This window comes from Nostoc sp. FACHB-892 (assembly GCF_014698795.1).
Classification (GTDB): domain Bacteria; phylum Cyanobacteriota; class Cyanobacteriia; order Cyanobacteriales; family Nostocaceae; genus Nostoc.
This window is the reverse complement of sequence record NZ_JACJTR010000001.1, coordinates 346,030-403,700: the sequence shown is the minus strand read 5'-3', so window position 1 is coordinate 403,700 and position 57,671 is coordinate 346,030. Positions and strand designations below refer to the sequence as shown.

52 protein-coding genes (1 of these 52 running past the window's edge) are annotated in these 57,671 nt (G+C 42.0%); 39 read left to right on the top strand and 13 right to left on the bottom strand.

Annotation, left to right across the window (positions count from 1 at the left end; all coding sequences use genetic code 11):
• The 7 genes from H6G96_RS01710 to H6G96_RS01680 all read left to right on the top strand — a co-directional run.
• Positions 1 to 617, top strand: the 3' end of a protein-coding gene (locus tag H6G96_RS01710; RefSeq protein ID WP_190909632.1) for a radical SAM protein. It extends 1,039 nt beyond the left edge of the window; only the last 617 of its 1,656 coding nucleotides appear in the window; the start codon falls outside the window, past its left edge; it ends in the stop codon at positions 615 to 617.
• Positions 618 to 701: 84 nt separating this feature from the next.
• Positions 702 to 890 carry a CPXCG motif-containing cysteine-rich protein gene (locus H6G96_RS01705; protein WP_190728608.1) on the top strand — a complete coding sequence of 63 codons (189 nt, stop codon included), beginning with the start codon at positions 702 to 704 and terminating at the stop codon, positions 888 to 890.
• Positions 891 to 909: 19 nt separating this feature from the next.
• Complete coding sequence (locus H6G96_RS01700) at positions 910 to 1,359, top strand: SRPBCC family protein (protein ID WP_190909631.1); 450 nt, start codon at positions 910 to 912, stop codon at positions 1,357 to 1,359.
• 337 nt (positions 1,360 to 1,696) lie between these two features.
• Entirely contained in the window at positions 1,697 to 1,888 is a 192-nt protein-coding gene (locus H6G96_RS01695) for a chlorophyll a/b-binding protein (RefSeq protein WP_190909630.1), read from the top strand.
• A 306-nt stretch (positions 1,889 to 2,194) separates the two neighbouring features.
• Entirely contained in the window at positions 2,195 to 2,959 is a 765-nt protein-coding gene (gene crtW / locus H6G96_RS01690) for a beta-carotene ketolase CrtW (protein WP_190909629.1), read from the top strand.
• Positions 2,960 to 3,047: 88 nt separating this feature from the next.
• On the top strand, positions 3,048 to 4,025 hold the full coding sequence (cofG, locus tag H6G96_RS01685) for a 7,8-didemethyl-8-hydroxy-5-deazariboflavin synthase subunit CofG (RefSeq protein ID WP_190909628.1): 978 nt from the start codon (positions 3,048 to 3,050) through the stop codon (positions 4,023 to 4,025).
• Between the two features lie 91 nt (positions 4,026 to 4,116).
• Positions 4,117 to 4,455: a tetratricopeptide repeat protein gene (locus H6G96_RS01680; RefSeq protein WP_242063135.1), complete on the top strand. Its 339-nt coding sequence runs from the start codon at positions 4,117 to 4,119 to the stop codon at positions 4,453 to 4,455.
• 58 nt (positions 4,456 to 4,513) lie between these two features.
• Here the strand turns inward: H6G96_RS01680 and H6G96_RS01675 are convergent, their stop codons facing one another.
• Positions 4,514 to 5,143, bottom strand: a complete 630-nt coding sequence (locus H6G96_RS01675) for a Uma2 family endonuclease (protein ID WP_190909627.1) — start codon at positions 5,141 to 5,143, stop codon at positions 4,514 to 4,516.
• A gap of 162 nt (positions 5,144 to 5,305) precedes the next feature.
• Here H6G96_RS01675 and hflX point away from each other — a divergent pair, with 162 nt between their 5' ends.
• The 4 genes from hflX to gshB all read left to right on the top strand — a co-directional run bounded on the left by hflX (position 5,306) and on the right by gshB (position 9,857).
• On the top strand, positions 5,306 to 7,075 hold the full coding sequence (gene hflX / locus H6G96_RS01670) for a GTPase HflX (RefSeq protein ID WP_190909970.1): 1,770 nt from the start codon (positions 5,306 to 5,308) through the stop codon (positions 7,073 to 7,075).
• Between the two features lie 247 nt (positions 7,076 to 7,322).
• Complete coding sequence (locus H6G96_RS01665) at positions 7,323 to 8,036, top strand: PEP-CTERM sorting domain-containing protein (RefSeq protein ID WP_190909626.1); 714 nt, start codon at positions 7,323 to 7,325, stop codon at positions 8,034 to 8,036.
• A 338-nt stretch (positions 8,037 to 8,374) separates the two neighbouring features.
• Positions 8,375 to 8,638 carry a glutaredoxin 3 gene (gene grxC, locus H6G96_RS01660; RefSeq protein WP_190909625.1) on the top strand — a complete coding sequence of 88 codons (264 nt, stop codon included), beginning with the start codon at positions 8,375 to 8,377 and terminating at the stop codon, positions 8,636 to 8,638.
• Positions 8,639 to 8,882: 244 nt separating this feature from the next.
• Positions 8,883 to 9,857, top strand: coding sequence for a glutathione synthase (gene gshB, locus H6G96_RS01655; RefSeq protein ID WP_190909624.1), 975 nt, complete (start codon positions 8,883 to 8,885; stop codon positions 9,855 to 9,857).
• A gap of 443 nt (positions 9,858 to 10,300) precedes the next feature.
• On the opposite strand, the gene ftsZ is transcribed toward gshB, so the two are convergent.
• The 3 genes from ftsZ to H6G96_RS01640 form a co-directional block, all read right to left on the bottom strand.
• Positions 10,301 to 11,617 carry a cell division protein FtsZ gene (gene ftsZ, locus H6G96_RS01650; protein WP_190909623.1) on the bottom strand — a complete coding sequence of 439 codons (1,317 nt, stop codon included), beginning with the start codon at positions 11,615 to 11,617 and terminating at the stop codon, positions 10,301 to 10,303.
• Between the two features lie 54 nt (positions 11,618 to 11,671).
• The gene (locus H6G96_RS01645) at positions 11,672 to 11,962 is read right to left on the bottom strand and encodes a hypothetical protein (protein ID WP_242063134.1); all 291 of its coding nucleotides are present in this window, start codon (positions 11,960 to 11,962) and stop codon (positions 11,672 to 11,674) included.
• 827 nt (positions 11,963 to 12,789) lie between these two features.
• On the bottom strand, positions 12,790 to 13,644 hold the full coding sequence (locus H6G96_RS01640) for an FtsQ-type POTRA domain-containing protein (protein ID WP_190909622.1): 855 nt from the start codon (positions 13,642 to 13,644) through the stop codon (positions 12,790 to 12,792).
• A 690-nt stretch (positions 13,645 to 14,334) separates the two neighbouring features.
• On the opposite strand from H6G96_RS01640, the gene H6G96_RS01635 reads away from it, so the two are divergent.
• Complete coding sequence (locus H6G96_RS01635) at positions 14,335 to 15,666, top strand: P-loop NTPase fold protein (protein WP_190909621.1); 1,332 nt, start codon at positions 14,335 to 14,337, stop codon at positions 15,664 to 15,666.
• A 162-nt stretch (positions 15,667 to 15,828) separates the two neighbouring features.
• The gene (locus tag H6G96_RS01630) at positions 15,829 to 20,856 is read left to right on the top strand and encodes a hypothetical protein (protein ID WP_190909620.1); all 5,028 of its coding nucleotides are present in this window, start codon (positions 15,829 to 15,831) and stop codon (positions 20,854 to 20,856) included.
• Between the two features lie 101 nt (positions 20,857 to 20,957).
• On the opposite strand, the gene H6G96_RS01625 is transcribed toward H6G96_RS01630, so the two are convergent.
• The gene (locus H6G96_RS01625; protein WP_190909619.1) at positions 20,958 to 21,305 is read right to left on the bottom strand and encodes a hypothetical protein; all 348 of its coding nucleotides are present in this window, start codon (positions 21,303 to 21,305) and stop codon (positions 20,958 to 20,960) included.
• Between the two features lie 830 nt (positions 21,306 to 22,135).
• Here H6G96_RS01625 and H6G96_RS01620 point away from each other — a divergent pair.
• The 7 genes from H6G96_RS01620 to H6G96_RS01590 all read left to right on the top strand — a co-directional run bounded on the left by H6G96_RS01620 (position 22,136) and on the right by H6G96_RS01590 (position 31,822).
• Complete coding sequence (locus tag H6G96_RS01620) at positions 22,136 to 22,969, top strand: photosystem II manganese-stabilizing polypeptide (protein ID WP_190909618.1); 834 nt, start codon at positions 22,136 to 22,138, stop codon at positions 22,967 to 22,969.
• Between the two features lie 791 nt (positions 22,970 to 23,760).
• Positions 23,761 to 24,537 (top strand): RNA polymerase sigma factor SigF, encoded by a 777-nt coding sequence (locus H6G96_RS01615; protein WP_190909617.1) that lies wholly within the window; start codon positions 23,761 to 23,763, stop codon positions 24,535 to 24,537.
• A 167-nt stretch (positions 24,538 to 24,704) separates the two neighbouring features.
• Positions 24,705 to 25,556, top strand: coding sequence for a hypothetical protein (locus H6G96_RS01610; RefSeq protein ID WP_190909616.1), 852 nt, complete (start codon positions 24,705 to 24,707; stop codon positions 25,554 to 25,556).
• Between the two features lie 2 nt (positions 25,557 to 25,558).
• Positions 25,559 to 25,810, top strand: a complete 252-nt coding sequence (locus H6G96_RS01605) for a hypothetical protein (RefSeq protein ID WP_190909615.1) — start codon at positions 25,559 to 25,561, stop codon at positions 25,808 to 25,810.
• Between the two features lie 168 nt (positions 25,811 to 25,978).
• Positions 25,979 to 26,218: a helix-turn-helix transcriptional regulator gene (locus H6G96_RS01600; protein WP_190909614.1), complete on the top strand. Its 240-nt coding sequence runs from the start codon at positions 25,979 to 25,981 to the stop codon at positions 26,216 to 26,218.
• A 5-nt stretch (positions 26,219 to 26,223) separates the two neighbouring features.
• On the top strand, positions 26,224 to 30,816 hold the full coding sequence (locus H6G96_RS01595) for an ATP-binding protein (RefSeq protein ID WP_190909613.1): 4,593 nt from the start codon (positions 26,224 to 26,226) through the stop codon (positions 30,814 to 30,816).
• Positions 30,817 to 30,919: 103 nt separating this feature from the next.
• Positions 30,920 to 31,822, top strand: a complete 903-nt coding sequence (locus H6G96_RS01590) for an ABC transporter ATP-binding protein (RefSeq protein WP_190909612.1) — start codon at positions 30,920 to 30,922, stop codon at positions 31,820 to 31,822.
• Between the two features lie 2 nt (positions 31,823 to 31,824).
• On the opposite strand, the gene H6G96_RS01585 is transcribed toward H6G96_RS01590, so the two are convergent.
• Positions 31,825 to 32,505 carry a tetratricopeptide repeat protein gene (locus H6G96_RS01585; protein WP_190909611.1) on the bottom strand — a complete coding sequence of 227 codons (681 nt, stop codon included), beginning with the start codon at positions 32,503 to 32,505 and terminating at the stop codon, positions 31,825 to 31,827.
• 648 nt (positions 32,506 to 33,153) lie between these two features.
• Between H6G96_RS01585 and H6G96_RS01580 the strand changes: the two genes are divergently transcribed.
• From H6G96_RS01580 to H6G96_RS01570, 3 genes are all read left to right on the top strand, one after another.
• Complete coding sequence (locus H6G96_RS01580; RefSeq protein WP_190727411.1) at positions 33,154 to 33,480, top strand: YbjQ family protein; 327 nt, start codon at positions 33,154 to 33,156, stop codon at positions 33,478 to 33,480.
• A 366-nt stretch (positions 33,481 to 33,846) separates the two neighbouring features.
• Positions 33,847 to 34,479, top strand: coding sequence for a hypothetical protein (locus H6G96_RS01575; protein ID WP_190909610.1), 633 nt, complete (start codon positions 33,847 to 33,849; stop codon positions 34,477 to 34,479).
• A gap of 222 nt (positions 34,480 to 34,701) precedes the next feature.
• Positions 34,702 to 34,965, top strand: a complete 264-nt coding sequence (locus H6G96_RS01570) for a PQ-loop domain-containing transporter (protein ID WP_190909609.1) — start codon at positions 34,702 to 34,704, stop codon at positions 34,963 to 34,965.
• Between the two features lie 198 nt (positions 34,966 to 35,163).
• On the opposite strand, the gene H6G96_RS01565 is transcribed toward H6G96_RS01570, so the two are convergent.
• Together H6G96_RS01565 and sufR are read right to left on the bottom strand one after the other, a co-directional pair.
• Complete coding sequence (locus tag H6G96_RS01565) at positions 35,164 to 35,424, bottom strand: hypothetical protein (protein WP_190909608.1); 261 nt, start codon at positions 35,422 to 35,424, stop codon at positions 35,164 to 35,166.
• Positions 35,425 to 35,481: 57 nt separating this feature from the next.
• The gene (gene sufR / locus H6G96_RS01560) at positions 35,482 to 36,165 is read right to left on the bottom strand and encodes an iron-sulfur cluster biosynthesis transcriptional regulator SufR (RefSeq protein ID WP_190909607.1); all 684 of its coding nucleotides are present in this window, start codon (positions 36,163 to 36,165) and stop codon (positions 35,482 to 35,484) included.
• 254 nt (positions 36,166 to 36,419) lie between these two features.
• Here sufR and sufB point away from each other — a divergent pair, with 254 nt between their 5' ends.
• The 9 genes from sufB to H6G96_RS01515 all read left to right on the top strand — a co-directional run bounded on the left by sufB (position 36,420) and on the right by H6G96_RS01515 (position 45,341).
• Positions 36,420 to 37,859: a Fe-S cluster assembly protein SufB gene (sufB, locus tag H6G96_RS01555; RefSeq protein WP_109009508.1), complete on the top strand. Its 1,440-nt coding sequence runs from the start codon at positions 36,420 to 36,422 to the stop codon at positions 37,857 to 37,859.
• A 106-nt stretch (positions 37,860 to 37,965) separates the two neighbouring features.
• The gene (gene sufC / locus H6G96_RS01550) at positions 37,966 to 38,757 is read left to right on the top strand and encodes a Fe-S cluster assembly ATPase SufC (RefSeq protein WP_190909606.1); all 792 of its coding nucleotides are present in this window, start codon (positions 37,966 to 37,968) and stop codon (positions 38,755 to 38,757) included.
• Positions 38,757 to 40,130: a Fe-S cluster assembly protein SufD gene (gene sufD / locus H6G96_RS01545; RefSeq protein WP_190909605.1), complete on the top strand. Its 1,374-nt coding sequence runs from the start codon at positions 38,757 to 38,759 to the stop codon at positions 40,128 to 40,130. Before sufC ends, sufD begins: the two co-directional genes overlap by 1 nt.
• 15 nt (positions 40,131 to 40,145) lie before the next feature.
• Complete coding sequence (locus H6G96_RS01540) at positions 40,146 to 41,408, top strand: cysteine desulfurase (RefSeq protein WP_190909604.1); 1,263 nt, start codon at positions 40,146 to 40,148, stop codon at positions 41,406 to 41,408.
• Between the two features lie 103 nt (positions 41,409 to 41,511).
• Entirely contained in the window at positions 41,512 to 42,120 is a 609-nt protein-coding gene (locus H6G96_RS01535; protein ID WP_190909603.1) for a hypothetical protein, read from the top strand.
• Position 42,121: 1 nt separating this feature from the next.
• Positions 42,122 to 42,754, top strand: coding sequence for a Uma2 family endonuclease (locus H6G96_RS01530; protein ID WP_190909602.1), 633 nt, complete (start codon positions 42,122 to 42,124; stop codon positions 42,752 to 42,754).
• A gap of 47 nt (positions 42,755 to 42,801) precedes the next feature.
• Positions 42,802 to 43,434 carry a Uma2 family endonuclease gene (locus tag H6G96_RS01525; RefSeq protein ID WP_190909601.1) on the top strand — a complete coding sequence of 211 codons (633 nt, stop codon included), beginning with the start codon at positions 42,802 to 42,804 and terminating at the stop codon, positions 43,432 to 43,434.
• 431 nt (positions 43,435 to 43,865) lie between these two features.
• Positions 43,866 to 44,612: a hypothetical protein gene (locus H6G96_RS01520; RefSeq protein WP_190909600.1), complete on the top strand. Its 747-nt coding sequence runs from the start codon at positions 43,866 to 43,868 to the stop codon at positions 44,610 to 44,612.
• A gap of 138 nt (positions 44,613 to 44,750) precedes the next feature.
• Entirely contained in the window at positions 44,751 to 45,341 is a 591-nt protein-coding gene (locus H6G96_RS01515) for a hypothetical protein (RefSeq protein ID WP_190909599.1), read from the top strand.
• 91 nt (positions 45,342 to 45,432) lie between these two features.
• Here the strand turns inward: H6G96_RS01515 and H6G96_RS01510 are convergent, their stop codons facing one another.
• Positions 45,433 to 46,131 carry a Uma2 family endonuclease gene (locus H6G96_RS01510; RefSeq protein ID WP_190909968.1) on the bottom strand — a complete coding sequence of 233 codons (699 nt, stop codon included), beginning with the start codon at positions 46,129 to 46,131 and terminating at the stop codon, positions 45,433 to 45,435.
• A 113-nt stretch (positions 46,132 to 46,244) separates the two neighbouring features.
• On the opposite strand from H6G96_RS01510, the gene H6G96_RS01505 reads away from it, so the two are divergent.
• The 5 genes from H6G96_RS01505 to H6G96_RS01485 all read left to right on the top strand — a co-directional run bounded on the left by H6G96_RS01505 (position 46,245) and on the right by H6G96_RS01485 (position 52,625).
• Positions 46,245 to 47,819, top strand: coding sequence for a type II CAAX endopeptidase family protein (locus tag H6G96_RS01505; protein ID WP_190909598.1), 1,575 nt, complete (start codon positions 46,245 to 46,247; stop codon positions 47,817 to 47,819).
• Positions 47,820 to 47,943: 124 nt separating this feature from the next.
• Positions 47,944 to 48,153 (top strand): hypothetical protein, encoded by a 210-nt coding sequence (locus H6G96_RS01500; protein ID WP_190909597.1) that lies wholly within the window; start codon positions 47,944 to 47,946, stop codon positions 48,151 to 48,153.
• 385 nt (positions 48,154 to 48,538) lie between these two features.
• Complete coding sequence (locus H6G96_RS01495; protein WP_190909596.1) at positions 48,539 to 48,814, top strand: NINE protein; 276 nt, start codon at positions 48,539 to 48,541, stop codon at positions 48,812 to 48,814.
• A gap of 557 nt (positions 48,815 to 49,371) precedes the next feature.
• Complete coding sequence (locus tag H6G96_RS01490; protein WP_190909595.1) at positions 49,372 to 51,924, top strand: heavy metal translocating P-type ATPase; 2,553 nt, start codon at positions 49,372 to 49,374, stop codon at positions 51,922 to 51,924.
• A gap of 203 nt (positions 51,925 to 52,127) precedes the next feature.
• Complete coding sequence (locus tag H6G96_RS01485; protein WP_190909594.1) at positions 52,128 to 52,625, top strand: FHA domain-containing protein; 498 nt, start codon at positions 52,128 to 52,130, stop codon at positions 52,623 to 52,625.
• 73 nt (positions 52,626 to 52,698) lie between these two features.
• On the opposite strand, the gene H6G96_RS01480 is transcribed toward H6G96_RS01485, so the two are convergent.
• On the bottom strand, positions 52,699 to 53,046 hold the full coding sequence (locus H6G96_RS01480; RefSeq protein WP_190909593.1) for a hypothetical protein: 348 nt from the start codon (positions 53,044 to 53,046) through the stop codon (positions 52,699 to 52,701).
• A 204-nt stretch (positions 53,047 to 53,250) separates the two neighbouring features.
• On the opposite strand from H6G96_RS01480, the gene H6G96_RS01475 reads away from it, so the two are divergent.
• On the top strand, positions 53,251 to 54,171 hold the full coding sequence (locus H6G96_RS01475; RefSeq protein ID WP_190909592.1) for a TIGR01777 family oxidoreductase: 921 nt from the start codon (positions 53,251 to 53,253) through the stop codon (positions 54,169 to 54,171).
• Between the two features lie 90 nt (positions 54,172 to 54,261).
• Here H6G96_RS01475 and H6G96_RS01470 read toward each other — a convergent pair whose 3' ends face one another.
• The 3 genes from H6G96_RS01470 to H6G96_RS01460 form a co-directional block, all read right to left on the bottom strand.
• Positions 54,262 to 54,507: a hypothetical protein gene (locus H6G96_RS01470; RefSeq protein ID WP_190909591.1), complete on the bottom strand. Its 246-nt coding sequence runs from the start codon at positions 54,505 to 54,507 to the stop codon at positions 54,262 to 54,264.
• Between the two features lie 123 nt (positions 54,508 to 54,630).
• On the bottom strand, positions 54,631 to 55,053 hold the full coding sequence (locus tag H6G96_RS01465) for a hypothetical protein (protein ID WP_190909590.1): 423 nt from the start codon (positions 55,051 to 55,053) through the stop codon (positions 54,631 to 54,633).
• Between the two features lie 72 nt (positions 55,054 to 55,125).
• Entirely contained in the window at positions 55,126 to 55,482 is a 357-nt protein-coding gene (locus H6G96_RS01460; protein WP_190909589.1) for an iron-sulfur cluster assembly accessory protein, read from the bottom strand.
• 328 nt (positions 55,483 to 55,810) lie between these two features.
• Here H6G96_RS01460 and H6G96_RS01455 point away from each other — a divergent pair, with 328 nt between their 5' ends.
• The gene (locus tag H6G96_RS01455) at positions 55,811 to 57,451 is read left to right on the top strand and encodes a hypothetical protein (protein WP_190909588.1); all 1,641 of its coding nucleotides are present in this window, start codon (positions 55,811 to 55,813) and stop codon (positions 57,449 to 57,451) included.
• Positions 57,452 to 57,671: the final 220 nt, after the last annotated feature.

Sequence of the window (57,671 nt, the reverse complement as noted above, 5' to 3'; positions counted from 1 at the left end):
AGCTGCATAACGACGAAATTATCCAAGCTGCGATAAATGCCAAAGCTGGCGGATTGAAAAGCTTGAAACTCTACGGAATGGCAGGAATTCCCGGTGAAGAAACAGAAGATTTAGAGCAAACCGTAGCGATGATGCGTAATATCAAAAAAGCTGCGCCGGGATTGCGCCTAACATTCGGATGCAGCACCTTTGTACCCAAAGCACACACACCCTTTCAATGGTTTGGGGTGAATCGCCAAGCAGAAAAGCGGTTGCAGTTTTTACAAAAACAGCTAAAACCACAGGGAATAGAGTTTCGCCCAGAAAGCTATAATTGGTCGATTATACAGGCTTTATTGTCGAGAGGCGATCGCAGAGTCTCCCAACTCCTCCAACTTACTCGTGACTTTGGCGACTCCTTGGGTAGCTACAAACGTGCTTTCAAACAACTCAAAGGACAAATCCCTGACTTAGATTTCTACGTCCACGCTGATTGGCCTACAGAGCAAGTATTACCTTGGAGCCACTTGCAAGGGCCTCTGCCACAGTCTACACTACTAAAGCATTTGGCTGATGCTCAGAGTTATATCAACCCATCTCCAAAGGAATTACAACCGTTACTGGGCATTAGGAACTAGGGACTAGGGACTGGGGATTAAGGACTAAGATTAAAATGCCCAATTCCCAATTCCCAATGCCCAATTCCCAATCCTGAAAACTTGATGCAAAACACAGCTGAGTATTACTGCGCCTATTGCGGCGAACCGAACTTAACTTTTATTGATTTGAGTGCTGGAGGACAGCAATCTTATATTGAAGATTGTCAAGTTTGCTGTAACCCAAATATTTTGTATGTCCGGGTTGATGAAGATACCTTAGATATCGAAATTGATACAGAATCCGAAAGTTGAATTTTAGGTTTTTCTTTCCATGCTGCACTTTAAACATTCCTCAGTAATTAATGCCCCAACAGAAGTAGTTTGGAAATTTCACGAACGGCCAGATATTTTGCAACTGTTGAATCCACCTTGGCAGCCAGTCCAAGTGGTTCGTCGTGAGGGTGGGCTAAATGTAGGTGCTATCACAGAATTTCGCCTGTTTCTCGGCCCATTACCCTTAACTTGGTTAGCGCGTCATACTGAATATGAAAAATATCGCCTGTTTACCGACGAACAAATATCTGGTCCCTTTGAGTCTTGGGTACATCGACATGAATTTGAACCGGAAGCTGGCAAAACTAGGCTGACTGATGCTATCTCCTTCTCCATGCCTGGCGGAGGAACAGTTGAATTTGTCAGTGGTTGGTTAGTGCAAGTGCAACTAGAAGCAATGTTTCGCTATCGCCACTATGTAACGAAACGAGAATGTGAATCACAATAGCACAATGTGCTGGTAGCAAAAATTAATTATCCTGACTCTTCAACCCTTGTCTCCCAAATAAAAGAGCCGTTGCTTTGCCAGTGCCTTTAGAAGCACCTGTAATCAGTACCATAACGTCCCGGTACAAGTCTTCTTGAACAGTTATTTGGTAAAAATACCTCTGCTCTATAATCTAATAAAATCTATCATTGAACTTTTGTTAGAGAAGTATTTCCTGAACTTCCTTAAAATATCATTCTTTAGAGTTGCTTCTAGTTTGAAGCTAGAGATAGATACCGCCAAATTGGTAAGTTAAGTAATATTAACAATATAATTAGCTTTTTAAGGAAACTTAACAATGGCACTTTATCCTAGTGATAAAACTGAAACTGCATACAATGGCAAAGACCGAAATGCTGGTGAACTTGGGATAACTCCTCAGTCTGAACTTTGGAACGGTCGCTTGGCTATGATCGGTTTTCTAGCTTACCTACTTTGGGATCTCAATGGTTATAGCGTAGTGCGGGACGTACTTCACCTCATTCCCTAAACTCCCTGCCTATTGGCGGTCTTTTTTGCAGGCTTAGGACTTTCAAGGTATCAAGGTACTGGTTATATTAAATACTAAACTGTGCAGTGCCATTACTCATACAATCCAGCCTTCCAAGCGAAAACAGCTTTTAGAATACAGTTGCTTATGCAATACTAGTTAAAGTATCTTAATATTTCTACATATATTAGAGCATTGGCGTTGTCGAATGTAAAAAATTAACCACTAACAGAGTTTATCGGTTAGTTGTTTTTGTCATGACTATATTTTTGGAATTTTCACCTAAATACTAGGCGGAGTAAAAGCGTGATCCAGTTAGAAGAACCATCCAGTCATCAAACAAAACTGACTCCAGTAGTAAAAAGGAAATTGGAGTTTAAAGGGCTTTTCATTGCTATTGTCATTGTTAGCACATGGGTAATTAGCCTGAGTTTATTACTTTCTCTTGACATCTCCAAGCTAAAATTTTGGATTTTATTGCCTGTTATACTTTGGCAGACATTTTTATATACGGGATTATTTATTACATCTCATGATGCCATGCATGGGGTAGTATTTCCTCAGAACCCCAAGCTCAATCATTTTATTGGGACATTGACCCTATCCCTTTATGGTCTTTTACCATATCAAAAATTATTGAAAAAACATTGGTTACACCACCATAATCCAGCAAGTAAAATAGACCCAGATTTTCATAATGGGAAACACCAAAATTTCTTTGCTTGGTATTTTCATTTTATGAAAGGTTACTGGAGTTGGGGACAAATAATTGCCTTGACTAGTATTTATAACTTTTCTAAATACATACTCCATATACCAAGTGATAATTTAACTTACTTTTGGGTGCTACCCTCGCTTTTAAGTTCATTACAATTATTCTATTTTGGTACTTTTTTACCCCATAGTGAACCAATAGGGGGTTATGTTCAACCTCATCGTGCCCAAACAATTAGCCGTCCTATTTGGTGGTCATTTATCACTTGCTATCATTTTGGCTACCACGAAGAACATCACGAATATCCCAATGTTTGTTGGTGGCAGTTACCAGAAATTTACAAAGCAAAATACTAGCATAATAGTAGCAAATGGCAGCAACAGTCACACAGTAATCTATACAGTTTGAACAAGACATTATTTTTACTAATAGATTATCCTGCTTATGCCAATTAATAATTGCCGTCTTATCACCTATAGCCCCGCTTATACAATCGTTCCTACTTACGAGTGCTTTAATCGCTGTAGTTACTGCAACTTTCGTACCGAACCGGGTAAAAGCCCCTGGATGAGTCTTTCAGATGCAGAAAGTATTTTACAACCACTTCAAAGTGAAAAAGTCTGTGAAATCCTCATCCTCTGCGGTGAAGTGCATCCCTATTCGCCAATGCGTCAGGCGTGGTTTGGGCGGATTTACGATTTGTGCAAGTTAACGCTTTCAATGGGTTTTTTACCGCATACTAATGCAGGCCCCCTGAGTTTTGAGGAAATGCAAAAGCTGAAAGGTGTGAATGTTTCAATGGGGCTGATGTTGGAACAGTTAACACCAACATTGCTAAATACTGTACATCGCCACGCACCAAGTAAATTACCAGAAGTTCGTTTACAACAATTACAATGGGCGGGAGAGTTGCAGATTCCCTTTACAACTGGGTTACTTTTGGGAATTGGAGAAACTGTAAATGATTGGTGGGAAACCTTAGAAGCTATATCTAACTTGCACCAACGTTACCATCACATTCAAGAAGTTATCCTGCAACCTCATAGTCCTGGACATCAGCAAACTTTTGATGCACCTCCTTTTGATCCTCATCAGTTACCAGAAGTCATTTTTAGGGCGCGTCAGATTTTACCGCCAGATATTACTATTCAAATTCCGCCCAATTTAGTTAAGGATAACCGATGGTTACTCGCTTGTATCGAAGCTGGTGCGCGAGACTTGGGTGGAATTGGGCCAAGAGATGAAGTGAATCCCGATTATCCCCATATTCAGGAACAGGCATTGAGAGAAATTTTACAACCTGCTGGGTGGGAATTGGTGCCGCGATCGCCAGTTTACCCGCAATTTGATAGTTGGTTGTCGGTTGAATTACAAATAGCAGTGAAACGGTGGCGAAAAACTCTAACACCAGTTTTTCTGTAGGTAGGTTTTATCCGTGTAGCACCGAACTTGACTCCGAGCGCAATATACAGATATTCTCTTAACTATTAAAAAATACGCCTCTCCCAACATTTTGCTCAACTGGTTAAAAGAGGGTTGGCAAGATTTAAAAGATTTGGCGCTGACTGAGGTATCTTTTGAAAGTTTAAGTGTAGAAGCACAAATTTCTCAGTTTGCTGGACAAGATTACAAAAAAGCGATCGCATCCTACAACCAAGCACTAAAATTTAAAACAGATGACCACGAAGCTTGGTACAACAAAGCTTACATTTATGCACTTCAAGGTAATACTGAACAGATACTAGAAAATTTACAAAAAGCAATTAATCTAAGCCCTGATGAATGTCGTGAATGGGCAAAAACCGACTCTGATTTTGATGTATCCGTGAAGATGAGCGGTTTCAAGCATTGATTCAATAAATGCTATAAATACTAAATTAATGTAGCGATGCCGATATAGTACTAAATACTTAAATTTGTTCCTTCACCCATTCTCGAAAATTACGCGTCATTTTCATCACGCCAATACTTTGGCTTTCTTCTAAAAATCGAGTAATTTCAATTAAAGGTAATTGTGCAAAAATTGGCGAATAATTACACTCTATATATTGCGCTTGTTGCAGTTGGTAAATATACAGCACACCTTTGTCATAACGCCAAATTTCCATAATACCTAAAGACGCATAAATATCGAATTTATTCAGCGAAGAACTCGTGAAATCTATTTCTACTACTAAATCTGGTGCTGGGTCATGGTTCAAATCAATTTCTGATTTGTTCCTCACCAACGCTTCATTGCGAATATAGTAACTGCTATCTGGTTCCGCGCCACGCCGCAAATCTTCCCGTTTCAAAGTCGTTGAACCTGTAGGAAAAATCTCTAAATTCAACTCTTCACCCAAAACGAAAATGAGCAGTTTCAACAAACAATTCCAATGTTCATGCGGCATCAGTGGGGTCATAATTTCCAGCGTTCCTTGGTCATAGGTGATTCGAGAGGCTCTATCCTCTCCAATCTCAGCTAGCATAGTTTCAAAAGTCTGCCAGCTGATATTTCTCAATACAGCCCTTTGTTGTGAGGCGGCGCGTGTTGTTACCATTGCTCGATTTGTGGATTACTACCACCAAAATAGCGTCAAATCCATACCCCCCGCGAACTAATTCACAATGCATCCCTCAAAGGAGATAGATAGGAGCCTAAACCCTGTTGTAAAATAGACATATAAGGATTCGGGGGGCCATTTTACTGGTCATAAACGCCTATAGAAACTATTTTTGGAAATCTCCAAGGTTTGAAATCCAGCCAGCTGAAGCAACTACAGCGGCTGTATCACCAGCGTATACCGGGCGATCGCATCACCACGTCCGAGTTTTCCCAGCGTCTGGCAGCAATTAGCACAGAAATTAATCAGCCTGTGTGTGCTTACATTAACCGTCGTGGACAAGTGATTCGCGTTGGGGTAGGCACACCACGTCAAACCCAAATACCACCGATGGAATTGCCCCGTTACGGTGCAGAACGACTTAGTGGTATTCGTTGTATTGCCACCCATCTCAAGGCAGAACCGCCCAATGAAGCGGCGCTCACGGCTATGGCACTGCAACGCTTAGATGCCCTAGTTGTCCTAAACATTACCGGAACGGGATTTACACGGCGGGGAGGGGGTGCTACCGGGTATGTGAAAGAAACTTACCTAGCTCATCTGACACCCCAAGACTCTCGCACCCTGATTCCTAGTCCTGCTGCTGTCAAAGTAGAGGAAAGCCAATTCGGCTTCGCTCACTCTAAACAAATCCAATCCCCAAGTTGGAATATATCGCCACCTCTAAGCTTGGATGATCTGGCAGACCAGGATTTAGTAGACTTAGTAGAAAATCTGGAAGCGGAATTCCAACGGGAATTTATCGCCCAGGAAGTAGATTCTGATCACGATCGCGTGCTAATTGTGGGGCTGATGACCAGTGAAACAACTCCCCTACAATTCCAAGACACCCTAATGGAATTGGCACGTTTAGTTGATACTGCTGGAGGAGACGTATTACAGACAATACAACAAAAGCGATCGCGCATTCATCCCCAGACAGTAGTTGGTGAAGGTAAGGTGCAAGAAATTGCCCTAACTGCCCAAACACTAGGAGTTAATCTCGTTGTCTTCGACCGCGACCTTTCACCCTCCCAAGTCCGCAACTTAGAAATGCAAATTGGTATTCGGGTGGTTGACCGCACCGAAGTGATTTTGGATATCTTTGCTCAACGCGCTCAATCTCGTGCCGGTAAATTGCAAGTAGAACTAGCACAGTTAGAATACATGCAACCGCGACTGGCTGGTAGAGGTCGCACCATGTCCCGATTAGGTGGTGGTATTGGGACTCGTGGCCCTGGTGAAACTAAACTGGAAACTGAACGCCGTGCTATTGGGCAGCGTATTTCCCGACTGCAAAAAGAAGTGAACCAGTTACAAGCCCATCGTTCACGGTTACGCCAGCGACGACAGCATCGAGAAGTTCCCTCAGTGGCTTTGGTTGGATATACCAACGCTGGAAAGTCTACCTTATTAAATGCTCTCACGAATGCAGAAGTTTATACAGCCGACCAGTTATTTGCAACTCTTGATCCCACAACGCGCCGCCTGGTGATTCCTTATGGTGAAACAAATGAACACCAAGAAATTCTGATTACAGATACGGTAGGGTTTATACACGAACTACCTGCATCGTTAATGGATGCCTTCCGCGCCACCTTGGAGGAAGTCACAGAAGCCGATGCCCTACTACATTTGGTGGATTTGTCTCACCCCGCTTGGTTGCGTCATATTCGCTCAGTCAGAGAAATCTTGGCACAAATGCCAATAACTCCTGGCCCGGCACTAGTTATTTTTAACAAGATCGATCAAGCAAATAGTGAAACGCTAGCTTTAGCTAGAGAAGAATTTCCCTTAGCGGTGTTTATTTCAGCCAGTGAACGCTTGGGATTAGAAACCTTACGTCAGCGCCTTGCCCAGTTGATTGAATATGCGGTTGACTGCGGATAAATACTTACAAATAAACCGTATTTAATATTTCTAAAACTCAGCATTAATGCTGAGTTTTTTCTTAAAATAAAGCCAAAAATAAAGTCTTCTTGAACTAATGCTTGTATAATAGACAACTTTTAATTCAATCTCTAGAGTGGTAAAAGGCTTATCACTGGGTGCATCTAATTTTACATAGATAGCAAACAGCAAATTCCCATCCTTAACAGCTGAGTCTTACCATTCTGTTTTCCAAGCATTGATTAACATGAAACATCTATTTTCAACTTTACGAGTACCCTCCTTTTTAGCTGCTACTGTTGTTGTAATATCGTCTTCGGCTTTTGCCCCTGCTAATGCCGCCTCGATGAGTTTCACTATCAATGACTTCACCGGTGCGGATACTCGGGTGAAGTTTACCTTAGATGACGCAATAGCAGGGTCTGGCAAAGTTCAGTTTAAAGTAGATTATTTATCCACTGGCAGCAACACAATTGCTGATATCCGCGGTATTTTCTTCAACATTTTAGATGACTCACTCCTTAGCGGTCTAAAAGTAGTGGGTACAGATGTAACAGCTAGCAAATTTGGCCCTGCTGGAACAGTTGACTCTGTTGGCAGCAGTAACAACAATCTGAACGGCAACGGTAAGCAGATAAACTTCTTTGATGCTGGGGTAGAAATTGGTCAAGAAGGTATAGGTGGAGGGAAAGGCGATATTCAATCTACCATCTTTACCCTATTTCATACCGATAGTTCCAAAGCTTTAACGTTGGCTCAGTTTTCTCAGCAAAATTTTGGAGTGCGGTTAATGAGTGTCGGTTCTGGAACCAAGCGTGAAGAAAGTAGCAAACTTAAAGGACAAGCCCCTTACTACACTCCTCCGAAACCACCAACTCAAAAAGTACCTGAGCCTACTACATTAGCTGCCCTTGGTCTATTTGCTCTGGGTGCGCTGAAAGTAGCGAAAAAAAGGCTCTAGTGCCAGCTTCAATTACAGTTTCGTAGAAGTTTTATTGGGACATACCAAATGTACTCTTTAAGAGAATATACGGTTAACTCATATTGTTCTCTATTGGCATTGGGTGTGTCTCTTAATCCTATAAAATTTGTTGATTAATCAGAAATCAAACATAATATAACTGATTTATTGAGAAACTTGGTGCAAATATCATCTAAGTCGAAAGTTAAGATTTCATTGTGAACTAACCTTTATTTATACAAATCTATTTAAGAAGATAAAGTCAAAACAGCATAAGTCCGTTAGAATCAGTGGCAAAGTTCTAAAATCAAGAAGTATTAAATCAATTTGAGGACGTTATGGCTGCAAAAGTAGAAATTTACACTTGGAGGACTTGCCCATTTTGCATCCGTGCCAAAAGTTTGCTGAAGAGTAAGGGTGTTGAATTTACAGAATACAGCATTGATGGAGATGAGGTAGCCAGAAATAAAATGGCTCAAAGAGCAAATGGACGGCGCTCTTTACCGCAAATTTTCATCAATGATAATCATGTTGGTGGATGTGATGATATCCACGCTTTAGATAGTCAAGGCAAGCTGGATGAGCTACTAACTTCCGTGTAAACTTAGCAGATATTGCGATCACTAGCGACAAGCCGCTGCAAATTACACGGCAGTCGCTACAATTCTGGAAGGGAGAGCAATGCGCTGCCTTGTTTACGAACTTCTTCTCACAAAAGCGATAGCTGTCCACAAGGCTTTAGCCTCCAGTTTCTACTCAGTAGTACACATATACGTCAATTGGTGAGAGCATCAAGAGATAATAATTGAATAACCATTTAATTTCTTGGTGATTGAGGTATAAAGGGTGAAACTGGCTTTTATCATTGATCCCATCCATCTGCTTGACCCGTGTCATGATACCAGTGTTGCCCTGATTGAAGCAGCACAAATTATGGGACACGAAGTTTGGGTAACTCAGGCAAATCTGCTGAGTGTGGTGGAGAGCAAAGCTTGGGCTGTCCTACAGCGAGTCGAACTTGTACCAGTGCGGTTGGTGGAGGGACGCTGGATAGCAGCAAATCCTTGGTATAAGTTGAGTGATTCCTGCTTAACTTCTTTAGAGACAATGGACGCCGTATTTATGCGGACAGATCCACCTGTCAATGATTCCTACCTCTATGCCACCTACATTTTGGATTACATTGACCAAAATAAAACCCTGCTGATTAACAGTCCTAGCGGCATCCGAGGGGCAAATGAAAAAATGTATGCCCTCCAGTTTACCAAGGCGATTCCAGAAACGATTGTCAGTGCTAATAAAGAGTTTATCCGGAAATTTGTCGAAGCAAAGGGATCTGCGGTTCTCAAACCACTGGGTAACAAAGCTGGGGAAGGAATTTTGTTTTTGCAATCAGGCGATCGCAATTTTAACTCTATTGTCGAACTTAGTACCCTCCAAGGTCGAGTACCAGTAATGGTACAAACTTATTTACCGGAGGCAAAAGAAGGAGATAAGCGAATTATTCTGCTCAATGGGGAACCAATTGGTGCGCTCAATCGCCTCTCTAGTGGAACTGATTTTCGCAATAATATGGCAACTGGTGGTACAGTTGCTCAAACCGAAATTACCCCAAGAGAGTATGAAATTTCTACCCAATTGGCCGAACGTTTACGTCAAGACGGCTTAATTTTCGTGGGTATTGATATTATTGGTGGCTACCTCACTGAAGTTAACGTCACTAGTCCTACCGGAATTCGTGAGATTGATCGCCTAGATGGAACTCACCTTGGTCATCAGGTTATTCAATGGATTGAACAGAAACTCAAAAGCAAAAAATAAATGTAAATTATTTTTTGATTCGTGTTCTATTTTCCAGAAAACAGACTTCCTTCGGACGCTTGCGTGGGTAACTCGCCCACGCAACTTACTTTAAGTAAATATATTTACTTGTACCGAATATAAGCTTAATAGATCGCGGGGGTAGATGTAGCGATGTCATGTCTATGACGGGATATTTGGTGTCGCATCTTTAGTCGGGCAGGTCTTCCGGTTTTTTTGTTCCAAAAACACAGCTGGACATATGAGCCAGCAGACTCCTGCCCAAGTTCATGCTATTTCTAGAAAGTAGCATTAACGAGTTTTTTAGCCATTAGCAAAATTGGGGATGGCAACAGATTGCTTACCCCTGCCCTTAGTAGAACCCTGAAACTAGCAGATTTTATTCAGCACTCAGCTTAACCTGAGACTACTAATTTAATCTAAAATCTCAAATCCAAAATCTTTTAATTTCGTGGTGTTCGTCGGTTTCTCAGGAAATCAGGTATATCCAATCCAGGTTTTTCTTTTGGTTCTGGAATTGGAGTTGGGTTTGGACTTGGAGTCGGAGCTGAGGTTGGAGGATTAACCGCCGATTGCTGTGTTGTTGGTCGCTTCGAGGTATTAGGTGCTACTCTAACGTTAGCTACGCTTTGTTGTTGCACAGCTTGCACTTCACCTGTAAATCCGGTAGCAATTACAGTAATTCTTACCTCACCTTGGAGCCGATCATCAATCACAGCCCCAAAAATAATATTGGCGTTGGGATCAACTACTTCATAGATTGCTTCTGCGGCTGCATTAACTTCATGCAAGGTCAGGTCAGTACCACCTGTAATATTAAAAACAACTCCTCTAGCACCTTCAATAGAACATTCGAGTAATGGTGAAGAAATAGCTGCGATCGCAGCTTCTCTAGCTCTAGATTTTCCAGAGCTAACTCCAATTCCCATCAATGCTGATCCTGCATCTGCCATTACAGCTCGAACATCAGCAAAGTCAACGTTTACCAAGCCGGGGATCGTGATGATATCAGAAATACCCTGCACCCCTTGACGCAACACATCATCTGCATACCGAAAAGCTTCTTGCACAGGCGTTTGTTCGGGGATCACTTCCAACAGTTTGTTGTTGGGAATAATGATCAGTGTATCTACTCTACTTTTTAGTCCTTGAATACCTTCTTCCGCTTGGCTGGTGCGGCGGCGTCCCTCAAAAACAAATGGACGTGTGACTACACCAACAGTAAGAGCGCCCATTTCTTTTGCGACTTCTGCCACAATCGGGGCTGCACCTGTCCCAGTGCCACCACCCATACCAGCAGTGATAAATACTAGGTCTGCACCCTCTAAAGCTGTAGCAATTTCGTCTCGTGATTCCTCAGCTGCCTTTTGACCGATGGCAGGATTACCACCTGCTCCTAAACCCCGCGTTAGCTTCTGTCCAATTTGCAATCTACTGGGAGCGCCAGCTAAGGTAAGAGCTTGGGCATCAGTGTTAATTGACCAAAACTCTACGCCAGAGACATCAGATTCGATCATACGGTTAACGGCATTGCCACCACCGCCGCCTACACCAATCACTTTGATGTTGGCAACCCGGCCAGGAACAATCTCGCCAATTCGGCTATTTTCCGCAGAAACTTTCTTATTCTCGTGATTTTGTCCGAAGTTTAACCCAGAGTTATTAAAGGGATTAGTCGAGTTAACTGCCAGAGAAAACCCCGGCTGTCCCGTAGATTGGGAATTTTTATAGGTGAGTCCTTGGTTATTATCAAGTGTCATTGGATTCGTGAAAGGGTAGATAAACGACTTTTTCAGGTGTTATTCACCTAAGAGTCAACTATAGTTTGACACTGCCACGATACTATGGCACTGTTCTTTCTTGTTTTCACTACTGCCAAGCCTAACAGAATTGACAGTGCGAAAATTTGCTATGGGATAAGCTTTTAACACAGCCGATCGCACAGCCAATTCCAGAGAAGTATACCTATATTTATCCAAAAGTGAACTGTATAACTTCAACCAGACATCAATCTCTTCATTATTTTCAGCAGAAGGCATAAATTGTAAAGATACACTACAGCGCATCTTATCTGCCTCAATAATATTGTTAATAGATTTCACCATTGGGGATAATTGCAACTTTAGGCACAGAATTTACCTTATACTTACTTATCCTTAAGGTTTAAGTAAGCAAGAAATTACTTGTCAGACTATACCCGATTAATTTGTTGTTTGGGCGGTCTTAATGGACACTTTGTTGCAGCAATAATCTATCTTACGAGAACCTTCGCTAATGTGGTCAACAAATCAAGATTTTCCCATAGGTTTCGTAATCTAATAGGAATTACGGCAGAGAACAGTTCAAAATAATTGCCCAAAAGCAATACTTACGTAACCTTTAACGGTATTTTTAGTTACAGATTAAAACTCCGGTAAACTGTCTTTGGAAGTATCCTCGACAGACCAAAGTTAGAGCATTTTGGCTCTGCACTTGGATAGTAGTACAAACCTTTTTCACCAATATACTTTGCTCATGAGTCAAATCTTAATAGAAAACTCAAGCATTTTTATCTTTTTGCACTGGGTTTAGTCAAATAATCTATGGACATAAACGTTTTTCACGCCATAGACCATCATTAGACTGTCCGACAGCTACCCTACTATTAGTTAGATGTTAGGGTCACAATTGAGAGGGTTTTACTCGCAATGGAGATTTTATGATTGCTCTTCTCATTTTAATTAGAAGTTAATGCCTATTTTCGGGCGGTTTGCGAGAAAACTGAAAATAATAAATATATTTATCAGCATAAAGCTTCTTAATTTACTAGGAGCTATCAATATATTAAACACGCTAGTACCGCACGGCGGAAGTCAAAAATCAAAAGTCAAAAGTGTTATAGAATAAGCCCTTTAGGGCTTTCCAATGGTCTGCTTATTTCCGCCGTGCTGTACTAGATATTTTTAGGAATTTTGGGAGTTAACTTTTGATCTTTTTGGTTCATCTGTACTAGGGGGAAATCAGGATTTTTCAGATCAATATACTCTATTTGATCAGAATTGAGTTTTGCTGTTAAATGGCGCATTTGGGCAAGTACCTTTATTTGTTCAGGCAACTGGGGGCCTGGAACACCGAGATGCACATTTCCTAATTCTGTTTTCAAAATTAAATTTGCTGGATTTTGGCAATCAATTTCTATAACTTTTACAGGACTTTGGCTGAGGGCTTGATGAAGTTGAGTCCAGTTGAGACAGTATTGTTTGGGCAATCCAATTACTCTGAGATTGGGTAATTTCTTAGTGGGATTCAGTGATGTGTATTTTTCTAAAGGCATCCAGGCCCCGCTTGCATCTAGTAAGCCAATTGTGACTTTTTTGTTGCCACTGCCCTGATTTTGACCACTTGCTGTTTGAGTCACTGCGACAGGGACTCGTTCTTGGATTTCAATATTTAATCCAGGAGGAAAAAGGCGGCGTCTGACGATCGCTTCGGCAATAGTTGGCTGCTTCTTCAGAGAGTTGGCGATCGCTGTCGGTTCAATCCGCCACAAAGATTGCGGGTAAGATAACACCAACAGTGACTGAGTTGTTTTATCCGACAGTAATTGATTACCCGATTTCATTACTACTTGTTTGGGATTTTTTAGCACCCACACTGGTTGGATTGCGACCCACAGCAATCCACTCGCCAAACCGATAATGGCAAAGGTTCGCCAAATAGCCTGAATAATTCTCATCTGCCGCTGCCGACGTAATTTCTTACGACGTTGGGCTAGAAGCGTGCGGGAAACTGATATGATGCCAGCCATTTAAACCCCTTTCTGATTGCAGTTCAAATTCCTTGATGCCCTCATATCATTATTAATTTCAGTAAACACTGTTAACATCTGTTAGCCTCTCTCCTCAAGACTTTTTTTATTTTTAGTAACACTTTACAGTAACTACACAAAAATCGTGGCGCTAGCCATTATTCCAATTAAAGTTTCCGGTGTCCATTTTTAACTGAGTGTAGTCTTTTCGACAAGCGATCATCAAAGATTTCTTGCCTAAAGGTTACAAAGTCTTAATTTAGATATTTATAATTTTGTTTTCTTGACAAATAGAATATGAAGTGATAAACAAATATTCCTCGATCTCTGTGTACCTTGCTATAATTAATACCAGTTCTGCCTCATCAGCTATACGAACTGAGAACCATGATAATTTAGTAGTTTTTTTTACTGACTTACTAAGTTCTAAAAGTTTGTGCTAGGTCAAGTAAAAGCTACAGATTGTCAAAACCTCAATAGCAGGTGTAAAAAGGACAGATATGCTTAAGGTTATTAGGGTCAACTAAATCTCTACCGTACTACTGACAGTGATCTGTAATAAGTGCTGTCTTTTGCAAGAACTACCAACTTGCGAATTAATCGTATGCTTACATCCCGGCTAGAGATTTTTTGTATAAAAAATACGAATTAACTGCATCTACCTACACATCTACATACACCTCCATATACATGAAAACGACATTAAATCTGTCACGTTTTTATAAAGCCTGTAACCCAAGTTACACGCTTAATATAAGTAACGTGCTAGATCGCCAGTATTACATAGATTTTGCCGATGTCCGTGGTTGCAAAATTGTGGAAGAATTGCAACGGACTATCATTCGGATTTCTCCTGATGAGCCAACCTGCCAGTTATTTACGGGTCACATTGGCTGCGGTAAGTCAACAGAATTGCAGCGCCTGAAGACAGAACTAGAATTGGCGGGATTTCATGTAGTTTATTTTGAGTCCAGTCAAGACTTAGATATGGCAGATATTGATGTCAGCGATATTTTGCTGAGTGTAGCCCGTCAAGTCAGTGCTAGTTTAGAAGCGATTAGCATCAAACTTAAACCTGGTTACTTTACCAATTTGTTTAAAGAAGTAGGCGATTTTTTGCAAAGCCCCATAGAGCTTTCTGGACAAGCAGAGTTGTCCTTGGGTATTGCCAAAATTACCGCCAAAACTAAAGATAGCACCCAGATGCGGAATCAACTGAGGCAATATTTGGAGCCACGTACCAATAGTATTTTGCAAGCGATTAACGAAGAAATTTTAGAAAAAGCTGTTGAACAGCTAAAGCTGCGGGGTCAAAAAGGGCTGGTAGTGATTGTAGATAATTTGGATCGAGTCGATATGCGTCCCCTAGCATCGGGGCGATCGCAACCGGAATATCTCTTCATCGACCGAGGCGAACAGTTACGCCGACTCAAATGCCACCTAGTTTACACCATTCCCCTAACGTTAATTTTCTCCAATGAGTACGAGACACTGAAAAATCGTCTGGGGGGAGGGATTGCGCCAAAAGTACTGCCGATGGTATTAGTGCGCCAAAGAGATGGCAGTGACTACGAACCAGGTATGTCACTAGTCCGCCAGTTAGTCTTAGCAAGAGCTTTTCCAGAAGTTCCTTTGAATGGAAGGCTTTCATTAATTACAGAATTATTCGATCACTCCCAAACCTTGGATCGTCTATGTCGCGTTAGCGGTGGCCACATTCGTAATTTATTGGGTTTACTTTATAGTTGCCTGCAACGACAAGATCCACCTTTTTCTAGAGACTGCTTAGAAGCCGTAATTAAGGACTACCGCGACGATCTGCTATTAGCTATTGATGAATCCCAGTGGGAATTATTGTTTGAAGTGGTGCAGCAGCAGAGAGTTAAAGGTGAGTCTGACTACCAAAGTTTACTGCGAAGTATGTATCTGTTTGAATATCGTGATCCTCTAGGGCGCTGGTTCGGCATCAGTCCAGCCTTAGCAGAAACAGAAAAAGTCTTTGCTTGGCAACAAAACAAGTAACAGTGCTGGGTAAGTCATTAGTCATTAGTCCTGTGTCCTCTGCCATTGGATTAATGACCAATGCCCCATCCCCCATGTCCAATACTTCTCTACAAGACGCTACGCGTAGCTTGCTTCGAGCTAGGAGTACGCTCAGTACAAGTGCCCAATGCCCTATAAACAATGAATAATCATAAGCAACTACACTCTTACACCAAAGAAAATCAGCATACTCTCCAAAGACTGATTAGAGCGATCGCGCTCTCCGAAGGTCAATTTGCCCTAATTTTAGTTCGGTGTAACTATAGGCAATTACGTGAGCAAACTTTAGAAAATATTCGCTCCATCAGCAAAGACATCAATATCAGAGAAATTGTTCTCAATCCATCAACTACTTCTTTACACAGCACAATAGTCTCAGAACTATCTCTCGATAATCCTGCCGTCCTTACAGACACTTTGCCATCTGCTGTTATGGTTTTTGGTATTGAGTCAATTATCGACCTTGAAAACTTACTTACAGGCATCAACCAAGCGCGAGATATCTATGCCGCGACTTTTCCATTTCCAGTGGTGTTGTGGCTACAAGATGAAGTCGCATCATTGCTTTCAAGATTAGCGCCTGATTTCAAAAGCTGGGCTGCAACCACTATTAAATTTGAAATGGCCAAATCAGATTTAATTGCTTTGATCCACCAAGAGGCAGAATCTCTATTTGCTAAAGTTTTAGAAGCAGGTGCTGAAACATTTTTATCTAATGCTTCCTTAGATTTAGATCCTAAGTCACAACATCGCCACGAAATAGAATCAGCCCGTAATGATTTGCTGCGCTTGCATGGCGTTCAATTAACGCCAGGATTAGAAGCTAGTTTAGAATTTGTGTTAGGACGAGATAAATATGCCAACGATCAAATTAATGGTGCTTTAGTTAATTATCAAAGAAGCCTAGCGTTGTGGCAGCAGGAAACAAACAGAGTAGCAGGGTGGGAGATTCATCACCCTAGCCTTCCCTCATCTTTACTCAAGCAAGCAATAGTACTATTCCATTTGGGGCTGTGCTATCACCGAATGGCAGATTTATACCACAATACTAATAGTAGCTATTGCCAACATGCTCTGTTGTGGTTTAAACAATGCCTAGAAATATTGGAAGAGGTACAAAGAGAAGACTTAGTTGCTAAATTTATTTTGCCTGCTTGTGAAATGCTGCAACGTTTACAAGCCTGGGATGAATTAAAAGAATTAGCTCAAAAGTCATTAAATCTACATAAAAATTATGGAACTCCTGCACAAGTTGCTCAAAATTATGGCTTTTTAGCAAATGTGGCAGCTTCTGAGTCGAATTGGGTACTAGCTCATGAATTAGCGAATACAGCACTTTCTATTTCCGAAGAAGTAATACAAATTTCTCTGCGAGATGCTTTCCGAAGACGACGACAAGAAAGTTGGTATCTCCTTTTGCTAGCACGTACACAGCTGCATCTGGGAGAATGGGAGGAGGCTATCAATAACTTGGAATGGGCGAGGGTAGTTTGTGAGCCACAACATCAACCATCACTTTACTTAGAGATTTTAGAGGAACTGCGATCGCTTTACTTTTTTGAGCGTCACGACTATACAGAAGCCTTTAAGCTGAAACAAGAAAAAATTAAAATAGAACATCAGTATGGCTTTCGTGCTTTCATCGGTGCAGGCCAATTGCAGCCGCAACGCTCTAGAATTAACCCAGCATTAGAACCTCAAAAAATACCATTTATTCCTGAGGGAGTTGCCCAAGAAATATCTGCTTCTGGACGGCAGCAAGATGTCAATCGCTTAATTGAAAGAATTACCCGCGCTGACTACAAACTCACAGTAATTTATGGACCATCAGGTGTGGGCAAAAGTTCAATTCTCAAAGCTGGTTTAGTCCCAGCACTTATGGGAAAAGCTATAGGTGAACGTATTCCTATACCTGTTGTTTTGTCTGTTTACACTGATTGGATTACAGTCTTAAGCAGTATTGTAAACCAAGCGCTGGCACACACAGGAATATCGGTTAATTTGAATTCTACGCCTACGATGCTACTCGAAAGAATTCGATTAGCGGCTGAGTCGAATTATACAATAATTATTATTTTAGATCAGTTTGAAGAATTCTTCTTTGTTAGTAATGCTCCCGCGCAAAGAATAGAATTTTATAAGTTTTTCAGTGAATGTTTAAATATTTCATTTGTCAAAATTATTCTTTCATTAAGGGAAGATTATTTACATTACTTGTTAGAATTTGAACGTTTAAGCCAAAAAAATAGTACAGGAGCATATGATTTAGGAATAATTAATAAAAATATTCTTGATAAAGACATTCGCTACTATTTAGGAAAATTCTCTAGCCAGGATGCTAAAGCCATAATTCACAGTTTAACTCAACGTTCACATTATGAACTAAGTGATGAACTAACTAATCAATTAGTCCAGGATTTAACAGGAGAACTAGACGAAGTACACCCAATTGAATTACAAATAGTCGGCGCTCAACTACAAATAGAAAATATTACCACACTTGCACAATATAAGCTTTGCGGCGGCTCGGCAAAATTGGTGGAACGCTGGCTTGAAGAAGTTATCAAAGACTGCGGTCAGGAAAACGAAGAGTTAAGTTGGAAATTATTATTTGAGTTAACTGATGAAAAGGGGACGCGACCATTAAAAACTAAAGCTGATTTAGCGGCTGCATTAGTTAATAATCATGAGCTAGACAAAATATCAGGATTTGACATAGTTGAGGAACTGATTTTAGAAATATTGGTGGGTTCGGGGTTGGTGTTGCGAGTCAGAGAAGAGTTAGGCGATCGTTACCAACTAGTTCACGATTATTTAGTTGAACCAGTTCGCCAAAAGAATAATTATGGTATGCTCGCCAAATTAGAAAAAATTAAACTTGAAAAAACTAAAGCTGAAGTTGCCCAACAACTTAGCCAAAAGCAACTCAATTTAGTATTGCAACGGCGGCTGCGGGAAGCACGGGTAGCAGGCGCAGTGCTGGCAATCATGGGAGGAACAATAGGAGCATTATGGTGGCAAGCCGACTTGCAAAAAAGAGCAGCAGTTCGCCAAACTCTACGAGCTGAACGCAGCGAAACCAACCTAAAGATTAGTGCGATTACTGCTGCTAGCGAAGCTTTATTTGCCTCTAATAAAGAGTTTGATGCATTATTAGAAGGTTTGCGGGCTTGGAGAGGGCTTAAACAAGCAGAGATTGTGCAACCAGATACCCGAATGCGGGTAGTAACAGCCTTGGAACAGGCAGTTTATAGGGTAACAGAGATTAACCGCCTAGAAGGGCACACTGATATTGCCTGGGGAGTCACTTTCAGCCCAGATGGTCAAACCCTAGCCTCCGGAAGCCTTGATCGAATGGTGAAAATTTGGCGTCCTGACGGTACCTTACTCCAAATCCTCAAAGGTCACACTGATGCTATCACTTGTCTAAGTTTCAGCCCGGATGGTCAAACCCTAGCCTCCGCCAGCCTCGACAAAACAATTCAAATCTGGCACAAAAACCCGGTTACAGGTGAATTTGGCCTCAAGCCGTATAAAACCCTTAAAGGAAATGAAGATTGGGTTTATAGCGTTAATTTCAGCCCTGATGGTGAGTTGTTAGCTACTGGCAATAAGGATAAAACCGTAAAAATCTGGCGCAAAGACGGTAGCTTAGTCAAAATATTGAGGGGACATCAAGGGTGGGTTAACTGGGTAAACTTTAGCCCTGATGGTCAATTCATTGCCTCGGCCAGCGACGACAAGACAGTGAAAATCTGGCGACGAGACGGTAGCTTCGTTACAACTTTGCAGGGACATCAACAGGGTGTGATTGTAGCTGTTTTCAGCCCGGACGGTAAATTTTTGGCGTCAACAGGTCGAGACAAGACAGTAAAACTTTGGCGGCGAGAGAGTAAGAGTACTAAAGACGGTTTTGACTTTCGTCCTTACAAAACTTTACGGGAGCATAATGGTACAGTCTGGAGTTTGAGCTTTAGTTCCGATAGTAAAAGGTTAGCTTCCGCAGGTGAAGACAATACTATAAACCTCTGGAGTATCAGTGGTACTTTACTTAAAACCTTCAAAGGACACAGCGATGATGTTCTCAGCATCGCTTTTAGTCCAAATAACAAATTGCTGGCCTCAGCAAGTTCCGACAAAAGCGTGAAACTATGGAGTTTAGATGCCCCAGCAGCCTCTATTCTTCAAGGGCATCGTAAGCGAGTTTTAAGCGTTGCTTGGAGTCCGGACGGTCAGATGCTAGCTTCTGGTAGCCGCGATCGCACTGTCAAACTCTGGCAAAGATACACCAATAATGGCGAAGTCAAAACCCGACTTTACAAAACTTTAGTAGGGCACACAAGCCAAGTTCCTAGTGTCAGTTTTGACCCCAAAGGTGAAATGCTAGCCTCAGGAAGCTATGACAAAACTGTAAAACTTTGGCGGCTTGACGGTACTTTAATCATGACTCTCTACGGACATACTGATAGTGTAATGAGTGTGAGTTTCAGCCCTGATGGTCAGTTTTTGGCATCAGCTAGTAAAGATAAAACAGTGAAGCTCTGGAACCGTGAAGGGAAGTTGCTCAAAACCTTAGTGGGGCATCAGGGTTGGGTAAATAGCGTAAATTTCAGCCCTGATAACCAGGTTCTAGCCTCTGCCAGTGATGACCAAACTGTAAAACTATGGAGTCGAGATGGAACTTTGCTCAAGACCTTTTCGCCCCATGATAGTTGGGTGTTAGGTGTCAGCTTTAGCCCCACTGACGAGTTACTGGCTTCCGCTAGCTGGGATAACACCGTAAAACTGTGGCGACGGGATGGTACGTTATTAAAAACCTTATTAAAGGGGTATAGCGATAGCGTTAATGCCGTGACTTTCAGTCCCAATGGTGAATTGCTAGCCGCCGCCAGTTGGGATAGTACAGTGAAACTCTGGAGCCGTGAAGGCAAATTAATTAAAAGTCTCAGTGGGCATAGCAGTGCAGTATTAAGTGTCAGTTTTAGCCCAGATGGCCAAACATTAGCATCAGCTAGTGATGACAACACGATAATTCTGTGGAATTTAAATCTTGATGATCTGCTTGTTCGTGGTTGCAACTGGGTGGGCGATTACCTCAAGCACAACCGCAATCTTGAAAAGCGCGATCGCCTTCTTTGTGATAGCATAACCAGTAAAAATCCTCTTTAATTACGAATTCTTGAAGCCTCAATAGACAACCGCTCTTGGTTTAGCGGTTGATGAGGCGATCAGAGTTGTTAATTCAAAGCTAGAAAATTATTTTGAGTTGATCAGCCGCATGAGCGATCGCTCTCCAAAACTTCATAATTATTTTCTGCGGGATCCTCTTGTGGCAAATTCGCTAAAAAGGCTTGTAGTCTCATGCGCTCAATATAAGGCCAGCCTCCCTCAGACTCAATATCTTTCAGTAGTGAGTAGAGCTGCCGGCGGTTAACAGGCAAACTCTCTTGAAAAACCCCATCCCGGATCTCTCGGTGTAAATGCTCCAACTGCCTAAGCATTGCCAAAAGAGCCACACTATCGCCTTGACAACCTTGAACTGCATCATACACCACAGTTGCGATCGCTTGCAGTTTACAGGACAACTCTCCTGATTCAAGATTTTTATTATCGTTCATGCCATCCTTTCCGTATAAATGAGGCCAACTCAAATTTACCGGAGATTTTTAATTTTCCCTAGTTTGTCAGTAGTTGCTCTAGATAAAGAATAAAGGAAATGAAGCTTCTGTAGGTTTCTATATAGGTTTTTTCTGGAGTTCCCATGTCCCCTATCCCCTGACTCACGTAAGTAAGGGATGAATATAACTAGATTTGTATCTTTATCAAACGCAATTGCGATCACTCGTAAAAGAGCGTAGTAACCTTTACCATAGCCTCCACAGCAGCTAGATGTGATCATAAGGAGACTTTTTTGATTAAGAGTACTTTGATTTTGAGTTAAAAAAAATCGTATGATCTGGCTGATTTCCCTATCAAACAATGGGCTGTATGTAGTAGCGTCACATACATGATACAAAAAGACTTGGGCGATGCTGCTTTTGTCTATGGCAAAAGCAAAGTGTGAAGCAGACACCCCTCTTCGCACTCTTTGAGACAAGTACTTATGCCGCTCTGTGTGGGGCTTACTCATCCACCCGCCCAAATCTAACAAATGCCACCAACAGTAAAACTGCTGGTTTTTTGCTCCCCTAATAACACACATCCAAAATGGATGCAGTGTACTTAGTCTGGGGCTTCTCACACCCCAAGCTCAAGAGAGCGACACGTTTAACTACGTTTAGCAGAGAAAATTTTGAGTGGCGACTTCCAACCTATACGCTTGGACACTTGTTTCAACTCCTGCAATCAGAGCAACGCAGTGTTCGATAAAGGATGGCTTCTCGTCAGAGATCAAAGCTTCGATGCAGTTTTACAACTTAGATATTAATTTTTGAGATTGAGGTTGACCATGAGGTATCGCGCTTTAATTGTTGCATTCTTGGCTTTGTGCCTGGGGCTAATAACTGCTTGTAGTGATGCTCCTGTTACTAGTAGTAGAGATGTACTCACCTACGATCAAATTCGCGGCACTGGCTTGGCTAACAAATGCCCCCAACTAGCAGAAACAAGCCGTGGTTCCATTCCCATTGATTCTAGCCAGTCTTATGCCATCAAAGAACTTTGCTTAGAACCAACTAGTTTCTTTATCAAAGAAGAACCTGCTAATAAACGCCAAGAAGCAGAATTTGTTGCTGGCAAATTGTTGACTAGATACACCTCCACCATTGATCAGGTACAAGGCAACCTAAAAATCAACCCAGATAATAGCTTGACCTTTGTGGAAACTGATGGTCTTGACTTCCAAGCCATTACTGTGCAACTTCCTGGTGGTGAGCGAGTACCTTTCCTCTTTACCATCAAAGACTTGGTTGCTCAAACCCAACCAAGTTTGAGCAGTATTAACACCTCCACGGACTTTGAAGGCACCTTCAAAGTTCCTTCTTACCGTGGTGCTGCTTTCTTAGATCCAAAGGGTCGTGGTGTCGTTAGTGGCTACGATAATGCCGTGGCTCTCCCCGCCCAAGCGGATGATGAACAACTTACCCGCACTAACGTCAAGCGTGCTGAAAATCTTAATGGTAAGATTTCTTTGCAAATCGCTAAAGTCGATAGCTCTAGTGGTGAGATTGCTGGTACTTTCGAGAGCGAACAGCCATCTGATACAGATTTAGGTGCTGGCGAACCTAAAGAAGTTAAGATTCGCGGTCTATTTTTTGCAAGGGTTGAACCGACTCGTGGCTAAACTCTCTGGAGTTACATAACTGACTGGCATTCAGAACTACAGTTCTGTAAGCATCAGGTTTCATAACAAAAGCTAACTTCTCTGCCCCCATTTTCAGGGCTGTTTCATTCCTATAAAAGCATTACAGACACGAAAAGAGATAAGGGTTCAGGGAAAGACAACAAGAAAATTCTTGCTTCCCTTATTACCAGCTTTTCAAGAGGTTTTGCAAGAATGAAACAGCCCTGCCTTTTTTTGGGAGGTAGATAGGCTTTTTACTAAAAAACTACGGAATAAAAAAAGGGCATCTTGCCCTTTTTTTATTTGCTTGCGTAAATTTGCGTACTATTTATAAAAATTACTAGTAATTTTTAATTATTGGATGAAGTTAGGTTGAATAAACACGTAATTATACTGTAAATCAAACTTTTGCTTATCCAATAAAATTACGACTACTGTTGTTTTGTTTATAGAAATTAGCTTCGCCATGAATTAATTAAAATTAAGTAAAATCTCGGTTTGATATTTGGTAACTAATTTTATATTTTATTTCTATGTAGTTGTAAAAACAGCTACAGAACATACCAAAGAGCAATAACAAACTAAATACCGATTTCGCCCCTTTAAACTTTGCGCGATTGTCAAGTAATTCTATGGAATTTTTTCTAGAAAAACGTTGTTATTTACCATAGAATTTTCTAGGGCATACAGCACAATAATATTGTCCTTGATATTGTGCGATCGCCTACGCCATCGTAGCTGAGTTTAAAAGTGAGGAATCAATTGTTGATTTACTCCATAAACACGGTGCTATGCCTACCACAGTCACCACTGAACTAAAACATGAAATTTGGCAGTTGTTGCGAGAATATCAGCAATCTCGGTCAGAAAGGGTTCGCAATAAGCTGGTTAAACTCAATTTTGGACTTGTGAGAAAAGAAGCTCACTACTGGACGAATCAATGTCATGAAACCTACGATGATTTGCTCCAGGTTGGATGTCTGGGTTTAATTAGAGCGATTGAAAAATTTGATATTTCCAAGGGACATGCCTTTAGTTCCTATGCTCTTCCTTATATTCGGGGTGAAATTCAACACTATCTCCGAGATAAAGGTGTCACCGTGCGAATTCCTCGCAAGTGGTTAGCACTGCAACAGCAAGCAATAGGAGTGTCCCGTTCTTGGCGTGAAAAACATAATCGCCAACCAACAGACTCAGAATTAGCAACAGCACTGGAAATCTCTCCAAACGAATGGCAAGAAATTAAATTAGCATGGGTAAATCGCGCTCCCTTGAGCCTCGATGTGCCAATTCAAGATGGAGAAGAAGGCTCTACCTGTTTGGGAGAATTGGTTCCGGATCTTCACTATCGTAGTTTTCAATTGGCACAAGAAGACCAACTTCGCTTGCAACAAGCATTGGTTCAGCTCGAACAGCGCACCCGCGATGTGTTGGAATGTGTGTTTTTGCAAGATTTGACACAAAAACAAGTTGCAGAACATCTGGGAATCAGTGTAGTAACCGTTTCTCGTAGAGTCAAGAAAGGGCTGGATTCGATGAAACAGCTCATGGGTGTAGCAGAAGATTAATTGCAAATAAACACCAAACCGCAGTTATGCTGAGTAAGCAGTGCTAAAAATAACCCTTAAAATGTAAAAATTTAGGTTATAAAGGGAACATACTTTGCCTTTGATGCAAAATTTTAGGCATATTGATTTCCACTTTCCAGTTTTCCAATGGCTTTTGAGAACCGCTCATGGGCAGAAATTCAAAAATTACAATTGCAGCTATTTTAATTTTGGCGATCGCTGGATGTGCTTCTGAAGACACACCACAAGCCATCAATCCTACGCCGATTCCCAAAATAGTAGCAAAGTCGCCAACAGCGGCTCAATCATTTACAAATCCAGTGATACCTGGCAAACAGGTTTCACAAGTTACTCCTGCATCTGCTAACTTGATTCAATCCACTAATGCTACAGAGCGAGCACGGTACCTTCAGGTATCAAAAGAGCGAAGTGACCCGTTTACACAACTTTTCGGGCAGACGGTTCCTGGAATGCCTAAAACATCTGGAAGACCTGTTCCCGTATTACCTAAGCTACCTACTCCATCGGTAGCAGTCCGAAAACTTCCAACGCCCAGCATAGCCTTAAATCAGAAGAAAAATAACATTGCTTCTGTACCAAAAAAAGTCAATCCTACTTTAACTTCAGTCTTGCCTAAAGTTTTGCCTCAAGTTGTCCCCAACCCTGCTTTAATATCTGTATTGCCACCACCAGCACAACCTGAGTTAGCAAGGGCAGTTCTTGTAACTGGTGTAGTTCTAATTAGTAAGGAACCACAGGCAATTATCAAAGTACCGGATGAGCCGACAAGTCGCTATGTGGAGGCGGGACAGCGATTAGCAAATGGCGTACTGGTTAAACGTATTGAAATGAATCAGGGCTACAACCCCATCGTGATTTTTGAACAATATGGTATTGAAGTTGCCAAAATGGTAGGGGAAGGGGCTGTCAATCCAACGCCGTCAGCTGCATCTGCTACCGGCAATCCTATTTCAGTGATAACACCCCCCTCAATCCCTTTTAATGTTGGAGCTTCATAAAGATGGGGACAAAGGAAAAAATTGAATTCGCTGGTTTGCCTTTAACTGTCTATAGAGAGATAGCAGCTCATTTACATCAAGTCGAAGGGGTAGAAGTGGATTTAATTCCCCAGTCATCCCAACAGTTTGATTACAATCAAAGTCAAATTGGTGGCTTGTGTATCTCGTGGGCAGCAAACTCTGGTTTAGAAAGTAGGCAACGGGTTAACCAAATTTTGGCTTACTATCAAAATCGCTATATGAATCATATTTGATTTGTGAAAATTGAAACTTTAGATTCCCGATTTTTCAAAAAGTCGGGAATTTTGTTGTTCACAAATGATTAAGTACAGCTATGGTGCTTGACGGCTCTAGTTGCGGATATTCTTGAATTTATCACATCTGTTATAGTCTAGACAGTTTAATTAAGGAAGCCCAACTCGATGGCAGCCTTGGAAGATATAGAAATTGCAGCGTTAATTCGGGAAGCTCGGCAGCTATTGCAACTGTCTCAAGTTGAGTTTGCCAGCAAAGTTGGTGTGTCGTTTCAGAGTGTTAATCGATGGGAGAATGGACGAAACAGACCAATTCCTCTAGCACTCAAGCAGGTTGAAAGATTGTTACATGATATGGGAGAACCAGGTGAAAACCTGTTAACCAAATACTTTAGCAATCAGGCCTAGCAGTGATGGCACCTGAAGAAGAAGGTATAGCTGTTAATAGTGTTTTTATTGAAGGTGGCGAAATTGGCAGCCTGATGCGATCGCTCGATTGGTCGCAGACTTCCTTAGGTTATGTGGCTGATTGGCCCCAGAGTTTACGGAGCGCCATTAGCATTTTGCTGGCTTCTAAAGCTCAGATTTGCCTCTTCTGGGGTTCGGAATTAATCACGATTTATAACGATGCCTATCGCCCTGCCCTTGCCTCAAAGCATCCCTGGGCGCTTGGTCGCCCTGCTCATGAAGTGTGGAGCGAAGTCTGGAATGTTATAGAACCTTTGCTCAAGGGAGTTGTGACAACAGGAGTTGCATTCTGGGCACAAGATTATTTATTTTTCCTGAATCGATACGGTTACATTGAGGAAACTTACTTCGATGTCTCCTACGATCCCGTGCGAGATGAAAGCGGGAATGTTGGCGGAGTTTTTTGCATTGTTAGTGAAACAACAGGACGAGTGCTGGGCGATCGCCGCTTACAAACCCTGAGCTTGCTAAGTAGCGAAACAGCTAAAGCAAAGACCGTGGAAGCGGCTTGCCTGTCTGCAATTCAAGCCTTAGCAACCAATTCTCATGACATCCCGTTTGCCATGCTATATCAGGTAGAGGCAGACGATAGCAGTGCAAAGCTGGTTGGAACTACTCCAATTGAGCAAACAGAAGCAACTCCATCGAGAGTGAACTTAACTCAACAGAGCGATGCATGGAAACTCGGACAAGTGTATGAGAAGCGGGAAGCAACGATAGTCGACGATTTGACAGCTCAGTTTGGGACTTTGCCCAAAGGAGCTTGGGACAAGCCCCCGTGTGCTGCTTGGGTTGTACCGCTAATCCCAGGTGGACAACAACAAATCGTTGGATTGCTGGTATTGGGCATCAATCCCCACCGGGCTTTTGAAGAAGAGTACCAAAAGTTCTTCGATTTACTGGTAGGCAACATGACGACTGCGATCGCTAATGCCCGTGCTTATGAAGAAGAACGCAAGCGGCTGGAGGCATTAGCAGAACTGGATCGTGCCAAAACGACCTTCTTCAACAACGTCAGCCACGAATTTCGCACTCCCCTAACGCTGATGCTGTCGCCACTGGAAGAGACGTTAACCAAATTAAACGGAATTATTCCACCCAAAGCGCAAGCACAATTGGAGATGGTGCAGCGCAATGGCACACGGCTGCTTAAGCTAGTCAATACGCTGTTAGATTTCTCGCGCATTGAAGCCGGACGCACCATAGCTAGCTATGAACCAATCGATTTAGGCACGTATACCGCAGAACTAGCAAGCATTTTCCGGTCTGCCGTTGACTCAGCGGGGTTGCAATTAATTGTAGATTGTCCTTCTTTAGCAGAACCAGTTTACGTAGATCGCGAAATGTGGGAGAAGATTGTGTTAAATCTGCTCTCCAATGCATTGAAGTTTACCTTTGTTGGAGAGATTGCAGTTTCTTTGCGCCCGGTTGGGATGATGGTGTCATTGGTAGTGCGCGATACTGGCACTGGGATTCCGGCAGATGAAGTTCCCCGGTTATTTGAGCGGTTTTATCGAGTTAAAGGTGTCAAAGGTCGCACCTTTGAAGGCACGGGCATTGGGCTGTCGCTAGTGCAAGAATTAGTTCAGATGCATAGTGGGACAATTACCGTTGACAGCACCTTCGGTCAAGGCAGTACCTTTACTGTCCAATTGCCAACTGGAACGGCTCACTTACCCCAAGATTGCCTTAATACTAGCCAAAGCAGTGTTTCTACTGCTTCTAAAGCAGTGTCTTATGTTGAGGAAGCTTTATGGTGGCTCCCGAAAGAAGCTCAAGAGCCGGAAGAATTCTCTCCTCCGTCCCTTTACCCCTTTGCTTCTTCTGCCCGGATTCTGCTGGTGGATGACAACACCGATATGCGGAATTATTTGCGACGGATTCTTAGCGAATATTATAAAGTGGACGTGGCAATTGATGGTGAAACCGCTCTAGCTGACGCATACAACGACCCGCCTGATTTGCTCCTCAGCGATGTCATGATGCCAGGAATGAATGGCATTGAGTTGCTGCGACAGTTACGGGCTGATTTAAGAACGCGCGAAATTCCCATTCTGCTACTGTCTGCCCGGGCTGGAGAAGAATCGGCAGTGGAAGGGTTGGAGTCTGGGGCAGATGATTACTTGGTGAAGCCATTCAGCCGACGTGAATTACTGGCACGGGTTGCCGCCAATCTAGAGTTAGGACGAGTGCGCCTTGCTGCGAGTCAGCAACGTTTTCGCTTTCTGGCTGAATCCATTCCCCAAATGGTCTGGACGGCTGATGCAATTGGTCGGGTAGATTATTGTAGTCTTCGCTGCCTTGACTACAGTGGGTTGACGCTAGAGCAAATTCAAGGGTTCGGTTGGCAGAACCTCATCCATCCAGAGGAGCGAGAACACACCATTTCGGTGTGGACTCAAGCTGCTCAAATGGTTACAAGTTACGAGGTTGAGCATCGCTTGAGACGGGCAGATGGAACATACTGTTGGCATCTCACCCGTGCTTTACCGATGCTGAATGAAAACAGTCAAATTATTCGCTGGTATGGCACTTGCACAGATATCAGTGAACGAAAACTTGCAGAATCAGCCTTACGCCGATCTGAGGAACGTTATCGAACGCTGTTTGAGTCTATTGACGAAGGATTCTGCGTGATCGAAATGTTGTTTGATGAAAACGATACGCCGAACGATTACCGCTTTTTAGAAATCAATCCGTCCTTTGAGAAACAAACGGGACTCAAAGACGTACAAGGCAAAAGGATACGCGATCTAGCTCCGAATCTGGAAAAGCATTGGTTTGAAATTTACGGCAAAGTCGCCATGACGGGCGAACCCGTTCGTTTTGAGAATCGCGCTGTTGCCCTACAACGTTGGTTCGACGTTTATGCATTCCGCATTGGGCAGCCGCAGCAGCAACAAGTCGCCGTCCTTTTCAAGGATATCAGCGATGCCTATCAGCAAGCTACGCAACGCCAACTTGCCGAAGCCGCCCTGCGAGAAAGTGAAGAGTTAAAGCAACGAATTTTGGACAGCAGTCATGATTGTATCAAAGTTTTAACGTTAGATGGGCGGATACTCTACTTGAATCAAGGTGGGCTGCATCTTCTAGAAATTGATGATCCTGCGTCCTTTGTTAACGCCGAGTGGATTAGTTTGTGGCAAGGCGAAGACCGAGAAAATGCCAAAGCGGCGATCGCCGCAGCCAAAATAGGTAATGTCGGTCAATTCCAGGGCTATTGCCTGACTGCAAAGGGCAAGCCGAAGTGGTGGGATGTGATTGTTACTTGCGTCCGAAATGCGTCAGGAATGATTGCACAACTCTTAGTCGTCTCACGCGACATAACAAAGCAAAAGCAAGTGGAAGCTGAACGCGAACAACTTTTTTTGCGTGAGCAAGCTGCGCGTGAACAAGCTCAGACAGCGAATCGAATTAAAGATGAGTTTTTGGCAGTGCTATCACATGAATTGCGATCGCCCCTCAATCCTATTTTGGGTTGGTCTAAATTGCTTCGCAATGGGACATTAAATGCCGCAAAAACCGCTATTGCTTTGGAAACAATCGAGCGCAATGCCAAACTCCAGGCAAAATTAATTGAGGATTTGTTAGATGTCTCTCGCATTTTGTCTGGCAAACTCAATTTAGCAATGGCTCCTGTTAACTTGGCATCGACGATTGAAGCAGCGATTGAAACTGTGCGTTTAGCAGCAGAAGCAAAGTCAATTGAAATTGAGAGAGTACTTAATCCAAATATTGGGCAGATTTTGGGAGATTCTGCTCGTTTACAGCAAGTGTTTTGGAATTTGCTTACTAACGCTGTCAAGTTTAGTTCTGCTGGTGGACGGGTTGAAATTCGCTTAGAGTCCAAAGACTTGCAGGCTCAAATTACTGTTAGCGACACAGGTAAAGGTATTAGTCCTGACTTTCTCCCCTACGTGTTTGAATCCTTTCGTCAGGCGGATGCGACAACAACTAGGAAGTTTGGCGGGCTAGGGTTAGGGCTGGCGATCGTCCGTCATCTAGTTGAATTGCATGGAGGTACTGTTCAAGTAGACAGTCCTGGAGAAGGGCAAGGAGCCATCTTTAATGTCAGGTTTCCTTTGATGAAAGAACAAGGTTCTAGCCAGAAAGTACAAGAGAACTCTTCATTTTTGACTTTTAACACCTCACCTCTAACAGGGATACGGTTACTAATCGTTGATGATGATGTAGATATCCGTGATTTTTTGGGTTTTGTCCTTGAGCAGGCGGGAGCAGAGGTTAGGATTGCGACATCGGGAATAGAAGCACTGCAAGCGGTAGAGCAATCACCACCAGATATTTTGTTGAGTGACATTGGAATGCCAGAGATGGATGGCTATATGCTGATTCGACAAATTCGAGCCATGCCACGCGAACAAGGTGGGCAAATTTTGGCTTTAGCTCTCTCGGCTTATGCTGGAGAAGTTAATCGCCAACAAGCTCTAGCCGCCGGATTTCAGCAGCACGTTGCCAAGCCAATAGACCCAGACAGATTAATTGCAGTCATTCTAGATATAATCGCCAAGAGAAATTAAATTTCAAGAGAAGTGTGTAGAAGTTTCTGCGGCTTCCCGCAGGGAGGGTCGGCTTGCGACCCTAAATTCGTTATTTTAAATTTTTAATTGGAGCAAAATAACTATGACTGCTGCTGTCTTTCTAGAAAACGTCTACAAGTTTTACAACAATGTACCTGTAGTCAATGACCTGTCATTCCAAATTGAAGCGGGGGAAATATTTGCTCTACTCGGCCCGAACGGCGCTGGTAAATCAACTACGATTCGGATGTTGACTACACTAACGAAACCATCCCAAGGACGGATAGAAGTAGGTGGATATGATGTGATGAGCCAATCAATGCTGGCAAAACAGAGTATTGGCGTAGTCTTGCAGCAAACTAGTGTAGATAACGATTTAAGCGTTTGGGAAAATATGGAACTGCACGGGAGGCTACATCACATTAGCAATCCACAGCGACAAAAACTAATTAATCAATGGCTAGAGTATGTTGAGTTAGCAGAAAAACGTAATGATTTGGTAAAAACCCTGTCTGGGGGTATGAAACGACGATTGCAGATTGCGAGAGCTTTATTGCATCAACCGCAAATTCTGTTTTTGGATGAACCAACGGTAGGACTAGACCCCCAAACCAGGCGACGCCTCTGGGAAATTATTCGAGATTTGAATAAACAAGGGATGACGATGCTACTGACGACTCACTATATGGATGAGGTCGAATTTTTGTGCGATGCTTTTGGTTCTACCAAGCCAGGACGCATCGGTATTATGGATGGCGGTAGGCTGATTTCTTTGGGAACTTTACAACAGCTCCGTTCTGCTCACGGTGAAGGTTTGGTGATGAAGCAATTGGGTGTGTCTGAAGTGGGGAATGATAGCGCCCGTAGTTGGGAATATTTGTTTTTCCCATCTTTGGAAGCAGCAAATGTCTACTTGAATGAACAGCCCGATAAAACCGGAATGATGGTGCGTCCCTCTAACCTGGAAGATATTTTTGTGGAATTAACGGGACGCCAGTTAGATTAACCTCATCCTCCTAACTGTCGCAGCATAGCTTCTACTCTGTTCACCCCTTGTAAGTCATTGCGCTGCTTGTACAAGTTGCGGGCTTTTTGAAGCAAGCTGTTTGCTTGTTTTGTTTGTCGTCGCTGTTTATACATTGAACCCATCAACTCATAAGTCTGGGCGTTGTTCTTGTCTAAGCTAATTGCTTGGTCGTATGCCCAAGTAGCGGCAGTATAGTCTCCCATACGAGATTGCGTCACTGCCAATCCTAAATAGGCGTTAACGTTGTTACGGTTCAACTGTATGGCACGACGGTAGCCTTCTTTTGCGCCACGGGTGTCGCCCAAATTCGCTTTGATGTAACCTACAGCGTAGTAAAAATCACTATTGTTAGGGTTGATGGCGATCGCTCGACGATAAGCTGTTAATGCCGCCTTGTAATTTCCCTGTTGAGCGTATAAGTAGCCAATACCTGAATGGATTTTAGCATTTTTGGTATCTAGCCTAGCTGCGTCCTGATAAACTGCGATCGCACCACCGTAATCACCCGTATCAACTAATCTCCGTCCTTCTTCTAGTAGTTGCTTTAATTGTGGGTTTTTGGCTTGCGCCACTAATACCTGAGCCTGAGCTACTGAAGGTATAGTAAAGGCAAAACATCCTAAAAACACCACACTCAGCACAAATGATGTTGGCTTGTACACAGTAAATTTCCTGAAATTTTAGAGGACTTTTTTCTTGTACATTAAAACAAAAATATAGACTTTTGAAAACTGTATTTTTTCGTATTGATTAAGATGTTAATAATTCATCGACTCTTTTCTTTACAATCAGCGTTGAATTTCAGGGTTTTTACTGAATGATGAAGTTACCTTATATATAAATCAATAATCCAGCAAAATGACACTTTTGGGATCAGTAGTTATACGCGTCATTTATAAAAATGTAACAGGCGTTTAACTTAATACTAGAGAGGCAATGCGCCAATTTTAAAGGGTTTAAGATTCATTAATTGTTTATTATTTTATTTAAATTTTGCTGAATTTGTATCCAGTTTTTAGTTTTTTGTACTACGTTTTAGTAAGCTGCAATCCAGGCATTTATATCTTTTTTAAGCCATTACACGGTAAGATAAATTTAACAATTAAAAATTTATTTAAAATCCTAGTTTTTAGTCGAGATGATCCTACCAATGAGTGCGAATTTGCGGTAGTGCTGTACGCTAGTAAGAAGCGATCGTAATCTAAAATTATATGAGAGGATGTTTTCCAAATCTGTATCAACATAAACTATTTTTTAATGTATATTATGATAATAAATATCAACCTGTATGTCATCTTGGAGGCTAATTTATGATTATAACTACCACTGATGTAATTCAAGGAGCCGTTATTGATTCATATTTAGGAATTGTGACAGCAGAAGTAGTCTATGGCAGTAATTTCTTGCGGGATTTTTTGGCTGGTATTCGAGATATTATCGGTGGACGCACTGGTAGCTATGAGCGTCTATTTGAGCAGGGTCAACGCAAGGCATTAGAAGAATTAGAGCAACGGGCACAGCGTTTAGGAGCAAATGCTGTGATTGGGATTGAAATTGATACTGGCACAATCAATATTGACCAGTCAGGAGTTCTTTTATTGATTACTGCCACAGGCACTGCTGTAAAGATGCGTTAATGTTTTATTAACTATCTAATGACTTTGTTAATATTTTTTAATCATGGTTCCAAACTTTTATATTGAGTTTAATTTTTCTGACAAATTAAAGTCAGATTATTATAGAAGTTAATAACTGTGTTTTAACTTCAAAATTATATATGTAAAGTTCATAAAGTTTTGCAAACATTATGAGTTTATCAATAAATACTAAATTATATTAAAGTTTGTTCAATCCATTTCTTTATTTATTATTACTAAAGATAGATTGAATAACTATTTCTCCTGATAGATGTAAAAGTATAGGATTTAGCTATTTAATATTGAGCATAAACATGAATATACCTGAGATAAAGTTTGCTGAAATAGCACTGGAGAACATAAACTATGTCATACGTAAATCGGACAGGTAATGACGTTATTTCTACTGAACCTGCGGTAGCAGGTCGAGTAGCTGAGTATCATGATCTTGTTCGCTGGGGCCCAATTATTTCTGGTTTGTTGGTTGCTTTAGCTACTCAATTGATTTTAAGCGCTATAATTGGTGCTTTTGCGGCAGGCACAGTTGAAGGTTCAGGTGCACCCAGAACAATTGCCCCTAACGCTGCTGGTAATGCTGGACTTTGGTCAACTATTGCTTTACTAATTTCTTTATTTACTGGTGGTTGGGTTACAGCCCGTGCTTGTGGACCGATGAACCGCAATACCGCTCTACTTAACGGCGCAATTCTTTGGGCAACGACTTTGGCAGTTAGTTCATGGCTGTTAGCAAGTGGAGTATCTGGTGCTTTCGGTGTTGCTGCTTCTAACGCTGGGGAAGTCATAAACCAAGTACAACAGCAAGGTGGTGTTAATGTACCACAAGCAAACGTAACTGCCCAACAAGCTCGTGAAGCGGCAGCTAATTTACGTTCAGGATTGTGGTGGTTTGTGTTTGGTTCTTTGTTGGGTTTAATAGCTTCAATGATTGGAGCCGTAACTGGCGCTCGTAGTCCTAGAGCTAACAATTACAATTCTTAAAAAATTTTTGGACAAACCAAATGTAATCAATTTGTAAAGCACTTTTCAAAAGGTGCTTTCTGTTTTTTAGTTGACACTGCCTCTCTTCCTCTAATGCAAAGCTATGTTATTAATACTGTTGTAGCGACTTTCTAAATATCCTTTTAGCTAGCTGTATTCAAACAACTCTCATGATCCACAGTTAAATATATTTTTAATGGTTGAGTATAACATAATAAAAATATGAAAGAAATAGTTACTTTTTTATTTGGCTTAGGTTTTGTATTCAATGCTAGTTTATTTGTCCCCCAAGCTATCAGAATCATCAAAACTAAAAGTGCTAGAAATATTTCTTTAATAACTTTTGTTGGTTTTAATATTATTCAACTTAACGGTGTTCTTTATGGTTATTACTACAAAGACCTAATCTTGATGTATGGTAATTTAATTAGTTTTATTGGCTGTGGGACAGTAACATTATTGGCAATATATTACAGAAAAGGATAATCTATTAACTAATTAAATCTAAAATATTATTATAGGAATCTTGTTGGTTTGATTTTTGAAATATTATATAGGGTAAGCTCTCCCCACCCTACATTTGTTGAGAAAATTTTCCTACTTGGTATATTTTTAACAAGAAAGGCAGGAGGAATACTGCCTTCTGCCCTCAGGGAGAACTCTGTGCCTCCTGGCTCCTTCAGATCACCACTTTAGGTATGCAGCCTCAATTCCCTGCTCACGACGAATTTTGCCATCTTTTTCAAACCAGGCAATTACTTCTTGTGCTTTCAAATCTTCAATCGGAACGCCGTACTCTTGGGCAATATGCTTTAAAAGTTTAAGTGATGAAATTGTTAATCTTGTTAAAAACTTTTCTGAGGAAGACAACAAAGCCGCGTCTACTTTTGCTGACTCTTCGAGAGTTAAAAATTGTGCTGATGGTTGCTGCGGTGGTATATCCATAACACTATCTCAAATTTAGTTGATTATTGGGAATTGGGTAATAGTTTTCACAAATTACTAATGACGAATTTGTACCAAATAGCCACAACGGTGTTCACCATCAATAATCCAGTGGGTGCGTTCTACGGTACAATCGGGTAAGACGGCTGCAAACATTTCTAATTCGTGACCACAGATGCTGGGGAAAGACTCGGCAACATTGGAAATGGCGCAGTTATGCTCCATTAAGATAAAGCGATCGCTCTCAAATGAGTCATTCACATCAACAGGGTGATACTCTGCCATGAAGCCTTCCGCTTTTCTCAACTCTACTAAATTAGCTACACGTTCTCGCAGTGAACCGTTACCGACGCGATCACGGTATTCTTTGGCTTTGCGCTGCCACTGTTTCTCTAAAATCGATTTAAATTGGTCGTGTCCTACCGTTTCGGCTAAGGTGTCTAGCAACGAAACCACAAAATTTCCGCTTGCATCACCAAAGCGATCGCTCATTGTTCGATGCAAGCGATCGCGTCCTTGACGACTCAATTCATAAAGATGCTGCGGCCGCCCCATCCCCGCCGCCTGCACTGATGTCGAATACAAAACTAGCTGCTCCGTCTCCAAATCTTTGAGATGGCGACGAATCGCTTGGGGGGTAACGTCTAAAACTTCAGCTAGCTCCAAAGCCGTTGCTTTTTCATGTTTGTGCAGATATTCTAGGATATCTTGCTTGGTTGAGGACTGGTGGGTAGTCGCCATCTTCATGTGGTGCGAGACGTTCAGCGAACGCCCCAAAAATTAATTTCTTTCAAAATTTGACTTTGACAACATTGTTGTTGTTAATTTAGCGTAAAATGAAGATAGATTAAACAACATAGTTGTTGTTTTACTCTCCACCACTATTCTAGCAGCCGTGTAACCATTCCGTAACGGTAGATGGGAATCGGCTAAAGAAACCCCGTCTCCCATCCTTATAGAGAGATTCAAGTTCCGAACACGAGAGATTATTACTGATGAGTGCCACTGTCAAAACCTTAGTCAACCAACCCTACAAGTACGGCTTTGTCACGGACATTGAGGCCGACACTATTCCGCGTGGACTAGACGAGGACGTTATCCGCTTGATCTCCTCTAAGAAGAACGAGCCGCAGTTCATGCTGGACTTTCGCCTCAGAGCTTATCGCCAGTGGCAAAAAATGACGGAACCAACTTGGCCGAATGTCAAGTATCCGCCAATCAATTATCAGGATATCATTTATTACTCAGCGCCGAAACGCAAAAAAGAAAAACTAAACAGTTTGGATGAAGTTGATCCAACCCTTTTAGAAACCTTCGAGAAGTTAGGCATTTCCCTATCTGAACAGAAGCGGCTGGCAAATGTCGCCGTTGATGCAATTTTCGATAGCGTTTCTGTCGCTACTACATTTAAAGAAAAGCTAGCGGAAGATGGCGTTATTTTCTGTTCGTTTTCCGAAGCGTTGCAAGAACACCCAGAACTGATTAAAAAATATTTGGGTAGCGTTGTTCCTATAGCTGACAATTATTTTGCCGCCTTGAACGCCGCCGTATTTAGCGATGGTTCTTTTGTCTACATTCCTAAAGGCGTGAAATGCCCAATGGAACTGTCTACCTACTTCCGCATCAACTCTGGTGACACGGGACAATTTGAGCGGACTTTGATTGTCGCCGAAGAAGGTAGTTATGTTTCTTACCTCGAAGGTTGCACTGCACCGATGTATGACAGCAACCAATTGCACGCCGCCGTTGTGGAACTAGTCGCCCTCGACAACGCCGAAATTAAATACTCCACTGTGCAAAACTGGTACGCTGGCGATGCCAATGGTAAAGGCGGTATTTACAACTTTGTCACCAAGCGCGGTTTGTGTCAGGGCGTAAATTCTAAGATTTCCTGGACTCAAGTAGAAACAGGTTCGGCAATTACTTGGAAATATCCTAGCTGTGTGTTGGTGGGTGATAACTCTGTGGGTGAGTTTTACTCGGTGGCGCTGACAAATCATCAGCAGCAAGCTGATACGGGTAGTAAGATGATTCACGTAGGTAAGAATACCCGCAGTACAATTATTTCTAAAGGAATCTCCGCAGGTAATTCTAGTAATAGCTATCGGGGTTTGGTGAAAGTTAACCCGACGGCTAAAGGGGCGAGAAATTATTCTCAGTGTGACTCAATGCTGATTGGGGATAATGCCCATGCTAATACTTTCCCTTATATTCAGGTGCAAAATAACGGTGCGAAGGTGGAGCATGAAGCTTCTACTTCTAAGATTGGGGAAGATCAGTTATTTTACTTTGCTCAACGGGGTATTTCTTCAGAAGATGCTATTTCGATGATGATTAGCGGCTTCTGTAAGGATGTTTTCAATCAGCTACCGATGGAGTTTGCTGTGGAAGCTGATAAGTTGTTGAGTTTGAAGTTGGAAGGCAGTGTTGGATAAATGGCAGCAAGGATAAACACAGAGACATCGGCATTCTGTGTTTATCTTTAGGAAGAATGACGAACCGCAGAGGCGCAGAGAGCGCAGAGAAAGAGAAGGAGAGAAGATGATTATTGAAAATAGTGAAGTTGTGCTGTCAGTACGGAATCTGACGGCTAATGTTGATGGGACACCGATTTTAAAAGGTGTGAATCTTGAGGTGCGATCGGGTGAAATTCATGCGATTATGGGGCCGAATGGTTCTGGTAAGAGTACTTTTTCTAAGGTGTTGGCTGGGCATCCGGCGTATGAGGTGACTGGCGGTGAGGTGATTTTTCAAGGGCAAAATTTGTTGGAGTTGGAGCCGGAGGAACGCGCCAGAAGTGGTGTGTTTTTGGCGTTTCAGTATCCGTTAGAAATTCCGGGTGTGAGCAATTTGGATTTCTTGCGGGTGGCGTACAATTCTCGGCGCAAGGCTCAAGGTTTAGAGGAAATAGACGCTTTTGATTTTGACGATTTGATTGAGGAAAAGCTGGATGTGGTGAAGATGAATGCCAGTTTTCTCAGTCGCAGTTTGAATGAAGGATTTTCTGGTGGCGAGAAGAAGCGGAATGAAATTCTGCAAATGGCTCTGCTAGAACCAAAGTTAGGAATTTTGGATGAAACTGATTCGGGTTTGGATATTGACGCGCTCAGAATTGTAGCGAATGGGGTAAATCAACTGGCAACTCCAGAAAATTCTACAATTTTGATAACTCACTACCAACGATTACTCGATTATATTGTGCCTGATTTTGTGCATGTGATGGCACAAGGGCAGATTATTACGAGTGGTGGTAAAGAACTGGCGCTGGAATTAGAGTCTCGCGGTTATGACTGGGTGCTGGCAGAATTTGCTGCTGCTGAGGTGGGTGTGTAATGAATATTCAAGTATCTCCTAGTCCAATACCTAATTCAAATGCAGTTAGTTTGACATCGATGTTAGATAGAGATGATTATCTGACTAGGTTGTTAAATCAAGTAATGGCAACTAAAACAGAAGCTTGGTTGCAGGAATTACGCCAAAGTGCTGCTAATTGGGTACGCCACTCAATTATCCCGACTACCCGCGAGGAAGAATGGCGATTTACTGATTTGTCGTCTCTACGAAAGGTGCAATTTAATGTAGAGGCGGAAAATTTTGCGTCTCTAGAATTTGATATTTTGCCAGAGGCGGCTAATAGTCGTTTGGTATTTGTTAATGGCGTTTTTGCGCCGGAGTTATCCGCAGTTTCAGATTTACCATTTGGAATTGTGGTGAGTAATTTGGCTGGTTTGTCTGCGGTTGAGCAGGAAGGTGTACGGCAGTATTTAGCTCAAGCTGAGGGAGCGCAGGAGGTTTTTACTGCTCTCAATACGGCTGGGATGACTGATGCAGCTGTGGTGTGGGTGAAGAAGAATGTGGTAGTTGAAACGCCAATTCATTTGGTGTTTATTTCGGTTGTGGGTGAGACGGCGACGATTTCGCAGCCGCGTTGTTTGGTGGTGGCGGAAAGTGGTTCGCAGGTGACGTTGGTTGAGGAGTATACGAACCGCAGAGGCGCAGAGAGCGCGGAGGAAGAGGGAGTATATTTTACTAACGCGGTTACGGAAGTTTGGGTTGGTGACAATGCCCAAGTGAGCCACACTAGGGTTGAGTGGGAAGGTGCAGAGGCTTTTCATATTGGGAAAACTGCGATCGCACAGGCTCGTGATAGTCGATATACTTGTCATGCCATAACTTTAGGTGCGAAGTTGTCGCGGCACAATTTGGAGATTTTGCAAACTGGTGAGCAGACGCAAACTACTCTCAATGGTTTAACGATAATTTCTGGTAAGCAGTTGTCTGATACTCACAGTGCGATCGCACTCAACTATCCTCACGGTACAAGTGACCAATTGCATAAATGTATTGTAGGCGATCGCGCTCATGCGGTGTTCAATGGTAAAGTTTTTGTACCCAAACCAGCGCAGTTAACAAATGCATCCCAGTTGAATCGCAATTTGCTGCTATCGTCTAAAGCCAGAGTGGATACCAAACCCCAACTGGAAATTACTGCGGATAATGTAAAGTGCGCTCACGGTGCTACCGTTAGCCAATTAGAAGATGATGAAATATTTTATCTGCAAAGTCGGGGAATTGATGAAAACGATGCTCGGAAGTTGTTAATTAACGCCTTCGCTGCTGAAGTTATCAACCAAATACCGATTCCCTCTCTGCGAGAAATCCTTTTAAACACAGTGAATAATCTCAAGTCCCTGACTAATGAGTAATAACGTAATCTACCAATGACTTTTACTCCTACCAAAACCCTTGCTGATAAAGTTCGCGCTGACTTCCCGATATTGCATCAGGAAGTCAACGAGAAACCCCTGGTTTATCTCGATAATGCTGCGACATCGCAGAAGCCTTTGTTCGTATTAAATACCCTACGGGATTATTACGAGCAATATAATGCTAACGTGCATCGAGGTGCCCATTCTCTGAGTGCTAAAGCTACTGATGCTTATGAAGGTGCTAGAGATAAAGTTGCCAAATTCATCAATGCTGCATCGCGTCAGGAAATCGTCTACACCCGCAACGCAAGTGAGGCGATTAACCTAGTCGCTTATAGCTGGGGAATGAATAATTTGCAGCCTGGGGATGAAATTATTCTGTCGGTGATGGAACACCACAGTAATATTGTACCTTGGCAATTGATAGCACAAAAAACGGGTGCAGTACTGAAATTTGTAGAATTAACACCAGAAGAAACTTTTGATTTGGAACAGTTTAAAAAGCTGATTTCCGAAAAAACAAAGTTGGTGTCGGTGGTGCATATTTCTAATACTTTGGGTTGCATTAATCCAGTGGAAGAAATTGGTGCGATCGCTCACAACTATGGTGCTAAATTCTTAGTTGATGCTTGCCAAAGTGTTCCCCACTATCCTGTAGATGTGCAGAAGATAGATTGTGACTGGTTGGTAGCTTCCGGTCATAAAATGTGTGCGCCAACTGGGATAGGATTTCTGTATGGCAAGTTAGAATTGCTAGAATCAATGCCCCCATTTTTCGGTGGTGGTGAAATGATTGCAGAGGTGTATTTAGACCATTCCACTTATGCAGAATTACCGCATAAATTTGAAGCTGGGACACCTGCAATTGGAGAAGCGATCGCACTTGGTGCTGCAATAGATTATCTTAGCAGTATCGGCATGGATGAAATTCACGCCTACGAAGCAGAATTAACCGCTTATTTGTTCCAACAATTAGAGCAAATTCCCCAAATTAGAATTTACGGCCCCAAACCAAATGCGAAAGGGGAAGGGAGAGCCGCTCTTGCGTCATTCACCGCCGGAGAAGTCCACGCCAACGACTTATCTACATTATTAGATCAAGAAGGCGTTGCTATCCGTTCTGGACACCACTGCACACAACCATTACACCGTTATTTAGGTCTTGCTGCAACCGCAAGAGCAAGTCTATCTTTCTACAACACCCGCGAGGAAATTGATATTTTCATCAAAGCACTGAAAGAAACTCTCGACTTTTTTGCAGGTTTCCTTGCTTAAAGTTACAAAATATTCAGATAGTAATTGTGCCAATTATCAGCAACATATCTTGCTAATAGTTGGCACAATTTAATTATCTGGATTATTTACAGGAGCAATTAAAGTGTCATACAGCGACTTTACTTTAGACAGAGTTAGAAAAACCTTTGGTTTAACTATTTCTGATAAAATTGATATATTTCCATCTGTACACGAAGTAGAGTGTCCACCATTACTTGCAGAAGTATTGCGGGAAAATGTACCCTTAGCTCTTGCTAGTAATACTGAGAAATCCCGTTCAGAGATGATTATTACGCCTATTTTAATTGCTGTAAGAAAATATTTAAATAATCAAATAAGTTTGTTTTCTGGTATCGATTTTACAGTTGATTCAGCACAAGGTTTAAATGGAAATTGTGATTTTATTATTAGCCGTTCACCAGAGTTACTAATTCTGAATGCACCAGTTGTCACAATTGTAGAAGCTAAGAAAGAAAATATCAATGCAGGATTAGGTCAGTGTGTAGCAGAGATGTTAGCAGCTCAATTGTTTAATGAACGTGAGGGTAATAACATTCAGGCAATTTATGGAACTGTCACCACTGGAACTAACTGGAAGTTTTTAAAACTTATTGGGAAAGTGATTGAAATTGACTTGAGCGAATATTATATTAATGACATAGGTAAAATTATTGGGATTTTATCTAACATCCTGACAGAAGAAGTATTGTAATATGCTTGTCAAGTCAACGCCTGCTGAACAAAGAACAGTGCTACAGAACATTAGCTGGGAAACCTTTGAAGCCTTGCTGAGAGATACAGGTGAGGACAGAGGCTCAAGATTTGCTTATGACTGTGGTGTTTTAGAAATTATGACTCCACTTTTTGAACACGAAAATCCTAAAATTCAGTTTGACCGATTAATATTCGCTTTAGCAGTGTATTTAAAAATTAAAATTAGAAGTGCTGGCTCTACAACATTAAAACGTAAACCAATAACAAAGGGAATAGAACCCGATACTTGCTATTATATTCAAAATGAGCCGCTAATTAGAGGTAAACAAGAATTAGATTTAACAACAGATCCAGCACCGGATTTAGCAATTGAAATTGATATTACTAGCAGTTCTGTTAATAAGCTTAAGATTTATGCGGCTTTAGGTGTAGCAGAATTATGGAGATATGACGGTGAAGTTTTAAAATTTTATCAGCTAGTAGCAAGTGAATATATTGAAATTAAGTCGAGTATCGCTTTCCCTTTAATTTCTGTTAGTGATATGAATAGATTTATCCAGCAAAGTAAAACTATGGATGAAATTGATTTGGTGCAATCCTTCCGCGCTTGGGTGCAGGGGAAGATAGGTTAAAGTTTACCTAATTGATAAATATAATTCCTGGCTTATTTTTTTAATCTATGCTTGTCAAGTCAACGGTTGGTGAACAAAGAACAGTGCTACATAACATTAGCTGGGAAACCTTTGAAGCCTTGTTGAGAGATACAGGTGAAGATAGAGGTTCTCGGTTTGCTTATGACTGCGGTGTTTTAGAAATCATGACTCCACATTTTGAACATGAAAACCCCAAAAGTAATTTTGGTAATTTTATTATTGCTTTAGCTGAAGAATTAGGGATTGAAGTGAGAAGTGCTGGTTCAACAACATTGAAGCGGAAAATATTAAAGCGGGGAATAGAACCAGATACTTGCTACTATATCCAGAATGAACTAGCTATTAGGGGTAAGCAAACTTTAGATTTAGAAACGGATCCGCCGCCTGACTTAGCAATTGAGATTGACATTACCAGTAGTTCAGTTAACAAATTGGGGATTTATTCAACGTTGGGTGTAACTGAACTTTGGAGATATGATGGGCAAAATTTAAAATTTTATCAGTTGATAGAAGGGCAATATGTAGAGTGTAAGTTTAGTATTGCCTTTCCTATAGTTTTAGTAAGTGAGATAAGCAGATTCATCCAGCAAAGTAAAAGTATGGGAGAAATTACTTTGCTGAAATCCTTTCGTGCTTGGGTCAGGAAGAAGATAAACTGACAAACAACAAAATCAGGGTTGCGGTAATTACGGTTTACCAATTATAGTTACCACACTTGTACCAGCCTGCTTTGCCTGTTCATAAGCAGTATTGATTTTAGCTAGCGATCGCAGCCGTTCGTCATCGTCTACAGTATGTATGCATTTTTGTACAAGGTAGCAGCGATTCTGAGGTTAATGTTCTATAACCCATCCAATGCCTTCACAGCCTGGGCAAAGTAGCCGCTTTAAATGCTCTGTTTCGAATGCTTGTTTCCCATCCCAGTCGTCGGGGATAACTACAAAAACGCGATTGCCGCCACAGAAGGGGCAATGACAAGAACTCTTTAAACTGGACAATAATACTTTAATGTACACGAATGTGAAAATTTACCCCAGCTTTGGTATTCTAGGAATCAAAGAATGAGAAAATTTTCTCAAAAAATTAGATTATGTCACACGAATCCATTCTTGATAGCATAACACGCGAATCTAACTTAGTTTCGTTTAAGTTAGAAGACATTCGACTTCAAGTGGAGAATAACGAAGTTGCTGATGTTACAGTTAACTTGGATTATATCGATGGGCTGAACCCAAATGAATTAAAAAATGTCGTACCCATTGCTAATAATATCAAAGATTACCTGACTAATTATCCAAATAATCCCAATGACTTATTTGAAGTTATCAATCGCAATCTCACGGAAGAACTGCTAACTGATGACAATCTAGGGCTTTCTGAGGTGCTAGACTCTTTAAGTGTGAATCTTGATGTCGCACCTGCCATTATTCCTTTCCAATTTGACAGCACAAATACTCGTACCCAAAATGGTGGCATAAACGATATTATTTCATTTCGTTTAGAAGACGTTACATCTCCAATTGATGGCGGTATAGTTGCCGATGTGACTGTTAATTTAGATTATGTTGATGGAATTGACTCAAGTGTATTTAGAGATGTCATACCCATCGGTAATTACATTAAAGATTTCTTGGCAAATTATCCAGTAGAAGCAGGTCTTTATGAAGTCCTCAATCGCGACCTTACCCAAGAACTACTAAATGATAGCAATATAGGGCTATCTGGGGTATTGGACTCATTAAGCGTTAATCTGGATGTGTCACCAAAAATTATTCCTTTCCAATTTGACAGCACAAATACTCGTACCCCAAATGGTGGCATAAACGATATTATTTAATTTCGTTTAGAAGACGTTACATCTCCAATTGATGGTGGTATAGTTGCCGACATCACTGTTAATTTAGATTATGTTGATGGAATTGACTCAAGTGTATTTAAAGATGTCATACCCATCGGTAATTACATTAAAGATTTCTTGGCAAATTATCCAGTAGAAGCAGGTCTTTATGAAGTCCTCAATCGCGACCTTACCCAAGGATTACTAAATGATAGCAATATAGGGCTATCTGGGTTATTGGACTCATTAAGCGTTAATCTGGATGTGTCACCAAAAATTATTCCTTTCCAATTTGACACCACAATCACCCGCACAGCCAATGGTGATATCAACAATATTGTCTCATTTCAATTAGAAGATATTTTACTTCCTATTGATGGTGCTAGTGTTGCTGATGTCGCCGTCAACTTGGATTATATCGATGGAATTGACCCAAGCGCCTTCAAAGATGTCATCCCCCTTGGTAATTTCATTGAAGATTATCTCACAAATTATTCTCATCCCAATGACTCTTTTGAAGTCTTAAACAACAATTTAGGCAATGCATTGCTAACTGATTCTAATCTAGGACTTTCCTCGGTGCTAGACTCACTAACTGTTACGTTAGGTGCATCACCTGGTATTATTCCTTTTCAATTTAACAATACTGTCACCCTTACCCCAATTGGGACTACAATCTTTGGAGGAAGCGAATTTACTCAGTTTTGTGATATTAACGGTATTGTCTAGGTTAACGGAGGGCGATAGGAGGTAATAGGATTTAGGATAATTTATCCAATTACTAGTAAGAGTGTAATGAAAGCGATCGCACCCCAGAAAATCAACTCAAAGAATCTGGATCTATCCCCAAGTTTCGTAATTCTTGTGCCAGTCTTTGAGCGTGTTCTTCAGCAGTGATAGCGCGTTGTTCGGCTGCTGTAGCTCGTTCTTCTGGTGTTAAATATCTGATTCCTTGTTTGTCATACCAATACAACCAATCTCGCGTAATTCCCTGATAGGTTCCCCGTTCATAACCAATTGCTAAACCTATCTCTGATAACCAAACTAAATTTCCTGGCTGCAATACATATTCACCATTTACAAAGCGATAAACTTCTAAAGGTGGTTTTCTCCGGTGTTGGGGATTGTAGACAACATAATACAAAATCTCCATCTCAGCATAAAGTTTCTTTTGGCTGGTGTATTCTCCACGCCGTCTGTGAGAAACAACTTCTAATGCCATAATCGGCATTACCTTTTCTTCCCACAACACATAACTTAAACGCAAGTTCTCATCAAAAACTCGCTCGACTCCTAAGCTTAAGAACCCATCGGGTACAATCGGCGGTAATTCGGGATCGTAATATATCCCCATATCAACCCCAAAAAACCAATCCATCCGGTTTGTCCATAACCAAGCTAGGATGGCTTTGAGTAAACTGGGAATTAAATCTTGTAGTTCATTGTCCACAGGTGTATAGTCCGAATCGGGCAGATCCTCGGCGGAGGGTAAGCAGTGCAATGGGTTGTAATTTAACATGGTGGCTGCAAACGCAAACTTATAATATTGATGATATCTATCCACCTCTGACTTTTTCTTGCGATAATTCCCAAGGGGGACGCGCTCTCCACTGGTTAGTAAAAGAGGGATAGATGACACTCAAGCGATTAGTTTTAATTTTTATACTGACGCCTATAGCAGTTCTGTTGGCAGTTTCGGCTTTATTCAGTAGTTGGCAAGAACCTCAGTTCCAAAGTCGCCTAGAACTATACCAAACTAATATTGCTCTACAAGCCGAAGCTTGGCAATCAGAAGATAGCAGTAATCGCAATCTCAAAGCGGTTCAAGAAGCAATACTTGGTGAGCAACCCCTAGAAAGCGCCACGAAGCAGTATCAAGAGGCGCGTCAATCAGTTGAAGCTAATTTAGACAAAGTTAACAACAAACTTACACAATTACGCTCTCAACCTGAAATAGCTCCCATACCTCCAAAACCTCTACCGGATGTTCCTCCCACTACTAAAACTTCTAAACAGGGACAGCAACAGTTACAGCAGTCCCTCAAGCAATTACAAAAATTACTGGCTGAATTAGACTTGCGCCTGGGAATTTTACAAGCACAGCAAGGACAGACGGATACAGCTCTCAAAACTTGGAGCGAATTACAACAACGCTCAGATATCAATCCAGAATTTGGAGAAACCGCAGCTGTATTAAGTGGACTGTGGAGCAATCCTCCTCGTCTGCTCCAAAATTCTCAAGAACGGATTCAAAAGAATTTAGAAGGTTGGTTTCGCTCTACTGCTTTGGTTCAGCTATACCAACTCCAGCAACGACAAGACGCTTTATCGGCAGTTAAAGCTGCACAACAAGAATCTGCTGCTCAAGCGGTGATCAAATTAGCAGCTATTGGGACTATCCCCACTTTGGCAGCTTTAACTGGTCTAATACTGCTGATTTTCTTAGTTGCTCAACGCTTGTTGAAGGGAAAAACCTCGTTACTCGCTCAAAATGCTGATGTCCCTTGGTCAACACCTTGGGATGGTGAAACGATTTTACAGGTTTTTATCGTCGGCTTTTTCTTCATGGGGCAAATTTTTGTCCCTTTATTGCTATCGCTGCTCCCCATACCTCGTCCTACGGGTGATGTGCGACTTCAGGCTTTTTATGTTTTAGTTAGTTACTTTCTAGTAGCATCGGGTGCGCTGTTAGTGCTTTATTTTTCTCTCAAGCGCTTTTTTCCATTACCAGAATTTTGGTTTCGCTTCCGTTTTCAAGATAACTGGTTTTTGTGGGGACTGGGAGGCTATTGCGCGGCTTTACCTATAGTTGTGGTGGTATCTTTAATCAATCAACAGCTATGGCAAGGACAAGGTGGTAGTAACCCCCTGTTGCAACTAGCGCTGGAAAGCCAAGACGGTATAGCACTTGGCATATTTTTCTCTACAGCCGCGATCGCAGCTCCATTTTTTGAAGAAATTCTGTTTCGCGGCTTTTTGTTACCTTCTCTAACTCGCTACTTACCCGTATGGGGAGCGATTCTGATTAGTAGTTTGTTGTTTGCGATCGCTCACCTCAGCTTGTCGGAAATTCTTCCCCTGACTGCATTGGGAATTGTCTTAGGCTTAGTTTACACGCGATCGCGCAACCTCCTTGCCCCTATGCTCCTCCACAGCCTTTGGAATAGCGGTACATTATTAAGCTTATTCGTCTTAGGTAGCAATTAGCACTAAAACAGTACTGTTGTCAAAAAGGTAAATATCTGATTTTATCTGCATAAGTAAGAACAATTTACTAGTTAGGGAACTCCAAAAAATAAATTATTCCGCTTGAGGTTGTTGACTGTGAACGGTGAACGGTCAACAGTTAACAGTCGCAATCGAATATTTTTTTAGTTGGAAGTCCTTTATATCTCGTTATTGGTGCGATCGCGTTTCACGCCCGATGGAAGCGATATCTACGACAGGCTACGCCTATGCAAAAAATTCCGGAAATAATACTGATGGACTTGTAAAAAGTGGTATAGCAGTTTTTGCTGATTCTTTGGGTTCATTCTTCTGAGGATGAATGTTTTACCTAAAAATCTGCAAAATTGCTGCACTAGGGTTTGCAATCATCAAATCTAAGCTGATGCACGCCTAAATTGTATAAACACTCTTTACGGTCATTAGCTGTTAACTGTTGACGGTTATCAGTTATCAGGCTTCATGTAAATGTTCAAGTTAAATGCGTAATATCTGACCAAAGTGCTAGATTTTCTGGCTATGCCACAAAACATTTTAGCGTCCCCTCTGGAATAGAAGTACGCTGATTTTGGCTATTTCTCTTGAGACTTACTTGTACTGAAAAAATTAAAAATTTATTTATTAAGCAAGTAACTGTATTTGCTTTGATTACAATAAAGGCTTTATTTTTATACCTCACCTATCAAGGAGCAGCACTTAATATGTCAAATTTCAACCCCAGTCACCCAACCAAACAACTTCTAGCTGGTTACTGTGGCATTATCCTTGGAGGGTTTGGGGTTCATAAATTTATTCTAGGATATACTCCAGAAGGCTTTATCATGTTGGTGATTTCTGTAGTCGGGGGTTCTTTCACCTACGGAATTGCCTTGTTAGTTATGCAACTTGTAGGTTTAATTGAAGGCATGATTTACTTGAATAAGCCCCCTGAAGAATTTGTAAATACCTACTTTGTGAATAAGCAGGGCTGGTTCTGATACTCGACCAACCCAAAAATAATGGGTGAAGGCAAGCAGGGGGAGCAGCACTTCTCTACAAGACGCTGCGCGTAGCTTGCTTCCCTAAAGGGGTACGATTACGCTCAGTGACAGGGGAGCAGGGGAAGAAAAGAACTTGAATTTCTTACAATAAACTCAGCAAAATTCCCTTGCTAGACCATTAGCTCTAGACCAAGGTCATTTGATGCTGAATGCAATCTTTTATATTTCTTTTTATTAATATGCTCATTCTCAAACCTAAACAGCTTAACTGGGCAATATTTTTCCTGCTGGGCATAGGCTATTTCAGCGTTATGTCTCATTTGGAAATTAACTATTTCTTAAAAAGCCTGATTGCGCTCATGCCAATGCAGGTTGGAGCTATTATTTATGTAACTTATCTCCGTTGGAGCCGTCATTGACCCTCAGCGAGATACGAAAAATTAAGAAATTTAATAGGGTTGACATACAGTCGTAGTTCCATATTTCGCCTACGCTCAAATTAGAGACGCTTTTAGTCAGGCGTTGAATTTCTGTAGCGAATCTAAACACTTGCCATGCAACTTGTCCCAAAAACTAAGCTAGCCCCAGAATTTGACCCAATCCTAGAGAAGATTATTCTCGATGTTGGGGGTATGAAGTGTGCTGGGTGTGTGAACGCAGTAGAGCGACAGCTAACCCAACATCCAGGAGTCAAGAGTGCCTGCGTGAACCTGGCCACTGAGGTAGCAGTTGTAGAGTCAGAAACTGGTGCGGTAGATGCAGATGCACTAGCACAGCGATTAACAGACGTTGGATTCCCGACTCAACCCCGAAAAGCTAGTGGCACAGTAGCAGGCGAGATATCTACCTTACCAGACCCAGCAGAACGACAACGTCGAGAAATGCGGTCTTCTCTATGGCAATTAGCGATCGCTGCGATCTTATTATTATTGTCTGGAAGTGGACATTTTGGTAATCTTGGTAGCTCAGTGCTGCCAGTGCTAAATAATATCTGGTTTCACTGTGGATTGGCGACAGTGGCACTATTAATTCCCGGCCGCCCGATTTTAGTAGATGGCTGGCTGGGCTGGCGGCGAAATGCGCCTAACATGAACACCCTAGTAGGATTGGGAACGCTAACAGCCTACATTGCTAGTTTAGTAGCGCTACTCTTTCCCAAGATGGGTTGGGAGTGCTTCTTTGACGAACCAGTGATGATGCTGGGCTTTATTCTCTTAGGAAGGACATTAGAGCAACAAGCTAGAGGTCGCGCTGCTGCTGCATTTAGGAAACTGCTGGCACTCCAGCCACAGGTAGCACGATTGATTGCCAACCCAGAGAAAGCAGAAGTAGGATCTTCTAGTGTAGAGATTCCTGCTGAACAGGTGCGTGTTGGTGAATGGTTACAAGTGCTGCCAGGTGATAAAATTCCTGTCGATGGTGAAGTAGTGGTTGGTAAAACAACAGTGGATGAATCCATGTTGACTGGAGAAGCCGTGCCAGTGATCAAGCAACCAGGCGATATGGTGACAGGAGGGACGATAAACCAATCAGGAGCGATCGCTATTCAGACAACCCGGACTGGAAGTGATACAACTCTAGCTCAAATTGTCGCCTTAGTAGAAGCCGCCCAAACTCGCAAAGCACCAGTACAGAAATTAGCAGATACAGTAGCTGGTTACTTTACCTACGGTGTGCTGACAGCATCTGTATTAACATTTGTCTTTTGGTACTTTTTTGGTACTCACATCTGGACTGATATCACCATGTCTGTTGACATGGAAATGATCAGTCACGCTCACCACTCCCAACTCCCCACTCCCCACTCCCCTATATTAATCAGCTTAAAACTAGCGATCGCAGTTATGGTAGTCGCCTGTCCCTGTGCTTTAGGACTTGCCACACCAACAGCCATTCTTGTCGGGACTGCTATGGGCGCAGAACGGGGTCTGTTAATCAAAGGCGGCGACGTTTTGGAAAAAGTACACCAGTTAGATACTGTAGTCTTTGATAAAACCGGCACTTTGACCACGGGTAATCCCATCGTCACAGATTGCTTGTTAATTGGAGAAATGGGGAGTGGGGAATGGGGAGTAGGGAGTAAAGAACCCCACTCCCCACTCCCTACTCCCTACTCCCTAATTCAACTAGCAGCAGCTGTAGAAAGCGGTACTCACCACCCCCTAGCAAAAGCGATTCAGCAAGAAGCACAGCAGCAACAGTTATCTATTCCAGAGGCTGTGGACTTTCACACAGAACCAGGGCTAGGGGTATCTGCTGTGGTAGAGGGAACAGTTGTACTGTTGGGTAACTGGGACTGGTTAAGTTGGCACGGTATTGCCATTAACGAAACTGCACAACAGGTAGCACACGATTTGGCAACAGATGGTAAAACAGTCGTCTGCGTAGCTGTTGGGGGAACTTTAGCTGGGTTAATTGCTGTTTCTGATACCCTCAGACCAGATGCCCAATCCACTGTAGACAAGTTGCGTCAGATGGGCTTACGGGTAATGCTGCTCAGTGGCGATCGCAAAGAAGCAGCTAGCGCCATAGCCAAACAATTAGGATTAGATAGTGCTGATGTCATAGCAGGTGTCCCCCCAGCTAAAAAAGCAGCTGCAATCCAGTCTCTCCAGTTACAAGGGACAAAGGGACAAGGAGGACAAGGAGACAAGGCGACAAAGAAAACTCCTAACTCCCAACTCCTAACTCCTAACTCTCAACTCCTAACTCCTAACTCCCCACTCCCCACTCCCCACTCGGTAGTCGCAATGGTAGGAGATGGAATCAACGATGCTCCAGCTTTATCTCAAGCAGATGTGGGAATTGCTCTACACTCCGGGACAGATGTGGCGATGGAAACTGCTGAAATTGTCCTAATGCGCGATCGCTTAAACGATGTCGTCGAATCTATTCAACTTAGTCGCGCCACCTTCAATAAAATCCGCCAAAATTTATTCTGGGCTTTTGCATATAATACAGTTGGTATTCCTTTAGCAGCAGGTGTTTTGTTCCCTAGTCTGGGTTTTGTCCTTAACCCATCTGGTGCTGCTGCATTAATGGCTTTTAGCTCTGTTAGCGTCGTCACCAACTCAATATTATTACGACGATTAGCTCATCACTCGTAGAATACTCTGTTGCACGTAAAATTTACATCTCAAGTTAAACTGAGTCGCCCCGTCAGCTTTTAACCTGATCGCAAAGCCTCTTGGGGCGCTTATCAAAGCTATCATAGCAACTGGAGTAGAACCACCAAGTTCTACTCTTTCAAGGTATTATGCAATTTTAAAGCTTATTTAGATTAGCACCACAGACTTATGGTGCCTTGAAAATGGCAAGATCCGATACTAAACAAATCTTGATTAATCACAGTTCCACCGATTTGTCAATGGCAGCAGAAACCAATGAAAACCATCTACTGATTATTGAAGACGATCAAGGTCGCAAAGAATTTTCTCTGGATCACCCCGTCTACTCTATTGGTAGAGACCGCGAATGTAATATCCGTTTGATGTCACAGTTTGTCTCGCGCCGCCATGCCACATTAGTGAGATTGCCACGAGATCATAATAGTCAAAGCTACTATTACCGGATTGTAGATGGCGATGCCAAAGGGAAGCCTAGTTCCAATGGTTTGATGATTAATGGACGTAAGATACCGGCTCACGATCTCAGAAATGAAGATGAGATCGTTTTTGGGCCTCAAGTACGTGCCATTTATTATCTTTTAAGAAATACTCAGCGTTTAGGGCAAACGGATTCGAGTGAGTATGACATTACACTAATAAACCCCGGTATGGCCGAGGATTTAGAGGATGTGGGAGAGTGAATTTATAACTACCAATAACAGGCTGAGAATCCCACGACTTGAAGGCGTGGGAGTGTCAATTCAATCCCTAAAGCTATCCTGCAATAGTTTCAATCAAATGCCAATGGCGACTACTTTCTATAGCCTGCTTGATGACTTCAAACATTTGTCGGCAGTAATTATCTAATTGAAGTGGTAGTTCTTCATTTTTAATCACAATGCTCATCCGGGTTTCTGTTTCAGTAGATTTTGATTTATCAATCAATACTTCTACTGTGATCAATTTAGGAAAAGGAACATTGCCCGGAACCTCACGAGCGATAATATAATCGCCAGTGTAGTATTGAATATCCAACTGACAGTCCTGTAGAAGTTCTACAAGTAACGGCAACAGATGGTCACTCTTGACAGAAACGGTAAATGAACAGGTATAGCGAGCCATAATAGCCCCACGCCTTGCAACACTCTGTCCATCCTATAATACCGAAGCATCTAAACGAAAAGTGATTAAAGAAGCAAATTTATTAAATTTTGAGATCAAGCATTACAAGATATCACAGTCACATTTGTTTTATCCACAAGCAAAGTGCCGTAAGCTGAAAGTTTGAGCAAAAACTTTACAATAAAGGTTTGGCTGAGGTAAAAAATGAAAGTCGCAATTACCGGAGCAACAGGATTTGTCGGTAGTCTTTTGGTACAACGACTCCACGCACAAGGTCATAAAATAGTAGTACTAACTCGGAAAACTGCCTTTGCTAAAAAGGTTTTTCCATCTGAGGCTTTCCCAAATGTAGAAATTGTTGCCTATACACCAAATGCGTCTGGTTCTTGGCAAAGTGTCATCGCCAGTTGTGATGGCGTAGTTAATCTGGCAGGAGAACCCATTGGTGAAGGACGCTGGACACCAGAACGCAAACAAGAAATCCTCAATAGCCGGAAGTTAGGCACACAAAAAATAGTTGAAGCAATAGCCAACGCTAACCCGAAGCCAACTGTTTTAATTAACGCTTCGGCTATTGGCTACTACGGCACTAGTGAGACGGCTACCTTTGATGAAACAAGTTTATCTGGTAACGATTTTCTCGCCCAAGTCTGCCAAGCCTGGGAAGCAGAAGCGAGAAAGGTAAAAGATGCTGGTGTACGGTTGGTAATTCTGCGTTTTGGGATTGTTCTAGGTAATGGTGGTGCCTTGGGTAAGATGATTCCGCCTTTCAAACTTTTCGCTGGTGGCCCCATTGGCAGTGGTCGGCAGTGGTTCTCATGGATTCATGTAGACGATTTAGTTAGCCTGATTCTGGAAGCTTTAACTAAACCCGAAATAGAAGGCGTGTACAATGCCACTGCCCCTAACCCAGTCCGAATGGCAGATTTAAGCCAAACTTTGGGGCAAGTGATGAATCGCCCTTCTTGGTTGCCTGTTCCTGGTTTTGCGATCGAAGCTCTTTTAGGAGACGGGGCTATAGTAGTTTTAGAAGGTCAGCAAGTCCTTCCCAAGCGCACCGTGGAAACAGGCTTTGAGTACAAACATCCTAATTTACAGTCAGCACTAAGACAAATTCTTGCATAGATTAAAAGGGAGCAGGGGGCAGGGGGAGCAGGGGAAATAATAACCAATGCCCCACGCCCAATGCGCCATACACAATGCCAAATACCTTAACTATTGATTAGAGAGAAATTTTCTAGAAACCCAACTGATAATACCGCTAAGAATAGCACCGCCCATGAGGATGCCAATGGCTGGGTTAAACACGGGTTGCCAAAGTTGATGCCACAAATCCAAACCCAGGTTTACTCCTACAGAATCACCGATCGCAGCGATCGCTAACCAGACAAAGCCAAACAATACCAAAAAAACATCTGCGACTAAAATTGTGTTTAGCCAATTTAACAGTTTATCTTTCATCTATCGTTTCATCTAAATTGCCCAAGATTTTAAGACTGTAGGACTGTTAATTAAGTAAGTTAGAAGTGAAGAATTTCCTACTGAAATTTAACTCCTAACTCCTCACTCCTAACTTCTAACTTCTCACTCCTCCAACAGCCAATTTTTAACTTTTGTCAAACTCTGCCAATCTGGTTTTCTACTTAAGCCATCTTCAATACTGGTTTTTATTTCATCGCGCCACTCTGGATTGACAAAAATTAGCTGTTGTGCTATATCAATATGTTCTCTTAAACCTTTTTGGCCTGTTTCCAGCATTGCTAAGGCGAGATTGACTCTAGCCTGTGGGTCTTGTGGATTTAACTTGACTGCTTTTTGTGCAGCTTTGTAAGCCAAATTGGGTTTGTTATCGAGTAGATATAACCACGCCAAACAGACCCAAGCAGCACTAGTTTTAGGAGCGCGATCGCACACTTCTTTAAACACAGGGATTAAAGAATCTGCTGCTTCTCCTGCTTTATAGCGTTCCAAACCTGTATCAAACAGGGATTCAACTGTATTAGTCATTGGTCATTAGTCGTTAGTCATTGGTCATTGGTCATTTGTCCTTGGACGAAAGACAAACGACAAATGACAATATTACACCCCAAACGACTTGCCGCAACCGCAAGTTTGGTTAGCATTGGGGTTAGTGAATTGAAAACCACCGCCAATCATGGCATCGCTGTAATCGAGCATTAAACCGTAGAGATATAATAAACTCTTGCGATCGCTGACAATTTTGAAGCCATCATAGTCAAAAACTTCATCCTGCGGGGTGATCTTGCTAGTGTCTTCAAAGTCCATCATATAAGACATCCCTGAACATCCACCCTGACGGACTCCTACCCGTAAGCAGAAATCTTTGCCTTGCTTGTCCCGGAGGGATTTTACCTGGTGCAATGCGGCTTCGCTCAACAGAATTCCGCGTTGTTGAGGCTGAATTGCTTGTGTCATCTGCTTTTTAAACTCCTGAATTAGTATAAGCTTTACCCTATATCGGCTTATTAATGCCTTTGGGTTGCCCTTGATGTTTTTGTATTCATTCTAGCGGCTTAAATGCCGTTAGATACCAAATTGTAAACACTCCGTCAAAAGCAGCCAAACATTTTTATCCTAGAATTGAGAGACTCAGTGTATTTATAGATTCGGTATTTTTGGAGTTCAAGCGTGGCAGCAGTCACCAGAAGCAACTATCTTTCAGGTGCAGCCATAAAAACTTAATCCGAGGCTAGCTATCCCCCAAAGTCTACTTCCAAATTGCTTCTTTTGATTAACTTATTCTATGACAAGTTTTAATCGCTCTACCAGTCGTCGGTTGAAGAAACTAACTCAAATTCCTTCTGTATGGGAGGGCGATCGCCGTCCGTTGTCATCACCAAACCAACACTCAGACTCTGAGGAAAAGGGAGAATGCATTCTTTGGGTAGATTACTCCCAAGGTGTGGTTCGAGGAATGGACGTGGTAGCTTCAGATATCGGCCCAGAAGCAATAGTTCGTACCTTAATGCGAGCAATGGAACATCCCCACAGTCCGGCAAGACCTGCCAGACCCCAAAGAATTGTAGTCAAAGACCGCGAGATCCAATTTTATTTGCGGGGGGTGCTGCAAGATTTAGATATTGCCATTGACTACGCACCAGAATTGCCTTTAATTGACGAACTGTTTCGCGGGTTCGCTGACATTCTCGATAGTCAAACCCCCGACTTACCCCCACAGTATGCACAAATCTTACGAGAGAAAGCATTTGCAATTTGGGAAGCAGCACCTTGGGAATTTTTAGAAGAACAGCAAATTTTGTCAATCGAGATAAATAAGTGGGATGTTGGCACACTCTACGCCTCAGTTATGGGAATGCTGGGAATGGAGTATGGGATTTTGTTTTATCGCTCAGAAGAGTCTTTAAAACAGTTTCGCGCCGCCGTTTTAAGAGATGAAGAATCAACGGAGCATCTAGAAGAAGCGTTCCTCAAACAAGATTGCCTATTTCTCACCTTTGAGAGTGCTGACGAAACCGATGAAGATGAGGATGAAGAAAATGATTTGGCAGATATGCCATTATCAGAAATTGACCCAACTTTTGGTAATATCCACCCCTTAGAAGGACTACGGTCTGTTTTGTATGACGAAGAAGCACTGGTAATCTTCGTTGCGATCGAAAGCCTGAGTCGCTTTATTCGCGATCACCGTCGCCAGCTTCATGAGGACATTTTCCCTACCCTCAGCCGTCGCTATCGCATTTCTCTGCCGCAGTCGGAAGAATCAACTAAATCTGTGGCTGTGACAGTCTCTACCATGCCGCAATTAGCAGCAGAATTAGAGGAAATGGCAAGCTTTGATCTCGATGATGAGGAGATTGAAGACTTTGGCTCACCAAATTTTCAATCATTGCAAGATGACTTGATACCAGAAGATTCCTTCCTCAGCTTAGGTGTGGTGTCCTGGGAAATGTTGGAGTATCTCCGTAAGGGGACTAGCTACCATAAGGCTGGTGAAATCAAAGAAGTAGGTGACGGTTTACCAGTGATTTTAATTCAAACTTCCCGGCCCAAGGCTAAGGCTGTAATTGAAAGAATTGAAGCAATAGGCGGACTGAGAGCTATTTGCTTTAATCCAGGTGCCGACCCTTTCGATGGCGATCGCTACGACCTGGGTTTATTACAAACTCAAAATGGCGAATTGTTCTTATTTGGTGAATTTCTAGATGAAGATCCTATTCATGTAGAAGCCCGGAAAAAATGGAATCAACGGTGTAAAAATACTAAGGGCTATTGTGGTTTAATCATTGCCAAAGGATTAACCGGAGCCTCCCGTGGCAATCCTCAGTTACGAGATATGATGGCTTTGTTTGAAGCGCGATCGCTTTCACCTAAAGATTTAGGTCTTGGCACTCTTCAACTGATGCCCCAACTCAAATTTGAATAGTTGCAAAAATTCTCGCAATTTTCAATCTCTTTGATACAGATTTGACTGGAGAATTTGGCTAATACAACACGGCGGAAATAAACATATAGCCATTTTCAATCCGGTGAGGTACAAGTATGCAAATAGACCTAACCCCTTTGTGGAAACGGGAAGGGGGAAAATTCAAAGCCTCTCTCCTTTTAGAAGAGAAGTAATGATAGCATCTAAATATTTAGAGGTT

Bases quoted from the DNA above. Each gene is read 5' to 3' on its own strand.
- H6G96_RS01495 (WP_190909596.1), top strand. From the start codon at position 48,539: ATGTCAAATTTCAACCCCAGTCACCCAACCAAACAACTTCTAGCTGGT.
- H6G96_RS01460 (WP_190909589.1), bottom strand. From the start codon at position 55,482: ATGACACAAGCAATTCAGCCTCAACAACGCGGAATTCTGTTGAGCGAA.
- H6G96_RS01455 (WP_190909588.1), top strand. From the start codon at position 55,811: ATGACAAGTTTTAATCGCTCTACCAGTCGTCGGTTGAAGAAACTAACT.
- H6G96_RS01590 (WP_190909612.1), top strand. From the start codon at position 30,920: ATGACTGCTGCTGTCTTTCTAGAAAACGTCTACAAGTTTTACAACAAT.
- H6G96_RS01705 (WP_190728608.1), top strand. From the start codon at position 702: ATGCAAAACACAGCTGAGTATTACTGCGCCTATTGCGGCGAACCGAAC.
- H6G96_RS01570 (WP_190909609.1), top strand. From the start codon at position 34,702: ATGAAAGAAATAGTTACTTTTTTATTTGGCTTAGGTTTTGTATTCAAT.
- H6G96_RS01595 (WP_190909613.1), top strand. From the start codon at position 26,224: ATGGCACCTGAAGAAGAAGGTATAGCTGTTAATAGTGTTTTTATTGAA.
- H6G96_RS01505 (WP_190909598.1), top strand. From the start codon at position 46,245: ATGACACTCAAGCGATTAGTTTTAATTTTTATACTGACGCCTATAGCA.
- H6G96_RS01640 (WP_190909622.1), bottom strand. From the start codon at position 13,644: ATGGCTGGCATCATATCAGTTTCCCGCACGCTTCTAGCCCAACGTCGT.
- H6G96_RS01665 (WP_190909626.1), top strand. From the start codon at position 7,323: ATGAAACATCTATTTTCAACTTTACGAGTACCCTCCTTTTTAGCTGCT.
- grxC (WP_190909625.1), top strand. From the start codon at position 8,375: ATGGCTGCAAAAGTAGAAATTTACACTTGGAGGACTTGCCCATTTTGC.
- H6G96_RS01675 (WP_190909627.1), bottom strand. From the start codon at position 5,143: ATGGTAACAACACGCGCCGCCTCACAACAAAGGGCTGTATTGAGAAAT.
- H6G96_RS01470 (WP_190909591.1), bottom strand. From the start codon at position 54,507: ATGAAAGATAAACTGTTAAATTGGCTAAACACAATTTTAGTCGCAGAT.
- H6G96_RS01625 (WP_190909619.1), bottom strand. From the start codon at position 21,305: ATGAACGATAATAAAAATCTTGAATCAGGAGAGTTGTCCTGTAAACTG.
- H6G96_RS01540 (WP_190909604.1), top strand. From the start codon at position 40,146: ATGACTTTTACTCCTACCAAAACCCTTGCTGATAAAGTTCGCGCTGAC.
- H6G96_RS01615 (WP_190909617.1), top strand. From the start codon at position 23,761: ATGCCTACCACAGTCACCACTGAACTAAAACATGAAATTTGGCAGTTG.
- H6G96_RS01620 (WP_190909618.1), top strand. From the start codon at position 22,136: ATGAGGTATCGCGCTTTAATTGTTGCATTCTTGGCTTTGTGCCTGGGG.
- H6G96_RS01565 (WP_190909608.1), bottom strand. From the start codon at position 35,424: ATGGATATACCACCGCAGCAACCATCAGCACAATTTTTAACTCTCGAA.
- H6G96_RS01490 (WP_190909595.1), top strand. From the start codon at position 49,372: ATGCAACTTGTCCCAAAAACTAAGCTAGCCCCAGAATTTGACCCAATC.
- sufR (WP_190909607.1), bottom strand. From the start codon at position 36,165: ATGGCGACTACCCACCAGTCCTCAACCAAGCAAGATATCCTAGAATAT.
- H6G96_RS01475 (WP_190909592.1), top strand. From the start codon at position 53,251: ATGAAAGTCGCAATTACCGGAGCAACAGGATTTGTCGGTAGTCTTTTG.
- H6G96_RS01605 (WP_190909615.1), top strand. From the start codon at position 25,559: ATGGGGACAAAGGAAAAAATTGAATTCGCTGGTTTGCCTTTAACTGTC.
- H6G96_RS01525 (WP_190909601.1), top strand. From the start codon at position 42,802: ATGCTTGTCAAGTCAACGGTTGGTGAACAAAGAACAGTGCTACATAAC.
- H6G96_RS01465 (WP_190909590.1), bottom strand. From the start codon at position 55,053: ATGACTAATACAGTTGAATCCCTGTTTGATACAGGTTTGGAACGCTAT.
- H6G96_RS01575 (WP_190909610.1), top strand. From the start codon at position 33,847: ATGTCATACGTAAATCGGACAGGTAATGACGTTATTTCTACTGAACCT.
- sufB (WP_109009508.1), top strand. From the start codon at position 36,420: ATGAGTGCCACTGTCAAAACCTTAGTCAACCAACCCTACAAGTACGGC.
- H6G96_RS01700 (WP_190909631.1), top strand. From the start codon at position 910: ATGCTGCACTTTAAACATTCCTCAGTAATTAATGCCCCAACAGAAGTA.
- H6G96_RS01635 (WP_190909621.1), top strand. From the start codon at position 14,335: ATGAAAACGACATTAAATCTGTCACGTTTTTATAAAGCCTGTAACCCA.
- H6G96_RS01580 (WP_190727411.1), top strand. From the start codon at position 33,154: ATGATTATAACTACCACTGATGTAATTCAAGGAGCCGTTATTGATTCA.
- ftsZ (WP_190909623.1), bottom strand. From the start codon at position 11,617: ATGACACTTGATAATAACCAAGGACTCACCTATAAAAATTCCCAATCT.
- H6G96_RS01630 (WP_190909620.1), top strand. From the start codon at position 15,829: ATGAATAATCATAAGCAACTACACTCTTACACCAAAGAAAATCAGCAT.
- H6G96_RS01695 (WP_190909630.1), top strand. From the start codon at position 1,697: ATGGCACTTTATCCTAGTGATAAAACTGAAACTGCATACAATGGCAAA.
- H6G96_RS01600 (WP_190909614.1), top strand. From the start codon at position 25,979: ATGGCAGCCTTGGAAGATATAGAAATTGCAGCGTTAATTCGGGAAGCT.
- cofG (WP_190909628.1), top strand. From the start codon at position 3,048: ATGCCAATTAATAATTGCCGTCTTATCACCTATAGCCCCGCTTATACA.
- sufC (WP_190909606.1), top strand. From the start codon at position 37,966: ATGATTATTGAAAATAGTGAAGTTGTGCTGTCAGTACGGAATCTGACG.
- H6G96_RS01530 (WP_190909602.1), top strand. From the start codon at position 42,122: ATGCTTGTCAAGTCAACGCCTGCTGAACAAAGAACAGTGCTACAGAAC.
- H6G96_RS01510 (WP_190909968.1), bottom strand. From the start codon at position 46,131: ATGTTAAATTACAACCCATTGCACTGCTTACCCTCCGCCGAGGATCTG.
- H6G96_RS01645 (WP_242063134.1), bottom strand. From the start codon at position 11,962: ATGGTGAAATCTATTAACAATATTATTGAGGCAGATAAGATGCGCTGT.
- H6G96_RS01480 (WP_190909593.1), bottom strand. From the start codon at position 53,046: ATGGCTCGCTATACCTGTTCATTTACCGTTTCTGTCAAGAGTGACCAT.
- H6G96_RS01610 (WP_190909616.1), top strand. From the start codon at position 24,705: ATGGGCAGAAATTCAAAAATTACAATTGCAGCTATTTTAATTTTGGCG.
- H6G96_RS01520 (WP_190909600.1), top strand. From the start codon at position 43,866: ATGTCACACGAATCCATTCTTGATAGCATAACACGCGAATCTAACTTA.
- H6G96_RS01485 (WP_190909594.1), top strand. From the start codon at position 52,128: ATGGCAAGATCCGATACTAAACAAATCTTGATTAATCACAGTTCCACC.
- sufD (WP_190909605.1), top strand. From the start codon at position 38,757: ATGAATATTCAAGTATCTCCTAGTCCAATACCTAATTCAAATGCAGTT.